Source organism: Pauljensenia sp. UMB6358, assembly GCF_030216865.1.
GTDB classification, from domain to species: Bacteria; Actinomycetota; Actinomycetes; order Actinomycetales; family Actinomycetaceae; genus Pauljensenia; species Pauljensenia turicensis_A.
This window is the reverse complement of the sequence record NZ_JASOMS010000007.1, coordinates 1-57671: the sequence shown is the minus strand read 5'-3', so window position 1 is coordinate 57671 and position 57671 is coordinate 1. Positions and strand designations below refer to the sequence as shown.

Here is a 57671-nt window from a genome sequence, read left to right as displayed (position 1 = left end):
ATACTGTGACTGAAGCTCGTATGGCGATTGCCATGGCTCGTCAGGGTGGTATTGGCATCCTTCACCGCAATCTTTCGATTGAAGAACAAGCGCAGCATGTTCGTCAGGTGAAGCGCTCCGAATCTGGAATGGTTGAAGATCCTGTGACTGTTGGTCCCGATGCGACCATCGAACAGCTTGATGAGCTTTGCGGTCACTATCGTGTGTCTGGTCTTCCTGTTGTTGACGAAGAAAATGGTCTTGTTGGCATCATCACGAACCGTGACCTGCGTTTTGTCCCTGAATCCCAGTGGGCAACGCTGAAGGTTCGCGATTGCATGACCCCGCGCGAGGATCTTGTTGTGGGTCAGGTTGGTATTTCTCGTGAAGATGCGAAGGCTTTGCTGGCTGAGCATCGAGTGGAGAAGCTTCCGATTATTGACGAGAATAATAGGTTGACCGGCTTGATCACGGTCAAGGACTTCGTGAAGACCGAGCAGTACCCGAACGCGACGAAGGATGACCGTGGTCGTCTGGTTGTCGGCGCTGCTGTTGGTTATTGGGGTGATACGTGGGAACGTGCAACCGCGCTCGCTGAAGCAGGTGTTGACGTTCTTGTTGTTGATACGGCTAACGGTGGCGCCCAGCTTGCGCTGGATATGATTCGCCGTATTAAGGCGGATCCGTTGTTCGCTGGCGTTCAGATCATCGGTGGCAATGTCGCAACCACTGAAGGTGCTCAAGCGCTGATTGATGCCGGTGTCGATGCGGTGAAGGTTGGTGTTGGCCCGGGCTCGATTTGCACCACCCGAGTGGTTGCTGGCGTGGGCGTCCCGCAGATTACTGCAATTTACTTGGCTGCTAAAGCGTGTAAGCCCGCCGGTGTTCCGCTGATCGCTGACGGTGGTCTGCAGTACTCGGGTGATATCGGTAAGGCTCTTGTGGCCGGTGCTGATACGGTCATGCTCGGCTCGCTTCTGGCCGGCTGTGAAGAGTCCCCGGGTGAGGTTGTCTTCACGAACGGTAAGCAGTACAAGCGTTACCGTGGTATGGGATCGCTGGGCGCAATGAGTTCGCGTGGTCGCAAGTCCTACTCGAAGGACCGCTACTTCCAGGCCGATGTCACCAGTGATGACAAGATCGTTCCAGAAGGTATTGAAGGGCAGGTTCCGTTCACTGGTTCACTTGCCTCGGTGATTTACCAGCTTGTTGGTGGCCTGCATCAGACGATGTTCTATCTGGGTGCTTCGTCGATCGAGGAGATCAAGAAGAATGGTCGCTTTGTTCGAATCACATCTGCAGGTCTGCGCGAATCTCATCCGCACGATGTGCAGATGACCAGCGAGGCTCCGAACTACCATTCGTCAGGGTCTTCTCGCTGATAAACGTTTGACAGGTATTGACCCTCGTCGCAGGCGGTTTCACGCATGCGACGGGGGTCCTATTTTTGTGCCAAATTGGGCATTAATCTGAACCTGTCGGAACATGTTTTCACACTGTTGAAAAGGGGATCGCGCACATGCTCATCCTGATCGATTATGCAAACGTCGAAGCAATTGAACAGACACTGTCCTACCTTCCGATTGACGGTGTTACGACTAACCCGACCATCTTGTACCGCGAGGGCAAAGAGCCTTTGGATGTTCTGCATAAGATCCAAGATTTGCTGCCCTATGGGTCGCAGTTGCATGTTCAGATCGTGTCGGAACGAGCCGACGATATGGTTGCCGAAGCGCGTGCTCTGCGTGAAGAAATTGGTGGCAACCTATTTGTGAAGCTTCCTGTCACTCGCGACGGCTTCGCGGCAATTCCTCGCATTGTCGCAGAGGGCATGCAGGTGACGGCAACAGGCATTCACTCTTCGATGCAGGGATTCATGGCAGCAAAGGCTGGTGCCCGCTATGTTGCTCCCTACGTGAACCGCATGGATAACTACGGCATTGATGGTGTTCGCGTTGCTAGCGAAATCCACCGCACGCTGAAGTCGTATGGGATGGAAGCTGATGTTTTAGCTGCGTCCTTCAAGAACTCTGAACAGGTTCTTGAACTGGTCCGCCAGGGCGTTGGTGCTATCACTGCTGCCCCCGAGGTTCTTGCGGCACTGATTAAGAATCCCGCAACCGATGCGGCGATCGCTGAACAGAACAAGCACTTCAGCCTTCTGGTCGGTGAGAAGCGCACATGGAAAGACCTGATCGATACCAAGTGACGTCACAGTGGTGGTCAGCGCTTAGCGCTGACCACCACGCGTCCAATCAGTCCCACCTATGGGACGAAGTCGCGCCCGCACATGGAAGTGACAGCGCGCTGAAGACTGGTGACCCGATAGCAACAAGGGCGTTCTATTGGGTCATCGACCTCTTTCATTAACCGACCCGTTTAATGATGGGGATGCTAACCCCTTCAGCTATTGAGAGCCCTTTGTGGCCACTGGGAATCAATCTGCTGGGGTTTACCCTGACGTGCAAAGTAGGTTTCAAGACCCTGAGCCCATTCTTTAAAAGCGCTGGCCTGCAATGCCATCAACGCATGAGCACTGCTTAGCGTGAGCGGAGCGCCAAACGCCTGGGCAATCTTCGCCAACACGTCTAATGTCATCGAAACGTCAACTTCTGCCGTGTGAGCATTCGGATCCGGAGCCACACCGTAGTGCGGTGCCATGGTGGTCAGGGTTCGCTTTCCCTTCCGGTACTTATCGAAGTGACGATCAAGGACGATCGGATCAAGAATGAGTCCAACAGGGCCACCAAGGCGTTCTTCCAAAGTCTGCAGACCATGGCGAGTGAGCTCGGCATTCATCAACGTAATATCGAACGCCGCATTGAAGACAACAACAGGGAATCCGCGTTGCCAGTGCGCAACCAAAGAATCAGCAACCTCATTTAAAACCTCGGAAATATTCCGTCCCTGGGTTTGAGCTTTTTCGTTGGAAATCCCGTGAATAGCGCTGGCGCTTTCAGGGATCTCTACCCCGGGATTAGCTAGCCATGTGACAACTTCGTCAGGGCCAGACGGGTTGATACCCCCGCGTCGCAAAACAAGCGCAGCCGTGACAAGGCGATCCGAAAGAGGATTTGTGCCGGTTGTCTCTGTGTCGAAACCAAGCCAAGGCTGATCAATCCAAGAAGTGTTTTCATTCATGGAACTAGTGTCGCCTAAACCATGGAGAAACAAAATGGCAATCATCAGGTCGGCGAAGCCGGCCTCGTCGACTACCTCATCGCACCCACGCTGCAATCATCAACAAAAGCGCATGTCAGTGGCCCAAAGTGGTTAGTATCAAGTCGTGAGCAACGAAGTTGAAATTGGTCGTGGAAAGCGTGCGCGACGCGCTTACAGTCTGGACGATATTGCCTTGGTTCCCTCAAGGCGCACTCGTGATCCCGAAGATGTGAACGTCGGCTGGCAAATCGACGCCTACCACGTCGATATTCCGATCATGGCTGCCCCCATGGACTCGGTCATGAGCCCCGAAACAGCAATCGCATTCGGAAAACTCGGCGGGTTGGGTGTTCTAGATCTGGACGGTCTATGGACGCGCTACGAAGATCCGGAGCCGCTTCTCGAAGAAATCTCCCATCTTGGAGAAGACGAGTCTATTGCGCGACTCCAACAGATCTATTCGGAACCAATTAAGCCGTCGCTTATCACTGCTCGCCTCGCTCAACTTCGGCAAGCCGGCGTAGTTGTTGCAGGTAAGTTGTCGCCTCAGCGTACCCAAAAGTACTGGCGAGCAGTCGTCGATGCGGGCGTGGACCTTTTCGTCATCCGAGGCTCAACAGTCTCTGCAGAACATGTTTCCAGCCGATCTGAGCCCCTCAACCTCAAGCGGTTCATCTATGAACTCGACGTCCCCGTCATTGTTGGTGGAGTCTGCACGAATACGGCAGCGTTGCATCTGATGCGCACGGGTGCCGCCGGTGTTCTTGTCGGATTTGGCGGGGGAGCGGCACACTCGACCCGTCAATCGCTCGGCGTGCACGCCCCGATGGCAACAGCAATCGCCGATGTGGCCGCTGCGCGTCGCGATTACATGGATGAATCCGGAGGACGCTACGTTCACGTCATTGCTGACGGTGGCATCGGGCGTTCTGGTGATTTATCGCGCGCCATCGCCTGTGGTGCGGATGCGGTCATGCTGGGTGCCGCTCTGGCTCGCGCGGAAGAAGCGCCCGGGCGCGGTTGGCATTGGGGTTCCGAGGCCACGCACCCAGACATGCCTCGCGGTCAGCGTGTTCACGTAGGCACATCCGGAAGCCTGCAGCAGATTCTCTACGGTCCTTCGACGCGTGCAGACGGTTCCCTGAACTTTGTTGGTGCCCTGAAGAGAACCATGGCATCGACCGGCTATTCGGAAGTCAAAGACTTGCAGAAGGTGGATGTGGTGGTCTCGCCCTATCAGCCAAGCGGTCACTGATTTATCTGTTTTGTCCGTTTGCGCTCACTTGTAGCGCCTGGTTCTGCCAAGCGTCAGATGCGCTACGCTCCGGGGCAGTTTCGCGTGTAAACGTGAGGCTGGCCCGGCCTCGTGAATCATTGGAAAGCCGGTTTTTGATAGGCTCAATGAATCACGCGCCAACATGTCCACCGCGGCTCTCCCCACGATGGTCAAGCGCTCACAATCCTAACCAGCTGAGGAATCAATGCGCACTCACCTTCAGCGTGCAACCGCGATCATGGTGGCGAGCGGCGGAATCATATTGGCGCTTGCCGGGTGCCAGCTGATCATCCTGTCGGGTTCGAACATCGATCAGCAGGCAGAAGCCCTCGCAGATGAGTTCGACCAGACCAAGTTCGTGCTGGTCGATGCGCAGGACTACCGCAACGCGACCGAGCCGGAGCCCACGCAATACGCAGTGAATCTACGCACCATCGTTTTTAACACCCTGTACCCCAGCTATATTGCCGGATATCTTGCAGCGGGAACGACAAGCACAGGAACCGTCGGCGTCAACGCTGATGAGACCTTCAACGAACGCTGGCAGAGAATGGGGATCCTCGCCGTCGAAATGGAATCCGCGGGTCTGTACGCCACCGCCGCGCACGCCGAAGTCGAAGCGCTCGGCATGTTCACCGTCTTGGCTTCGCTCGTCCCGGACGAAGCCACAACCGTAAAGGAACGCGAGACAGCGTTCACCCAGATGATGGAACTCGCGCCACCCCTGGCGCAGATCTGAGGAAGGCACCACCATGAAGAAGACTGAAGTCGCCCAGATGATCGACCACACCCTCCTCAAGCCCGAGGCGACCGCCGCCGATGTCGCGGCCCTTGTCGCCCAGGGCGCCGAACTCGGCACCTACTCGGTGTGCGTCTCGCCCTCCATGCTGCCCCTCGAGACCCCCGAGGGCCTCATGGTCGCCTGCGTCGCGGGCTTCCCCTCGGGCGCTGTCAAGCCTGAGATCAAGGCCGCCGAGGCCACGCGCGCCGTTGAGGACGGCGCCGACGAAGTCGACATGGTCATCAACATCGCCCTCGTGAAAGAAGGCCGTGAGGCTGAGCTCGAAGCTGAGATCCGCGCCGTGCGCGACGCCGTCCCCGCTCCACGCGTCCTCAAGGTCATCATTGAGTCCGCTGCCCTGACCGATGAGGAGATCGTCATGGCCTGCCGCGCCTCCGAGAACGCGGGGGCCGACTTCGTGAAGACCTCCACCGGCTTCCACCCCGCCGGTGGCGCCTCGGTGCACGCCGTTAAGCTCATGCGCGAAACGGTCGGCGACCGCCTTGGCGTCAAGGCTTCGGGCGGGATCCGCGATGCCACGACCGCGCTCGCCATGATTGAGGCCGGAGCCTCGCGTCTCGGCGTATCTGCGACGGTCGCGATCCTCGAGGGGATCGAAGAGTGAGACGATGAACGATCAGCTTCTCGCGACGGCCCGCGAATGGGCCACCCATGATCCGGACGGCCAGACCTCCTCAGCGCTCCGTGCTTCCGTCGAGGCCGCTTCGGCGGGTGACGAGGGCGCCCTGGCCGAACTGCGGGCCGCGATGAACGGGCCCCTTGAGTTCGGCACCGCGGGTCTGCGCGGCGAGATTGGCCCGGGTGAATCTCGGATGAACCTCGCCGTCGTCATCCGTGCGACCGCGGGCCTCGCCGCCTACCTCAAGACGCAAACCGAGCGCGAACCTCGCGTCGTCATCGGTTGCGACGCCCGGCACGGCTCCGTCGATTTCGCCCGTGTGGCCGCGCGCGTTGTGTCGGCGGCGGGCTGCCGGGCTCTGGCCCTCCCCGTCTCGCACCCCACCCCGCTCACCTCCTTCGCGGTGCGCGCCCTCGACGCCGACGCGGGCATCATGATCACCGCTTCGCACAACCCCGCCAAGGACAATGGCTACAAGGTCTACCTCGGCGGAAGCATCGTCACCGACGCCGGTCAGGGCGCCCTGATCGTGCCTCCGCACGACGCGGGCATCGCCACCGCCATCGCGGCAGCCGCCCCGGCCGACGAGGTCCCCCAGGACGAGGAGCGCATTGAGCAGGTCGATCCGCGCGACGACTACGTTGCAGTCGCCGCGGCCTTGGCCGCCGGCGACCACCGGGGAGACCTCAAGATCACCCTGACCGCGATGCACGGCGTCGGCGGAGCGCTCACCGAGCGCGTCCTCAAGGAGGCGGGTTTTACCCGGGTGTCGCTCGTCGCCGAGCAGGCGGCGCCCGACCCCGATTTCCCGACCGTCTCCTTCCCGAACCCGGAGGAGCCCGGCGCCCTCGATCTGGCGATGGCGCATGCGCGCGAGCACGGCTCGGACCTCATTATCGCAGTCGACCCCGACGCCGATCGTTGCGCCCTCGCCATTCCGGACGAGGCCTCGGCGAGCGGATGGCGTCAGCTCACCGGCGACGAGACCGGTTCGATCCTCGGCGAGTTCCTGGCCGGGCGGGCCCCGAAGGGCGGGGTCTTCGCCAACTCGATCGTGTCGAGCCGCCAGCTCGAGCGGATCGCCCTGGCGCACGGCCTCGACTACCGCCACACCCTCACGGGATTCAAGTGGATCGCCCGCACCCCGGGCATCGTCTTCGGCTACGAGGAGGCCATCGGCTTCTGCCCCGATCCCGAGCACGTGTGCGACAAGGACGGCATCTCGACCTCGGTCGTCGCCGCCTCCCTGTTCGCCGAGCTTAAGGCGCAGGGCCACACCGGCCAGGACGAGCTCGAGCGAATGGCTCGCGCCTACGGCTGCTACGTGACGATGCCGCTCACCTTCCGCGTCGAGAATCTCGGTCTCATCGCCGAGGGCATGGATCGTCTGCGCGGGAACCCGCCGTCGCAGCTCGCGGGCTCGTCGGTCGTCTCCGTCGTCGACATGTCTCAGGGGTGGGACGGCCTGCCGGGTACGAACGCGATCATGGTCACCACTGAGGCGAACGACCGCGTCATCGCTCGGCCGTCCGGCACCGAGCCGAAGCTCAAGTGCTACCTTGAGGTCATTCTCGATGCTCCAGGTGGCGGAGAAGTGCCGTGGGACGAGGCTCGGGCGAGACTCGAAACCATCAAGGCCGAGTTCGCGCTCGCGATCGGAATTTAGTCCCGACCGCGCTTGTTCACCGACTTACTTGCTGAGGACTTCGCTTGTTCACCGCCGGCGGTGATGTCATTCCCCTCTGAGGTTGATTGAGTGGTCAACAAGCGCGCACTTGAACCGGAAGGAACGTGAACAAGCGCGCATTTGCCGCAGCCCATTTTCGTGCTCCTCGGTTTTCGCTCCGCCCGTGAACAAGCGCGGGGTAGGGCGTGGCGGCAGCCTCGTTCATCTCAATCACGAAGCCGACACGCAGCTGCCGGCGGACACCACGCAACCGCGATGCCCGCCGGCAGAAACACAATCAGCACATGCCGGGGCGCTTGCCGATTGTCAGCGTGACCTCCTGCGTGCCAGCGAAGAAATCATTGCCTTTGTCGTCGACGACGATGAAGGCTGGGAAGTCTTCGATTTCGATCTTCCACACGGCTTCCATGCCGAGCTCCGGGTATTCAAGAAGTTCGACCTTCTTGATGCAGTTTGCGGCCAGTTCAGCAGCCGGACCACCGATTGAGCCGAGGTAGAAACCGCCGTGCTTGTGGCAGGCGTCGGTGACCTGCTTGGAGCGGTTGCCCTTCGCGACCATGATCATGGATCCGCCGAGCGCCTGGAACTGATCCACGTAGGAGTCCATGCGGCCCGCGGTCGTCGGGCCGAAGGAGCCGGACGGCATACCTTCCGGAGTCTTCGCTGGGCCCGCGTAGTAGACGGGGTGCTTGAGCATGTATTCCGGCATCGGCTCGCCGTTTTCGATGCGCTCGCGGATCTTCGCGTGGGCGATATCGCGGGCAACGATCATCGTGCCGTTCAAGGACAGGCGCGTCTTCACCGGGTACTTCGACAGTTCGGCAAGGATTTCGCTCATCGGGCGGTCGAGGTCGATCGACACGGCGCCGGTGTCTTCGCCCAGCTCAGACGGGTCGGTTGCCGGCAGGAAACGGCCGGGGTTGAAGTCGAGCTGCTCCAAGAAGACACCCTCGGGCGTGATCTTTGCCTTTGCCTGGCGGTCAGCTGAGCAGGATACCGCGATGGCGACCGGTAGGGATGCGCCGTGGCGAGGGAGGCGAATGACGCGGACGTCGTGGCAGAAGTACTTGCCGCCGAACTGGGCGCCGATGCCCATCTGCTGGGTCAGCTTGAAGACCTCGTCTTCCATCTCGACATCGCGGAAGCCGTGCGCCAGTTCCGAACCGGTGGTCGGTAGCGTATCGAGGTAGTGGGCGGACGCGTACTTCGCGGTCTTGAGCGCGTATTCAGCGGAGGTGCCACCGATGACGATTGCCAAGTGGTACGGCGGGCATGCTGCGGTGCCGAGGGAACGAATCTTTTCTTCCAGGAACTGCATCATGTGTTCCGGATCAAGGATTGCCTTCGTCATCTGGTACAGGTACGACTTGTTCGCGCTACCGCCACCCTTAGCCATGAACAGGAAGTGGTAGTCGAGCTCGTGACCGACCTGCGTGTCCGCGTAGAGTTCGATCTGCGCCGGCAGGTTGCAGCCCGTGTTCTTCTCTTCGTACATGGTGATCGGAGCGTTCTGCGAGTAACGCAGGTTGAGCTCGGTGTAGGCGTCGTAGACACCGTGCGCCAGGGGCTTGCCGTCCACACCTTCGGTGATGACGCGCTGGCCACGTTCGCCCTTGATGATGGCCGTGCCCGTGTCCTGACACATCGGCAGAACGCCTGCGGAGGCAACGTTTGCGTTCTTCAGTAGGTCGAGTGCGACGAAGCGGTCGTTTGCGGATGCTTCCGGGTCTTCGAGGATCTTCGCCAGCTGTTCGAGGTGCGCGGTGCGCAGGTAGTACGAGATGTCGTGGTACGCGGTTTTCGCCAGTAGTTCGAGTGCGCTGGGGGCAACCTTGAGGAACTGTGTTCCGTCAGGGCCTTCAACGGTTTCGACGCCTTCGGTGGTGAGCAGACGGTACTCGGTTGTGTCTTCACCCAGCGGCAGCATGTCTTCGTAGAAGAACTCGGTCATTAGGACTCCTTGGAAGGGAATGTGTCAGTAGATCTGGCAGTTTCCGTGCGCTGGATTGCGCCCAGAAAACGCCATGTTCGTCCCCACGCTATTGCGCGCTTGTTCACCAATTCGGGACCGTTGTCCCGTTTGAAAGCGTCAGATCTTTTGGTGTTTTTCTCGCCTTTTGTTTTTCGCAAGCTGGTGCGAATAATTCGGTGACGTGCACTGATGAATTCACGAGGCCACGCCCACATTCCTAGTGTCTTTCCTTGTCTGTGGCGCGGATTTGCGACGCTTAACGGGCTACGTATTTTGCGGATATCTCTACGGTTTGCCTAACCTTTCCTGCTCGAATAGAGGGGTGAAGCGGTGAACAAGCGCGGTAAAAGAGCAGGTGGACAAGCTGGGTCGCCTCGAAGCCAGCCTGTTCTTCATCGTTTTCGTCCGTGATCCTTCGACGAACTTCATTCCGATCCTGTCGAATATGGTGAACGACCAGATGACGGAGTACCTCCAGCACATCGCGACCGGCATGTACTTGATGTTGCCGGGCGTGAAGGATTCCGACACCTACGTGGGTGAGAAGCTGTTCGCCTGAGCGAAAAGTTTCAATGTGGCGTGGTCGTGTTGTCTTCGACGAGGCCGCGCCTCCTTTATTTTCGCTACCTTGCTCAGCCGCGCTTGTTCACCGTTTGCCTAGCTTGCGGTCGCGCTTGTTCAGCGAGCGCCTACAAGCAAATCAGGGAGACACCTGATTGAAGCGAGCCCGAATCCTTGGATAGTGTTCGAGTATGTCTAGCTCGGCCTCGTTTACCCCGAAGAACTCTGTCCGCTATCCCGCGCCGGATCTTGCGCGCGGCTTCATGCTGATTCTGATCGCGGTCGCAAACGTGCCGTTTTGGCTTTCTTTCTTCCCCGACAATCCCGAATACTCACTGAGCGATCAGTGGTGGGTGTTCATTCGCGGAATGTTCATCGACCACCGCTCGTATCCGCTCTTTTCGATGCTTTTCGGTTTCGGTCTGATGACGATGGTGTTGCGACGCCAGCGTGCATACGTGGAACGTCGAATCGACGAACTTGATGAGAACCTGCCCGGAATGCCTGAGCAGGTGCGCGCAACGTGGATCGCAGGATTCGAAAACGAGAGTATTGATGACTCTCGCCGTCTGATCCGTAGGCGCGGCTGGTGGATGCTCCTCTTCGGCTTTGTCCACGCACTCTTCTTCTCCGGCGACATTATCGGCGCGTATGCGCTGGTTGCGATTGTTTTCGCAGGACTCATTGCGCGGCGACGCTTCACGATCTTGACCGTGATTGCTCTCATCGTCCTTGTCATCATGATGCTCAGCCAGTTTGGAGCCGAATCGTTCGTGAACTGGGGCGAGAGCCTGAAGGGGTTTGGTGGCGCAACCAATACGCAGATGACGAACGCTCCCGCCGACCTGATGCTCGGCTGGTACTACCCGCTGATCAGCGTATTTGGCTGGGTATTCTCGTCGCTCCTTGGGCTGATCATGACGACCATCCTTCCTGCGACCGTCTTCGGTGCTTGGCTGGCCACCACGGACTATATTTCGCGCCCGGACGTTCACAAGGGGCGCCTGATGCTGGTGGCGTTCCTGGGTCTTGCTCTGGGTGCCCTTGGTGGCCTGTCCTATTCCTTGAAGGATTCGGGCCTGATGGATTCCTACTTCTTCGGTCAGGACGCTCTTCACGAGATTACTGGTTTGCTTGGAGCTGCAGGTTGGCTGGCCCTGCTCGGGTTGCTTGCCGGTCCTGCACGCGAAAATCTCGGGGGAGTGCGCCACTTCTTTATCGCGGTTGGTAAGCGCTCAATGACCGCATATGTTGGCCAGACCGTTCTTTTCCTTGCCACGTTCATTGCTCTCGGCTTGGCGGGTATTCGAGGAGTTTCCCAGACCCTCGGGCTTGCTATTGCGCTCGCGGTCTGGACCTTGATGGCGCTGTTCTGCTGGGTGCTCGAATCGAAGGGATATCAACGAGGTCCCCTGGAGGTTCTTCTCCGTCGAGCAGTGGCACGAAGCGCTGGCACTCATCCGGTGCCTCGGATTCCTCATATGATTCAGCCGGCAGGTATAAACGCAGAAGTGAACACCCCGCAATCGGCGCTCACCCCGATGTCAGCGTATGCGCCACCGGCTGACACTGAGCGTTAAACACTGACTGTGAAATAGCGTGCGCCCCCCGGGTAGAAACCCGGGGGGCGCGCCGTATCAAGGATAAAGATCAGCTCTCGGCTTGATCAGACTCCGCCTGGCGCTTTGCCGCGTTAATCGCGGCCGCGCGCGCCAACGCCCCAAGAGCGAGGGACACAATAATCCCGGAGATCAACAGAACGTGAAGGAAGGCTTCGCCGTCATTGCCCATGAGTGAAGCAAGACCGCAGCCAACCGCGTGAAACACCGCCACAACGCAGGCCATGGCCATGATCGGCCAGGCGGCCTCGTGACCCGTATTCCATGCGTCGTCGGAGGACTCCAACACTGCCGAATGAAGACCCAAGCCTGAGCCTCGTGCCAGAGTGCCGGCCCTGCCTTTCAGGGCAACCAAGCCGAAAACACACGCGATCACGGCAAAACCGATCACGCCGGTCAACGTCAGCGTCGTCATCAGTTCTCCTTCGTCTGAGTAGCCGGAACACCACTGTGAGGAACGCCCGCGACGGCCTCTTCCAACTCTGCGATCCACCGTGCACCAGTCACGTCGGACGGCATTCGCCAGTCACCACGAGGCGATAGGGCGCCACCAGCCACAACCTTCGGGCCATTTGGCAGAGCAGAACGCTTGAACTGCTGCGTGAAGTAGCGGCGCAGGAACAGGGTCTCCCACTTGACAATCTCTTCGAGTGAATAGGCGACGCGGTCGCCTTCGGGGAACCCGGCCGGCCACTCGCCAGCATTCACATCAGCCCACGCCTTCTCAGCAAGGAAGGCGATCTTCGACGGACGAGCCCCTCGACGCAACACGTAGTACAGGTTGAAATCCTGCAGGTTGTACGGGCCGATCTTGTCCTGCGTGGACTGCATCTTCTCACCGGGTTTAGCGGGAACCAATTCGGGAGAAATCTCCGTGCCGAGGATCGAGGTTAGAACCTCGCCCGCACGATCGGAGAACTGGCCGGAAGCTGCAACCCAGCGGATCAGATGCTGGATCAGAGTCTTCGGAACACCCGTATTGACGGCGTAGTGGCTCATCTGGTCGCCCACGCCGTACGTGCACCAACCGAGCGCCAGCTCGGACAGGTCACCCGTGCCCAGAACAATTCCTCCGTTGTGGTTGGCAATGCGGAACAGGTAGTCGGTGCGCAGACCCGCCTGAACATTCTCGAAGGTGACGTCATACGTGTCGTTGCCGTCGGCGTAGGGATGCCCCATGTCGGCCAACAGCTGGCGAGCCGCCGGGCGAATATCGATCGTCTGGCAGGGAATATCGAGGCTTTCGCACAGCGCAATCGCGTTCGACTTCGTGTGATCGGACGTTGCGAAACCGGGCATCGTGTAGGCCAAGATGTCCGTTCGCGCCCGACCCAGCATATCCATTGCGCGCGCCGCGACGATCAGAGCATGCGTGGAATCGAGGCCACCGGAAACACCAATAACGATCTTCGGATTACCGATCGCCTTGAGGCGCTGAACCAGACCATGAACCTGAATATTGTAGGCCTCGTAGCAGTCCTGAGCCAGGCGCTCCGGATCGTCGGGAACGAAAGGGAAACGATCAACGGCGCGTTCCAAACCAAGATCCGTGCGGGGTGGGTTCAGCTGGGTGTAGACGTCCATAGGAGCGGTTGCCTTCAGCCCCTGATCCTCGCCCAGGTAGCGATCCGCGTTGTCTTTAAACGAATTCTGGCGCGTACGTTCAGTGACAAGACGATCAATGTCCACGTCAGCGATCGTGATCTGACGACCGCCGGCTTTGAAACGCTCACCCTCTGCCAGCAGGTCGCCGGCCTCGTACACCATCGTCTGGCCGTCCCATGACAGGTCGGTTGACGATTCGCCCGCACTCGACGCGCAGTACACGTAGGCGGAGTTGAGGCGCGCTGACAAACTGCGAACCAACAGTCGGCGGTCTTCCGCACGACCAACGGTGATCGGCGAAGCGGAAAGATTCATCAGAACCGTTGCGCCATTCAGAGCAGCAAGAGTCGACGGGGTGAGCGGAACCCACATGTCCTCGCACACTTCGGGGGCAATGACGAGGCCAGGAACATCCTCAACATCGATTGTGATCGGAGAGAAAGGAACGGATGCCGAAGCACAGTCATCGTCGACAAAACCCCACGCGGTTGTGTCAATGAAGGAAGGAGTTGTCGGGCCGGGAGTCGCGAAATGGCGCTTCTCGTAGAACTCGCGATAGTTCGGCAGGTGCAACTTCGGGGTGACACCCAGGATCTTGCCTCGGTGGATCGTTACCGCACAGTTGTAGAGGGAACCATCGTTGCGAATCGGGGCACCAACAATGAGGATCGGCAACAGATCCTTCGTCTGAACAGCAATGCGATGCAGAGCCTCAGTCACTTCATCCAGCACGACATCCTGAAGCAACAGATCATCAATGGCGTAGCCGGAAATGCCCAGCTCGGGAAAGACGGCCGCGGCAACACCCTTGGCATCAAGCTCGCGAGCAACGTCAATGACCTCGTTAGCGTTAGCAAGTGGCTGAGCGGGATGAACAGGAACCGTCACCGCAGCAACGCGCGCGAAGCCCTGATCGTAAAGCGAATGGAAGTTCAACTTTCCTCCTAGTGTTGCCTCTATTGTCTCCCATGACCCATCCGTTTGCCCACGCGCTTACGCTCAAAGCTGATGGCAGGAAAAACAATGGTGGGCTGGCTCTTTCGAGCCAGCCCACCACAGCTCATCACGTGCGAGGCGCGAGCAGAACTCAGATCACCTCACGTGCGAGGCGCGCGATCGCGAACTCTTCGTTCGTTGGGTACACCAGCAGGGTGACCTTCGAATCGGGGGTGGAGATCACGCGAGGCTCGCCGATACGACCGTCGTTTGCTGCCAGGTCGATCTTCACGCCGAAGGGCTCTAATGCTTGGGCGAGTTCCTTACGAACATCCCAGTCGTTCTCGCCGATGCCAGCGGTGAAGGTGATGACATCCAGGCCACCGAGTTCAGCGGTGTAGGAGCCAACGTACTTGAGCAGGCGGTTGATGTAGACGTCCATGGCAACGCGAGCCTTGTGCTGCGCTTCCTTGTCGTCATCGTTGAAAATCATTTCCCACACGCTACGCATGTCGGATTCGCCGGTCAGGCCCTTCATGCCGGACTGCTTGTTGAACAGCGTGTCGATCTCGTCAATCGTCATGCCACCCTGGCGAGCCAGGTGGAAGACAACGGCCGGATCGATGTCGCCGGTGCGGGTGCCCATCATGAGGCCTTCCAACGGGGTCAAGCCCATGGAGGTATCGATCGGCTTACCGTTGAGGACTGCGGACACGGAAGCGCCATTTCCGAGGTGCATGACGATCTGCTTGAGATCATCGCGACCCAGGTACTTTGCGACCTCGCGGGAAACAAATTGGTGCGAGGTGCCGTGTGCGCCGTAGCGGCGAACAGCGTACTTCTCAGCGACTTCGGCGTTGAGTGCGTAGGTGTAGGCCTTTTCGGGAAGAGCCTGGAAGAACGCGGTGTCGAAGACTGCAACGTGAGGGATTTCCGGCATGAGCTCGCGAGCCACGTCGATGCCCTTGAGGTGTGCGGGGTTGTGCAGGGGAGCCATCGGGCAGAGCTCTTCGATGAGGTTACGGACCTCGTCGTTGATGACGGCCGGGCCATCGAAGTACTTGCCACCCTGAACGATACGGTGGCCGACGGCAACGATGCCAGCTTCTGCAAGCTTCGGGCCCTTGTTGTCGAAGAGGCGAAGAACCTCACGCATACCAACTTCGTGGTCTGCGATCGGAATTTCTTCGATGGTGACGTCGTCACCGTGGGTGTGCTTGATCTTGCCGACCGGGTCGCCGATACGTTCGACAAGGCCTTTGGCGATTGCTTCACCGGTTTCGGGATCGACCAGCTGGTACTTGATCGATGAAGAGCCGGAGTTAATGACGAGAACGGTCTGGGACACGAGTTCGCCTTTCCTGTGAGTAATCGGTAAAAACTTGGAAGCTTCAGCCCTGTGCCTGAACGGCGGTCAGAGCAACGGTGTTGACGATGTCCTCGACCAGTGCGCCACGCGACAGATCGTTGACCGGCTTGTTCAGACCCTGCAGAACCGGGCCGACAGCAACGGCACCGGAGGAACGCTGAACGGCCTTGTAGCCAATGTTGCCTGCGGATAGTGACGGGAAGATGAAGACGTTTGCCTTGCCGGCAACGGGGGAACCGGGGAGCTTCTTCGAAGCAACGGCCACGTCAACGGCTGCGTCGAACTGGATCGGGCCTTCCAGAGCGAGCTCTGGAGCCTTTGCCTGAGCAATGCGGGTTGCTTCCACAACGGCGTCGACGTCCGGGCCGGAGCCGGAAGTGCCGGTGGAGTAGGAGAGCATTGCAACGCGAGGCTCGACACCGAACTGAGCGGCGGTGCGTGCCGAGGAGATGGCGATGTCGGCAAGCTGTTCTGGAGTCGGGTTTGGGTTCACGGCGCAGTCGCCGAATGCCCACACCTGATCCTTCATCAGCATGAGGAAGATAGAAGAAACAATCGAGACACCGGGAGCGGTCTTGATGATCTGGAAGGAGGGAACGATCGTGTGCGCGGTCGTGTGGGCTGCGCCGGAAACCATACCATCTGCGTCGCCCATGTGGACCATCATCGTGCCGAAGTAGGACACGTCTTTGATCTTTTCGCGAGCCTGCTCGACGGTGACGCCCTTCTTTTCACGCAGGCGTGCGAATTCAACGGCGTATTTTTCGGACAGTTCTGGGTCGTCTACGGAGACGACGGATGCTGCGGTGAGGTCAATACCAAGTTCACCTGCGCGGGTTGCAACGGCAGCTGCGTCACCAACGAGGATGACATCTGCGATACCGCGAGCGAGGACCTCAGCAGCTGCTAGGAGGACGCGATCGTCTTCCGGTTCGGGCATGACGATGCGTTTGCGGTCTGCGCGTGCGCGGTCAATCAGATCTGCCTGGAAAGCGAGGGGAGTGACTGCGGTCGGGGCGGGGGCCTCAACCAGGGTTTTGATTGCCTCGTCGGAAAGGGGAAGGGAGAAGACGGGGACGTCGACGCCGAGAGCAGTGGGGGTGCCGGGCAGAATCACTGCCACGAGCTGCGCCTGGTGCGACTTGCAGCGGGCAGCGAAAACGTTGATTTCTTCGGTGAGCAGTTCGGCTGGAACACCTTCGGGGTCGAGGACCAAGATGACGTTTGCGCGAGCCGATGCTGCCAGGTTCACGTTCCAACGGATGGCATCGAACGTGCGAGCTTCTCCGGCGACAACTCCGTCGATGAGGACGAAGTCTGCGTCAGCTGCGCGAACAGCTTCGACAGCTGCCGGCAAAGCCGAGGTGCCGGAGGTCGCTGCTGCGGATGGGGTCGTGCCAGCGAGCGCGTTCATGCGCGCAAGCGTTCCACGCGCTGAAAGCGCGGTGGCAAGTTCGTGAGCTGCGTCTGTTGCAGCATTTGCGGAATCGGGCCCGACAACGATGTAACGGGAAGTCACTGATGCTCCTTCAACACGTGAAAATGTGCGCGGCCTGCACGGTCGCATGAACATGGTAGCGCGCTCCGGAGGCAAATTAAGACGTGAAGATGTGTGAATAATGCATTACCCCGTAGGCTTGCAGTGTGAAGAAGCAGGTGCGAATGAATACTTCGCCGTCGTATGCGTACTGGGGGACGATCGTTTTCGTCCTCGTCGGTGTTGGTGTTACGGCGATTTTGGCGCTTTTGAACCACCCTCATCGTGCGGTCTATGCCCTTGCTGGCACGTTGCTTGTGATGGCCTGTGCGCGTCTTGTTTTGCCGGGACGCCCATGGTTTGCTTCACGTAATCGGTGGATGGATGCCGTGGTGCTCGCTTTCTTGGCGCTTGGTATTTGGTATTTTTCGCCGTTCACGGCAACGATGAACCTTCTGTCCTAACCGCTCGGTCCGACATGGTTGTGCTGTCGGGGTCTTTGGGTTGGCGAACGTATTTCTTCTGTCGCATCTATGAGCGCGAGTGTATTTAATCAACTAATCTTGATGTCAAGATAATTTCTCGCGTAGCGCCAGCTCGCCCGACGAAAAGAGAAACGATGTCGAAAATTAAGGTTGCAGGCCCAGTCGTTGAACTCGATGGTGACGAAATGACCCGCATCATGTGGCAGTTCATTAAAGACCGTCTGATCCACCCCTACCTGGATGTTGATCTGCGTTACTACGACCTGTCGATCCAGAATCGCGACGCGACTGACGACCAGGTGACGATTGATGCTGCCAATGCGATCAAAGAGCATGGTGTGGGCGTCAAGTGCGCGACAATCACTCCCGATGAGGCGCGTGTTGAAGAGTTCGGCCTGAAGAAGATGTGGCGTAGCCCTAACGGCACGATTCGCAATATTCTTGGTGGCGTTGTCTTCCGTGAACCAATCATTATTGACAACATTCCGCGCCTCGTCCCCGGATGGACCAAGCCGATCGTTATCGGTCGACACGCATTCGGCGACCAGTACCGTGCGACTGACTTTAAGGTTCCGGGAGCGGGCACCATCACGCTGACCTTCACTCCCGACGATGGTTCGGAACCGATCGAGCACGAAGTGATCCGTATGCCTGAAGGTGGTGGCGTCACGATGGGCATGTACAACTTCAACGAATCGATCGCAGACTTCGCTCGAGCATCCTTTGAATACGGACTCAAGCGCAACTATCCGGTCTTCCTGTCGACGAAGAACACGATCCTCAAGGCCTACGATGGTGCGTTCAAGGACATTTTCGCCGATGTTTTCGAGCGCGAATATAAGGAAAGATTTGCCGAAGTTGGCTTGACCTACGAACATCGTCTGATTGATGACATGGTTGCCTCGTCCTTGCGCTGGGAAGGCGGCTACGTCTGGGCGTGCAAGAACTACGACGGTGATGTTCAGTCGGATACTGTCGCTCAGGGATTCGGTTCGCTGGGTCTGATGACCTCCGTCCTGATGACCCCAGATGGTCGCACGATGGAAGCTGAAGCCGCTCACGGCACTGTTACCCGTCACTACCGCAAGCATCAGGCGGGGGAACCAACGTCAACCAACCCGATTGCCTCGATTTTCGCTTGGACCCGCGCTCTTGCTCACCGAGGAATGCTTGATAATACGCCTGAGATTATCGATTTCTCCCACACGCTTGAGAAGGTCATCATTGACACGGTTCTTTCAGGCAAGATGACGCGCGATCTGTCTCGTCTGGTCGGTGGCGATACTCCGTGGCTCACCACCGAAGAGTTCCTTGTAGCGCTCGACGATAATCTGGCGAAAGCCCTCGCTTGATCTGCTCACTCAACGAAACGGGGGTGCGGTGAGCTTCGGCTTGCCCGCCCCGGTTTCGTCTCTATAGCGCGTGAAACTGCCCGAGTAGCGGTGTCGGAATGTTCGAATAGTGAACGAAAACTAATCGGAATGCGGTCTGTGGGCATCCTGTACGTATCCCGATCAGTCGAACGACTCAAGGAAAATCATGCGAAAGTTTATGCAGAAGAGCAGCATCCTCGTGTGGGTGCTCGTCGCAATCATCCTCGCCCTCGTGCTGGGATCCATCAAAGTGGGTGACTCGCACCTGGTGCCTGTCGCAGTTGGACGAGTCTTCGCGACATTCTCAGCTATCTTCAGCCAGTTCCTGTCCTTCTCGATTCCGCTCATCATCATCGGTCTGGTCACTCCGGCTATTGCTGATCTCGGACGTGGCGCGGGCAAGTGGCTCGGCATTACCGCCGCGCTGGCCTACACCTCGACTCTTTTCGCAGGCTTCCTGACCTACCTGGTCGCAGCAGCCGTCTTCCCGAAGCTCCTTTCGAACGGTCTTGCTGATGTTACCGAGCCCGGCTCGGCACTCGAATCGTTCTTCACCATCGAAATGCCTGCAGCTGTCCCGGTTATGACCGCGCTGTTGCTCTCCTTCGTGGTCGGCATCGGACTTGCAATGATCCCGCGTGGTGTTATGCGTAAGGGCTTCATTGAATTCCGTGCCATCATCACCAAGCTCATCGAGCGCATCATCATCCCGCTGTTGCCTTTGCACATCTTTGGTATCTTCTTGAACCTCACCTACACCGGTGAGGCGTGGGACATTATGCGCACCCTGGTCCGCGTTGTTGTCGTCGTCCTCCTGCTTGAGGTCGTCATCCTGCTCACGCAGTACATCGTTGCTGGCGCAATCGGCAAGAAGAACCCGATTAAGTCGCTGCTCACCATGATGCCCGCCTACCTGACGGCACTCGGCACCTCGTCGTCCGCGGCGACTATCCCGGTCACTCTGCGTCAGGCAAAGAAGAACGGCATCTCCGACGCCGTTGCATCCTTCACCATTCCGCTCTGCGCAACGATCCACCTGGCAGGCTCGACCTCGAAGATCTTCGCATTCGCGTTCGCCATCGTCATCACCCAGGGCATCGATGTCGGCCCTGTACAGTGGGTTGGCTTCATCTTCATGCTCGGCATCACGATGGTCGCAGCCCCCGGCGTTCCCGGCGGTGCAATCATGGCAGCAACCGGTCTACTCTCGTCGATGCTTGGCTTCGACGATGCCCAGGTTGCCCTCATGATCGCCACCTACATCGCCCTCGACTCCTTCGGCACCGCAACCAATGTGACCGGTGACGGCGCAATCGCGATCATCGTTGACCGGATGGCCGGTGGCAAGATCGGCGCAGAAGGCGATCCGGAGAACGCTCGTGAGCTTTCCTTCGACGGTATGGCTTACCTTGACCGCGTCTCGGTCGAAGGCGTTGTCAGCGCCGAAGACCTCGCTGCATCTGCTGCTGCGAACCCGTCGGCGAGTAACTGACGGATTGGCTCAAGCGCGTACCCGTCATTATTCGTCATCAAACGAATAGACGCTGATTCTTCAACGCACGAGCTCACATGCCCCTTCAGAGTGGTGGTCCGCAATGAGACATGCGGGCCACCACTCTTTTATTCCCGAAAAGTGTTCTGACACCCCTGAATACCCGATTGCTCTACCCATCACTTCCCGCTTCGCCGTAAACTGGACGAAACGTAAACTGGACGAAGCTGGTAACACTTTCAGACCGTGAACAGGAATGGAGCTTCACGCAATGGCTACTCCGCAACCGCTCAAAGCCCCTGCTGACTTCAAGATCGGCGTTCTCACATCAGGCGGTGACGCGCAGGGAATGAATGCGGCCGTCCGCGCCGTCGTGAGAACCGCGCTTGCCGTGGGCGCCCAACCCTATGCGGTCATGGAAGGGTGGGCCGGCGCCGTTAAAGGCGGAGATGCGATCAAGAAGCTCTGCTGGTCGGACGTCTCATCAATCCTCGCCGAGGGTGGCACGGTCATCGGTACGGCCCGGTGTCCAGAATTCCGCGATTACGAGGGCCGGCATGCGGCCGCGAAGAATCTGGTCGAACACGGTATTGACCACCTTGTCGTTATTGGTGGCGACGGCTCCCTCTCTGGCACGGATGAATTCCGAGGCGAATGGTCGCAGCACATTCGCGAACTCGTTGATGAAGGCGTGCTCAGTGAAGAAGAAGCGGCAAAGCATCCGGCTCTGATGGTTGTTGGTCTTGTCGGCTCGATCGACAATGACATGGTGGGCACCGACATGACAATCGGTGCGGATACTGCACTCCATCGCATTTTGGACGCGATGGATCAGCTGACCTCCACGGCAGCATCTCACCAGCGCACATTCGTTGTCGAGGTCATGGGTCGCCATTGTGGCTACCTCCCCCTGATGGCAGCGGTTGCCGGTGGTGCTGACTACGTGTTTACCCCCGAAGATCCGGTTGGACCGGGCTGGGAAGAAGACCTCGCTGAACACCTGCGTTTGGGTCGTGAAGCAGGGCGACGCGAATCCATCGTGTTGGTCGCCGAAGGTGCAACCGACCGCGAGGGTAATGTACTGACCACTCAACACATTGCCGATGTGATTACTGAGCGCACGGGTGAAGACGCTCGCGTGACGATCCTTGGCCACGTCCAGCGTGGTGGCTCGCCGTCAGCCTATGACCGTTGGATGTCATCGTTGCTTGGCTACGCCGCTGTTCAGGAAATGCTTTCAGCAACGCCGGAAAACACCCCGAATGTTCTGGGTGTCCGCCACAATCGCGTGACCCGTATTCCGCTGATGAAGGCGGTGCACGATACTCGTGCGGTCAAGCACCTGATTGTGGCTGGCGACTATGAAGCTGCCCAGGCTTCGCGCGGTGTTTCTTTCACGACGATGGTCGAAATTAACACGATCCTTTCGACTCCGCCTCAGCTGACGCCCGAACCTACTGAAAAGCCTCGTCGAATCGGTATCCTGCACGCTGGCGGTCTTGCACCTGGCATGAACACGGCAGCGCGCGCGGCAGTCCGCCTAGGCATCGCTCGCGGTTGGACGATGCTGGGAATCGAAGGCTCGTGGAAGGGTTTGGCCGATAACGCGGTCAAAGAACTGACCTGGGCTGACGTTGAAGGCTGGGCGTTCAAGGGTGGCGCGGAACTCGGCACGAGGCGCGATGTCCCCGAAGTTGAGCAGTTCTACGCCCTGGGACGCGCTATTGAACGTAACGAATTGGATGCGCTGATTGTTATTGGCGGCCTCAACGCCTACCTTGCTGTCCACTCGATGATCTCCGAGCGTGACCGCTACCCGGCGTTCCGTATCCCGATCGTTCTGGTTCCCGCCTCCATCGACAACAATCTGCCCGGTTCGGAACTATCGATCGGTGCCGATACCGCGATCAACAATGCCACCTGGGCGCTTGACCGCATCAAGGAATCCGCCGCAGCGACCAAGCGTTGTTTCGTCGCCGAAATCATGGGACGACGTTGCGGGTACCTGACGCTGATGGCGTCACTGTCATCCGGTGCTGAGTACATCTATCTCAACGAAGATGATGTGACTCTGAATGAGATCGCTGATGACACGAAGCGCATGGTTGATTCCTTCGCTGAAGGACGCCGCCTGTTCCTGGTCCTCGTCAACGAGGCAGTGTCGAAGTACTACGACCGCGAATTCCTTGCGTCCGTGTACGAGGCAGAATCTGACGGCAAGTACGACGTGCGTCATGCGGCGCTCGGCCACCTGCAACAGGGGGGTTCGCCCAGCCCGTTCGACCGCCTGCTGGCAACGCGTCTTGCTCACCGCGCGCTCGACCACATCAACAACCAGTTCAATCGTGGCGAATCCGAGGGCGTGTACATCGGTCAGGTGCGCAACCAGATCGAAGCTCGCCTGGTGAAGAACATGTTTGAGGATCTGGATATCCGCAATCGTCGTCCGTTCGATCAGTGGTGGCGAGAGCTCAGCCCGGTTCAGCGCATCGTTTCGATGAAGGATTCGGGTAAGCCCGCTGTCGAGATTTCCATCGCAGACGCAGATCCCGAGTAAGACATCGCCGAATCGTCTGATTCGACCAAAACTGTTTTTTCATTCAAGAACCGCGAACTCATCGCAGATCCATTGATACAGGAGAATTCATGACTGACAATCCGGTCGTTGACCCCACAATGACTCCCGCGTGGGAAGCACTGGACGGACGTGCCGACGCTTTTGACCCGGATCTTCGCGCTTGGTTCGGAGCTGATCCGAACCGTGCAACTCGCTGGACGATTGACGGCGCCGACCTGCACGTTGATTTTTCGAAGAACCTGATTGACGAAGGCGTGCTTGCTGACCTGCTGGCTCTTGCTGAGCAGACTGGCGTCTACGACCTGCGCGATCGCATGTTCGCCGGTGAGCACATCAACGTCACCGAAGACCGCGCTGTTCTGCATACCGCGTTGCGTCGCCCGGCAACCGACGAGCTGACCGTTGACGGCCAGGATGCGATCGCGGACGTTCACGAGGTTCTGAACAAGGTCTACGACTTCGCAGAGCGCGTTCGCTCCGGCGAGTGGACCGGTATTACCGGCAAGCCGGTTGAAACGGTTGTCAACGTTGGTATCGGTGGCTCGGACCTGGGCCCGGTCATGGCCTACGAGGCCCTGAAGCCCTTTGTCCAGGATGGTCTTGAATGCCGTTTCATCTCGAACATTGATCCGACCGACGCGGGTGAGACCACGAAGGATCTCGATCCGGAAACCACCCTGGTTATTGTTGCGTCGAAGACATTTACGACGCTTGAAACGATCACGAACGCCAAGGTTGTGCGCGACTGGTTCCTCGGCGCCCTGCGCGACCGTGGCATCGTTACCGACGAGGCAACCGAGAAGGGCGCCATCGCCAAGCACTTCGTCGCCGTGTCCACCGCTCTGGACAAGGTCGCTGAGTTCGGCATCGACCCGAACAATGCTTTCGGCTTCTGGTCCTGGGTTGGCGGCCGCTACTCCGTGGATTCCGCTGTCGGCACCTCGCTGGCAATCGCGATCGGCCCGGATGGCTTCGCTGAATTCCTTGAGGGCTTCAACGCGATGGATGTCCACTTCGCCACCGCGAAGCCGGAAGAAAACCTACCTATTCTCATGGGCATGCTGAACGTCTGGTACTCGAACTTCCTCGGTGCCGACACACACGCTGTCTTGCCGTACTCGCAGTACTTGCACCGCTTCCCGGCCTACCTTCAACAGCTGACCATGGAGTCGAACGGCAAGTCCGTCCGGCGCGATGGTGCTCCCGTCACCTACGAGACCGGCGAGGTCTTCTGGGGCGAACCGGGAACCAACGGTCAGCATGCCTTCTACCAGCTGATTCACCAAGGCACCCGCATGGTTCCCGCCGACTTCATTGCCTTCGCTAATCCGGCGTGGCCCCTGAAGGATGGCGAGGCTGACATGCACGAGCTGTTCCTGTCGAACTTCCTGGCTCAGACGAAGGCTCTGGCATTCGGCAAGACCTCGGACGAGGTTCGCGCCGAGGGCACCCCGGAGGCCATCGTTTCGGCTCGCGTCTTCACCGGTAATCGGCCGACCACGTCGATCATGGCACCGGCCCTGACCCCGCGTGTTCTTGGCGAACTGATTGCTCTCTACGAGCACATCACCTTCGTCCAGGGCGCCGTCTGGGGCATCGATTCCTTCGACCAGTGGGGCGTAGAGCTAGGCAAGGTCCTGGCCAAGCAGATCTTGCCGGCCATCGAAGGTGACTCGGCTGCACTCGACGCGCAGGATGCCTCCACGAAGGCTCTCATCGAGTACTACCGCGCGAACCGCAAGTGACCCTTCTCAGCTTAAGTGCTGCGCCGGTTTGACGGCTGTGCGCGACAAGCGTAGCGCCACAGTTTTGGCCTCGTTGATTTCATTATCGACGAGGCCGAAACTTTATTGTCGCTCTCTCCCTTCATAGCCGGGAGTGAGCGGGGAGCACCTATCCCCAGGCGCTCACGGAAATGTGGGGCGCATCTTGTGAAGCGGAAGCGTCCGACTTCTTCTTGTCGAATTTCTTGGATTTCTTGGACTTTGATGCGCCCTCATTCTTATCTTGGGATCCCGCGTCACCCGACTTCTCGTGGGCATGAGATGACAGAACCTCAGGAGTGAGCGAAGCCGAAAGACGATCTTTCGCAGCATCGACATCAAAATCGGCTTGTGGCCATGTGGGGTTAATGCCTTCGAGCGTACGGACAAGGAGCTCTTGGACTGCCAAGCGTGCATACCACTTGTGGTCGCCAGGAATGACATACCACGGAGCAATACGCGTCGAGGTCCGGCGAATCACTTCGGAATAGGCGTCTTGGTAGGCGCTCCAGTTGTCGCGAGTATCGAGATCACCCGTGGAGAACTTCCAGTGCTTATCTGGGCGCTCCAAGCGCTCCATCAGACGTTCCCCCTGTTCTTCATAGGAGACGACCAAGCAGACTTTAATGATCTTCATCCCGGCTCGAACGGCTTCTAATTCCATCTCGTAGATATCGTGATAGCGACGGTTTAGCTCATCCTCATCAGCGGTGAAGATAGATTCTTGGTTGGCGTTACGCGCGGAGGTGGGAACCAGAAGATCCTCATAGTGCGAGCGGTCAAAAACACCGATGTATCCCGGGCGGGGGAAGTGTGGGCGGACACGCCAAAGGAAATCGTGGGCACGCTCTTCTTCCGTGGGCGCTTTGAATGCTTTCAGAGCAACACCCTGCGGATCCACTTGCCCGATGACGTGGCGAACGATTCCGCCCTTACCAGCCGTGTCTAAACCCTGAAGGATCAACAGAACTGAATCCGACGCACCTTCCTTCGACGCGGCATACAGGCGTTCTTGGAGTTCAGAAAAATCAACTGCCCGCTTAGCCATCGCTTTCAACGCCTTCTTTTTGCTTGCGCCCCAACCGGGCGTGGCGTCACGAATGAAGGAATTCAGGTCGAACGCCTCAGAGGCAACCAGCAGATCGCGCGGATCACCCGTCCAATACTTCGACGGCCCAGACACGTAGGTCATGGTGTCTTCAGGTGACTCCTGACCTGTGTTTTCTTTCGATTCCATGATGACCTCCACCGCATGACCTCGACGCAACCTAGAAAATGCAAGGCTCGAAAACGAATGTACGTATGTGCAACTCTAATCATGGTCTAGATCACGTGCTTGCGTATATGAAAAGTAGGACTGCTAGCCCTGTTTTCCCACGCCGAAAGCGTTTAGGCTTGGAACGTCAGTATGTGGCGAAACCGCCACCAGGCGACGGCGAACACCGCCGACGCACACAAACTAAGAAGGAGTGCCGAATCATGGCAGAACCTCGCATCGTTACCGTCACCGGCGCCGCCGGCAACATTGGCTACGCCCTGCTTTTCCGTATTGCCTCCGGCCAGCTGTTCGGTCCCGATGTCCCCGTCAAGCTCAACCTTCTTGAGATCCCCCAGGGCGTGAAGGCCGCTGAGGGCACCGCAATGGAGCTCGATGACTGTGCATTCCCGACCCTTGCCGGCGTTGAAATCTTCGACGATGCCACCAAGGCATTCGAAGGTGCCAACGTTGCCTACCTCGTTGGCGCAATGCCGCGTCGGGCGGGCATGGAGCGCGCAGACCTGCTGGAAGCCAACGCAGGCATCTTCGGCCCGCAGGGCAAGGCCATCAACGATGGCGCAGCAGACGACATCCGCGTCCTCGTCGTTGGCAACCCGGCCAACACCAACGCCACCATTGCTCAGAACGCTGCTCCGGATGTTCCGGCATCCCGCTTCACCGCAATGATGCGTCTTGACCACAACCGTGCAGTTGCTCAGCTGGCCCACAAGACCGGCGCAGCAGTTGCCGACATTAAGGACGTTGTCGTGTGGGGCAACCACTCCGCAGACCAGTACCCGGACGTTTCCTACGCGACCGTTGCTGGCAAGAAGGCTGCTGACCTGGTTGACGAAGCATGGCTCTCTGAGACCTACCGTCCGGTTGTCGCAAAGCGTGGCGCCGCCATCATCGAAGCTCGTGGCGCATCCTCGGCAGCATCGGCTGCAAACGCAGCAATCGATCACATGTACTCTTGGATCCACGGCACCCCCGAGGGTGAATGGGTCACTGCGGGCGTCATGTCCGACGGCACCCACTACGACGTCCCAGCAGGCCTCTGCTTCGGCTTCCCGGTCACCTCTGACGGTGGCGAGTGGCAGATTGTCGACGGTCTGGAGATCTCCGAGGCAACTCGCGCAGGCATCGATCACAACATCAAGGCTCTGCAGGAAGAGTATGACGCAGTGAAGGCTCTCGGTTTCATCAAGTGAGCCCGTAGGCCCCGCGCTCGGGGTTGAGGCGGCCGCGGATCCTCGTGATCCGCGGCCGCCTCGTCGTGTCCGGGCCCCGCCCTCGCGGATCGGGAGACCCGAGGGCCCCGGGGAGACGCCCCGGCGGATTTCCGCAACCGGGTTCGATGTGCACATTTGTGGGCGGCGCGCACTCGGCAACGCATGAGCGGGAGGGGACCCCTCGCACCTGTGCGCATTCCCAGCGCGACCCCGTGCGCGGTGGCTAGGATGAACCTATCGCGAAGGAGCGGAGCCACCCGGGCGCCGCCTAGGATCGATGAGGAGGCCACCGTGGGTCTAAGAATCGTTCTCGCCGCCGATTCCGCTGGCGTCGAGTACAAGGATGTCCTGAAGAAAGATCTCGAAGCAGATCCGCGCGTCGACGAGGTCATTGACGCCGGCCTCAAGCCCGGAGAGGACGTCGACTACCCGCACGTCGCCGTCGCCGCCGCCCGCATGATCGCGGACGGGAAGGCCGATCGCGGTCTCTTCGTCTGCGGTACCGGCATGGGTGTCGCGATGGCCGCGAACAAGGTCCCCGGGATCCGCGCCTCGGTCGCGCACGACTCCTTCTCCGTTGAGCGCCTCATCCTCTCAAACAACGCGCAGGTCCTCACCTTCGGCGCCCGCGTCATCGGGCTCCAGCTGGCTCGGCGCCTCGCGAAGGAGTGGCTCGGCTACACCTTCGACGAGACCTCCGCCTCCGCCCCCAAGGTCGCTGCCCTCGAGGCCTACGACCGTGACCCCGACTTTCAGTTCGTCGGCTGCTGAAGCCCCCAGAACCTGGGACCGCTCGTTTGCGAGCACGAGCAGTCCCGGCGCCCTCCCCAGGGCGTCGCTCGCGACCACCCCATCTGACAGCAGGGCGAGGGCCTCGAGGACGAGGCCGACCCCCGAATCTTCAAGGATGAAGACATGACACCTGACGCAGCACTCGCCATCGGTTCGAACATGAACCTCTTCTGGCTCCTCATGGCCGCCGCCGGCGGCGTGTTCGGCACGATGATCGGCGCGAACTACGCCTTCTCGTTCACCGGCGTGACGATTCTCCTCGGCTTCGGCGTCGCCGCGGCCACCGGCTCCACCACAGTTCTCGATTACGTCTCCTTCGGCCCCGCCTTCGGCCCGCACATCGCCTTCGCGGGCGGCGTCGCCGCCGCGGCCTACGCCGCGAAGAAGGGCTACCTCAAGTCCGGCGGAAAGGACATCAACAGCCCGCTCGCCGGCCTCGGCAAGCCCGACGTGCTCCTCATCGGCGCTCTCTTCGGTGTCGGCGGCTACCTCTTCCAGAAGCTCGTCGCTCTCGTCCCGTGGTTCGGCACGCACACCGACTCGGTCGCCTTTACCGTGGTCTGCTCCGGCATCCTCGTCCGCGTAGTCTTCGGCAAGACCGGCGTCTTCCATTCGATCACGAAGCCCGAGGGCACGACCCGCTGGCTCGACTGGCAGGAGACCCCCGGCCAGCTCCTCACCGTCTCCGCCTTCGCGGGTCTCTTCGCCTCCGGCATCGCGACGATGCTCGTCGGCTACATCGCCCCGAACAGCGCGAACGGCGGCGTCATCATCGCGAACGCCCAGGCGATCCCCTTCGGGATCTCCGCGCTCTGCATCTTCTTCGTCGCCGGTGGCCTGAAGTTCCCGGTCACGCATCACATGACGATCTCGGCCGGCCTCGCCGCCGTCCTCTTCTTCAACGCGACCGGCTCCGGAATGCTCGCCGTCCTTGTCGGCACCTGCTTCGGCGTTCTCGCGGGCTTCGCCGGCGAGTACTTCGCCCGCTGGACCTACGCCCACGGCGACACGCACATCGATCCGCCCGCCGGCGTCATCTGGCTGATGAACACCCTCGCGGTCTCCGCCGCCGCCCTCGTCGCCTGAACGGCGACCCGAACCGACCGAAAGGAACGCCGTGTCCGCCACAGCCCTCACCGCCTGGCCCGAGCGCCTCTACGACGCGTACGTCTTCGACATGGACGGGACCATCTACCTCGGCGACCACCTCCTCCCCGGGGCGAAGCGCCTCATCGAGGAGCTGCGGCGGCGCGGCATCCCGGTCCGCTTCCTCTCGAACAACCCGACGAAGGATCCCGAGCAGTACGTCGAGAAGCTCGAACGGCTCGGACTGCCGACCCCGGTCGAGGAGATCGCCAACACGGTCGTCACGACGACCCGCTGGCTCCTCGAGAACAAGCCCGGCGCCGTCGTCTTCCCGATCGCCGAGGAGCCCCTCATCCGCGCCTTCCACGAGGCCGGCATCGAGATGAGCGACGATCCGGAGAAGATCGACGTCGTCGTCGCCTCCTACGACCGGACCTTCGACTACCGCAAGCTCCAGATTGCCTTCGACGCGATCTGGTTCCACAAGCGCGCGACCCTCATCGCGACCAACCCCGACCGCTTCTGCCCGTTCCCGGGTGGACGCGGAGAACCCGACTGTGCGTCGATCATTGCCGCCATCGAGGCGTGCACGAACACGAAGTGCGAGATGGTCGTCGGCAAGCCCGATCCCGTCATGGCCGAGGCCGCCCTCGGCAATACGGACGTCGACCCGACCCGATGCGTGATGGTCGGCGACCGCATCATGACCGACATCAAGATGGCCGTGAACACCGGCATGTTCTCGGCCATGCCCCTCACGGGGGAATCCACCCTCGAGGAGGCCCTCGCCCTCCCCGAGGCCGAGCGCCCCACCCACGTCCTCGACCGCGTCGACCGCCTCATCCCGAGGGCACTCTGGGACGAGATCGGCTGGACCGAGGAAAACGACCCCATCGTCTGAGCGCCCCGAGCGCCCCACTCCAACAGCACCCGAGCCGCAGTGCCGCGGCAGACAAGAAAGAGACCAAGAAATGGTTGCACCCGGATACGAAGGCCCGTTCGTCATGGGATTCGACTACGGTACGGAGTCGTGCCGAGCCGCGATCTTCGACCTCGCCGGACACCCGATCGCCTTCGCGGCGACCCCCTACAAGACCCACCACCCCCGCCCCGGCCAGGCCGAGCAGAGCCCCGCCGACTGGTGGAACGCCCTCGTCGCCTCGACCCGCAAGGTCCTCGACGAGACCGGCATCCCCGCTCGCCACATCGCCGGCATCTCCTACGACGCGACGACGATGACCGTCGTCGCCATGGATCGGAACGGCCGTGAGCTGCGCAACGCGATCATGTGGATGGACGTCCGCGCGACCGAGCAGTCCGCCCGCGCCGAAACGATCGATCACTGGGCGCGCCTCTACAACGGCGGCGGCACGATGCCCGCGACCGCCGAGTGGTACCCCTTCAAGGCCGCGTGGCTCAAGGAGAACGAGCCTGAGACCTACAAGAACGCCTACCGCCTCGTCGACGCGCCCGAGTGGCTCACCTACAAGCTCACCGGCGAGTGGACGCTCAACATCAACTCCGCGGCCCTGCGCATGTACTACAACCGCGATAAGGGCGGCTGGCCGGTCGAGTTCTACGAGCACATCGGCTGCGGCGACGTCTTCGAGAAGATCCCCGAGAAGATCTACGATCTCGGCCACCCGATCGGTGGCCTCTCGATCTCCGCCGCCCAGGAGCTCGGCCTCCTCCCCGGCACTCCGGTTGCCCAGGGCTGCGCCGACGCGTGGGCCGGCCAGATCGGTCTCGGCGTCGTCTCGCCCGGCAAGACCGCCGTCATCACCGGCTCCTCGCACGTCATCACGGGCCAGTCCGGCAACCCGCTCCACGGCGAGGGCTTCTTCGGCGGATACACCGACGGCGTCATCCCCGGCCAGTACACGTGCGAGGGAGGTCTCGTCTCCTCCGGATCCGTGCTCAAGTGGTTCAAGGACAACTTCTGCCGCGACCTCACGGGCGCGGCCGAGCGCCTCGGCATGAACCCCTACAAGATCCTCGACGAGCGAGTCGCCGATATCCCGGTCGGCTCCAACGGGCTCATCATCAACGAGTACTTCCAGGGCAACCGCACCCCTTACACCGACTCCAAGGCCCGCGGCATCATGTGGGGCCTCACCCTCGGCACGACGCCCGAGCAGGTCTACCACGCGATCGAGGAGGCCGTCTGCTACGGCACCGCGCACGTCCTCAAGGCCTTCAAGGACGCGGGCTTCGAGTCGACCGAGCTCGTCGCCTGCGGCGGCGCCACGAAGTCGCGCGACTGGATGCAGATGCACTCCGACGTCACGGGCCTGCCCATCACGCTCACCGAGGTCGGGGACGCCGTCGTCCTCGGTTCGTGCATGCTCGCCGCCGTCGGCTCGGGCCAGTACCAGTCGATCGAGGACGCGGCCCGCAACATGGTCCGCGAGACTGCGCGCATCGAGCCCCGCCCCGACGTTCACGAGGAGTACCAGTTCTACCTCGAGAAGTACATGGAGACCTACCCGCAGATGCAGGACCTCTCGCATCAGATGATCGATCACCTCGCGTGACCGGCAAGGAGTGAAGAAGAAATGTCGCAAGAACTCATCGAACAGGCGCTGAAGACGGCCACCGAGACGAAGGACATCGTCTTCGGCACGGACGTCCTTGACAAGACGGGCGAGCTCTTCGTCCGCATGTTCCCCGGAGCGAGGGTCCTCGTCGTCGCCGACGGCAACACCTTCGCCGCAGCCGGCGAGCCGGTCGTCGCCTCCCTGAAGGCCGCGGGGATCGAATTCGCGGAGGAACCCTACGTCTTCCCCGGCACCCCGACCCTCTACGCGGGCTACGAGAACGTCGAGAAGCTCCGCGAGCACATCCGCCCCCTCGAGAACACGGTTGTCTGCTCGATAGCCTCGGGCACGCTCAACGACATCGCGAAGCTCGCCTCGGGCGAGCTCGGCCGCAAGTATATGAACGTCTGCACCGCGCCCTCGGTCGACGGTTACGCCGCCTTCGGCGCGTCGATCTCGAAAGACGGCTTCAAGATCACCCGTTCCTGCCCTGCGCCGACCGCTCTCGTCGCCGATCTGCGCGTCATCGCCGCGGCTCCCCAGCGCCTCATCGCCACCGGCTACGGCGATCTCATCGAGAAGATCCCCGCGGGCGCCGACTGGATACTCGCCGACGAGCTCGGCATCGAACCGATCGACGACTACGTGTGGTCTCTCGTCCAGGGCCCGCTCCGCGGCGCCCTCGCCGATCCCGAGCGCATCGGCGCGGGCGACGCCGAGGCCATCACCGGACTCGCGGAGGGCAACATCATGTCCGGCCTCGCGATGCAGGCCGCCCAGTCGTCGCGCCCGGCCTCGGGCGCCGGCCACCAGTTCTCCCACGTGTGGGAGATGGAGGGCCACGGCCTCGACTGGGAGCCGCCGCTCTCGCACGGCATGAAGGTCGGCGTCGGCACCGTCGCCTCCTGCGCGATCTGGGAGGAGGCCCTCAAGATCGACATGGATGCCCTCGACGTTGACGCGATCGTCGCGGCCGCGAAGACCGACAAGGAGATCGAGGCGAAGGTCCGCGGCCTCCTTATCCCGCGCATCGCCGACGAGGCCGTCAAGCACTCCATCGAGAAGAACCTCCAGGGCGACGAACTGCGTGCCCGCATCGCCGCCATCCGCGAGGCCTGGCCCCGCATCGCCGCGCGAGTGAAGGACCAGCTCATCACCGCGGACGAGGCCGTCGACCGCCTGAAGAAGGTCGGCGCCCCGTACCACCCGGAGATGATCGGCATCGACATGGCGCGCTTCCGCGAGACGCACATCAAGGCCCAGACCATCCGCAATCGCTACACCGTGCTCGACCTGCTCACCGACCTCGGGATGCTCGACGAGGTCGTCGAGCGCCTCTTCTCCGAGGACGGCTACTGGGGCCGTCACGCCCACAAGGAGGCCTGAGACCCGTCGGTGCGCCCACCGCCCATCACTCGGCGGGCGCGCCGACTCCGCGGGCCCACAGGGGCCCGCCTCCGGCGCCCTCGCGCCGCCCGCCCCGTCGGGGCGGGCCCGTTCTACTCATGAGAAGGCGAAGAGCATGATCAAGGAAGACCTCGACATCACGTACACCATCGGCCTCGATTTCGGCACGCTCTCCGTGCGCGCCGCGGTCGTCCGCACGAGCGACGGCGAGGTGCTCGCCGACGCCGTCAGCGAATACGCGACCCCCATCATGGACAGGACCCTCGCGGTCGGCGGGGGAGCGCCCCTGCCCCCCGACTTCGCGCTCCAGGTGCCGGCTGACTACATCGCGGCGATGCGCGAGGTCGTCCCCGCAGCGATCCTCGCATCCGGCGTCGACCCCTCCCGGGTCGTCGGCATCGGCCTCGATTGCACCTCCGCCACCGTCGTCGTCACCGACGCCGAGGGGAAGCCGATGTGCGAGTACCCCGAGTTCGTCGACGAGCCGCAGGCCTACCTCAAGTTGTGGAAGCACCACGGCGCCCAGGAGCAGTCCGAGCGCATCGTCGCGCTCGCGAAGGAGCGCGGCGAGGAGTGGCTCTCCCGCTACGGCGGCGTCCTCTCCGCCGAGATGCTCCTCCCGAAGACCCTCGAGATGTTCGAGAAGGCGCCTGCGCTCTACCGGGCGACCGCCGAGGTCCTCGACATCGTCGACTGGCTCACCTGGGAGCTCAGTGGCACCCTCGTCTACGCAGCCGGCGACTCCGGCTACAAGCGCATGCACCAGGACGGGAAGTACCCCGACCCCGAGTTCCTCGAGGCCCTCGCCCCCGGTTTCGGCGACGTCTTCGCCCAGAAGATGAGCCACCCGATCGTCCCGCTCGGCTCGAAGGTTGCGGGCCTCACCGAGGAGTACGCGCAGGCCTTCGGCCTGCCCGCGGGGATCGCGGTCGCCGCCGGCAACATCGATGCGCACGTCCAGTGCGTCTCCGTCGGGGCGGTGCTCCCGGGCCAGCTCACCGGCATCCTCGGGACGTCGACGTGCTGGATCCTCCCGTCCGCGACCCTCGAGGAGGTCCCTGGCGTCTTCGGCGTCGTCGACGGCGGCGTCTGCGAGGGCTACTGGGCCTATGAGGCCGGACAGTCCGCAGTCGGCGACATCTTCGCCTGGTTCATCGACCACTGCGTCCCGCAGTCCTACTTCGACGAGGCCGAGCGCCAGGGCGTGTCGATCCACCGCGTCCTCGGCAACAAGGCGGCTGAGCAGAAGGTCGGCGCGCACGGCCTCGTCGCTCTCGACTGGTGGAATGGCAACCGATCGATCCTCGTCGACTCGAACCTCACCGGCCTGATGATCGGGCAGACTCTCCGGACGAGTACCGAGGACATGTACCGCGCCCACCTCGAGTCGACGGCCTTCGGCGCACGCATGATCATCGAGAACTTCGAGGAGCACGGCGTGCCCGTGAACGAGGTGCGCGTCGCTGGCGGCCTGCTGAAGGACGCATTCCTCATGCAGATGTACGCCGACGTCACGCGCCGCCCGCTCAAGACCGCGCGTACCCTGCAGGCCGGCGCGCACGGCTCCGCGATCTTCGCCTCCGTCGCCGCGGGGCTCTACGAGGATGTGCCGACCGCTGCCGAGGCGATGGGCGGAGTGTCCGAGACGGCCTACGAGCCGAACGAGGAGGCCGCTGCCGTATACGATGAGCTCTACGCCGTGTACAGGGACCTCTACGACTCCTTCGGCCGCGGCGACAACAGGATGTACTCCCTTAAGAGGTTGCGCGACCGCGCCCTCACCGGGGAGTGACCGGCTGAAGAGAGGTACGGATCCGACGTGATGGACGACGATCGGGAAATGGCCGTGCTCCGCGCGGCGCAGCTCTATTACTACGAGAACATGACGCAGGACTCGATCGCCGACCGTCTCGGCTGCACGCGCTGGACCGTCGGGCGCCTCCTCGAGGAGGCGCGTCAGTCGGGGATCGTGAGGATCACGATCAACCACCCCCGCGCGAGGGTCCGCCACCTCGAGAAGGAGCTGGCGGAGCGCTTCGGGATCTCAGAGGTCTTCGTCGTCCGCAGCCAGGACTCCGAGGTGGCGACCGGCGCCCTCGTCGCGGCGACGACGGCCGACTACATCACCGCCCAACGCCCGCTTCCGCAATCCCTCGGCATCGCCTGGGGCCGATCGCTCACCGCGGTCGCCCGGGCGATGCCCGAGGAATGGACGAGTGGCCTGGAGGTCTACCAGATGTACGGCGGCCTCGTCCGCTCGAACGACGACGAGGTGGCCGATTCGATCGGTCTCATGGCGCGTCGCGGGCAGGGCGTCGGCCACATGCTCCCCGCCCCGGCGATCGTCACGGACCCCGAGCTCAGCGTCCGACTGCTGCGCGAGCCCTCGGTCGCGGCGACTCTGGACGCCGGCCCGAGGGCCGACCTCGTCGTATTCTCGCCCGGCATCCTCGAGCCGGGGTCGGTCCTCGTCCGCTCGGGTTTCCTCACGGCGGAGGGCATGCAGAGGATGCGCGAGCTCGGCGCCGTCACCGATCTCTTCTCCCACGTCGTCGACGTTGACGGCAACGCGATCTCACCTGAGCTCGAAAAGCGCACCATCGCTGTTTCCCTCGACGCGGTGCGGACGTCGAAGCGCTCCCTCGCGATAGGCTGGGGCGAAGCGAAGGCCCTGCCCCTGGTCGTCTCCTTGCGGATCGGAATCGCGAACGCCCTCATCGTCGACGAGAAGGGGGCCCTCGCGATGCTCCGCGAGGCCGACCGCCTCCGCGACTGAGGGCCGGGCGGTCCGACCCGATCTCGTCCGCCTCCGCTAATCTGTACCCATGAGTGAATCGACCGTAGAAAACACGAAGCTTGTCATCACGCTGTCCTGCCCGGATCAGCCGGGTATTGTCCACGCGGTGACGGGTGTGATCGGCAGTGTGAACGGCAATATTATTCAGTCCCAGCAGTTCGGGGATCCGGATTCGGGACTGTTTTTCATGCGTATTGAGGTTGACTCGCCGGTCGGTCGAGGTCCCGTCGAAGAAGGTCTGGCGAAGGTTGCGAAGACTTTTGATGCGACCTGGCATATTGATGCCCTCGGTCGTCGCCTGCGTACGGTCATCATGGTGTCGCGCGAGGGCCACTGCCTGACTGACTTGCTCTACCGTCAGCGTAGCCAGGGCCTGCCGATCGAGGTTGTCGCGGTCGTGGGTAACCACCCGGATCTTGCTCCCGTTGCTCAGTTCTACGGCGTTCCCTTCCTGAATATTCCGGTGACGAAGGAAACGAAGGCTGACGCTGAGCGTGAGTTGCTCAACCTGGTCCGCTCGGAAAAGGTGGAGCTAGTTGTTCTGGCACGCTACATGCAGATTCTGTCTGAGAAGGTCTGCGAAGAAATGCAGGGGCGCGTCATCAATATTCACCACTCGTTCCTGCCGTCGTTCAAGGGTGCTCGCCCGTACGCGCAGGCGCATGATCGTGGCGTGAAGCTCATTGGTGCGACCGCACACTACGTGACCGCCGACCTGGACGAGGGCCCGATCATCGAGCAGGACGTCACGCGCGTGACGCACGCCGACTCCACGCCGGACATGGTGGCGCTTGGCCAGGATGTGGAGCGTCGCGTTTTGGCTCAGGCAGTCCGTTGGCACGCCGAGCGTCGCGTCCTTATGGACGGCACGCGAACCGTGGTGTTCTCCCGCTAGTTTTCGTCTATTCCCCAGGCGGATGCGTGACGCACGCACTGCTGAGGAATTGATTCACGAGGCCGAGACCGCTTCTCGCTGGTGAGTGTGAGCGACGGTTTCGGCTTTCGCCACATCCGCCCCATAGCAGGCTGGGAGTGCCTAGATGGAGGCGGCCTCGTACGTGGGAAGGCAGTGCGCGAACTGGTCGCTTCGCGATATGGTGGATGAGTCGTGACTGGCGAACAGGTGGGAAACCACCGGGGAGCGATGAACAGGCACCATAGCCGCCCGCCTGGGCTAAGGCGCCGACCGAGAAATCGGCAGTTCAAGGAGCAGGAGAACCCAATGGATTCCCTTAATGACATGACCCTTGCCCAGCTGGATCCCGAGATTCAGGCTGTGCTCGACGCTGAACTGGCACGTCAGCGGGCGACCCTCGAAATGATTGCGTCAGAGAACTTCGTCCCGCGCGCAGTCCTAGAAGCGCAGGGATCCGTGTTGACGAACAAGTACGCGGAAGGCTACCCGGGTCGTCGCTACTACGGTGGCTGTGAAGCCGTTGACGTCGCAGAAAACCTTGCGATCGAGCGCGCACAACAGGTCTTCAAGGGTGCCGACTTCGTCAACGTTCAGCCACACGCCGGCGCGCAGGCAAACGCTGCAGCCCTGATGGCGATGGCAAACGTGGGCGACACGATTCTTGGCCTGTCCCTCGCTCACGGCGGTCACCTGACCCACGGCATGAAGATCAACTTCTCCGGCAAAAACTACAACGCGGTGGCCTACGAGGTCGACCGTCAGACCATGCGTATCGAGGCTGAGCAGGTGCGCGAAGCTGCTCTGCGTGAGCGCCCCAAGGTCATCATCGCCGGCTGGTCCGCCTACCCGCGTCATCTGGACTTTGCGGCATTTCGCGAGATCGCTGACGAGGTCGGCGCAGCACTCTGGGTCGATATGGCACACTTCGCCGGCCTTGTCGCAGCAGACCTGCACCCCAGCCCAGTCCCGCACGCTGACGTTGTCACCACTACCGTCCACAAGACGATCGGTGGCCCGCGTTCGGGCATGATTCTGTCGTCTCGTGGCGAGCAGTGGGGCAAGAAGATTAACTCCGCAGTCTTCCCCGGCCAGCAGGGCGGTCCGCTCATGCACGCGATTGCCGCAAAGGCAATCGCCATGAAGGTCGCGCAGACCGAAGAATTCAAGGATCGCCAGCGTCGCACTCTCGAAGGTGCTCAGCTACTGGCTGATCGTCTCAATGCAGACGATGCGAAAGCAGCCGGCATCAAGTTGGTCACCGGTGGTACCGACGTTCACTTGGTCCTCGTTGACCTCGTCGAATCGAAGCTGGACGGTCGCGACGCAGAAGATCTTCTGCACGAGGTCGGCATTACCGTCAACCGCAACGCAGTTCCCTTTGATCCGCGTCCCCCGATGCGCACCTCCGGTCTGCGTATCGGCACGCCGGCTCTAGCAACCCGTGGCTTCGACGCCAAGGACTTCGCTGAGGTCGCCGACATCATCGGCACCACGCTGGTTCAGGGGGCATCGGGCGCATCGGTTGACGTTGACGGCCTGTGCGCACGCGTGAAGGCTCTGACCGACGCTCGTCCGCTCTACGTTGGACTTGGCGAATGAGGGCTCCCTGGGAAGGGCCCGCTAAGGTCCTCGACGGTGCGGGTACAGCTGCCACAATCAAGGCGGAACTTGCCCAGCGTGTGAAGAATCTCCGCGCTCGTGGTGTTGTGCCCGGCCTTGGCACGATCCTCGTCGGTGAAGATCCCGGTTCGGTGTCCTACGTTGCGGGCAAGCACCGCGACTGCGCTGAAGTGGGTATCGAATCCATCCGCGTTGACCTGCCGGAAACGGCTTCGCAGGCTGAAATTGAAGCAGCGATTGACCAGTTGAATGCTGACCCGGCATGCACGGGCTACATCGTTCAGTTGCCACTGCCGAAGGACATCGACCAGAACGCGATCCTAGAACGCATTGATCCTGCGAAGGACGCAGATGGCCTGCACCCGATGAACCTTGGTCGCTTGGTTCTTCGTGGCTCTGGGCCGATCGATACTCCGCTTCCGTGCACGCCTCGCGCCGTCATCGAACTGATGGAACGACACGGCATTGACCTTCGTGGCAAGGATGTGTGCGTTGTTGGTCGCGGTGTCACTGTTGGCCGTTCGATTGGTTTGCTACTGATCCGCAAGGAAATCAATGCAACCGTCACCGTCTGCCACACCGGCACGAAGGATCTTGCTGCTCACGTGCGTCAGGCGGACGTTGTCGTGGCCGCAGCGGGTAGTGCTGGACTGATCACCAAAGACATGGTGAAGCCGGGCGCAGTAGTGCTCGATGTTGGTGTATCCCGCGTTGAAGGTGAAGACGGTAAGGCTCGCCTGCGCGGCGACGTTGCAGACGGTGTTGACCAGGTCGCATCGTGGTTGTCCCCGAACCCGAAGGGCGTAGGTCCCATGACTCGCGCGCTCCTGGTGACGAACGTTGTCGAGGCAGCAGAGCGCCTCGCGTAACTGTTTGTGGTGGTGGGGTGGAGCCTTGGCGTTGAGGCTCCGCCCCAGTGCCACATATGTTGGAGTTGAAGATAGTGAGTTCATTGAATCCGTCAGTCACATCTGAAGTTGGTGCGCTGAAGACAGTCCTCGTTCACCGTCCCGGTAACGAAATGTCGCGTATTACGCCAACGAACATGGAAGAACTCCTCTTCGATGACGTGATCTGGTTGGAGCGCGCCCAAGAAGAACACGATGCGATGACCTCAAAGATGCGTCGTCATGGCATCGAGGTTCTTGATTTTTCGACTCTTTTGACTGAAGCCCTCGAAGTTCCAGGCGGTCGTGATGAAGCCCTGGAACTCGTTTTCACCGATAAAACGGTTGGTCCTGCAGCTTTGGATTCACTCCGCGCTTTTACAGCCGGACTGGATTCGTCTCACCTTGCCGAGATCTTGATTGCCGGCATGACGAAGCGTGAGCTTTTAGAACAGATCGATGAACCGAAGTCCGCCTGGATCTCCGGAATGGACTTGGATGACTTCATTCTTGCCCCGTTGCCGAACCACCTGTTCACTCGTGACACCTCGTCGTGGATCGGCGGGGGAGTTGCGGTTTTGTCTATGCGGAAACAGGCTCGTCGTCGCGAAACGATCAACCAAGAGATCGTCTACCGGTTGCACCCGCGTTTCGCTGATCTCAACATCCCCTTCTGGAATCACGGGACTCTTGACGGCCAGGCCACAATCGAAGGTGGCGACATCATTAACGCTGGAAACGACACACTGATTATTGGCGCCTCAGAACGTACGACTGCACAGGGAATTGAACGTCTTGCTCGCAGGCTTTTTGCCGGCGAAGTAGCGTCCACCGTGATTGTTTTGCAGATCGAAAAGAAGCGTGCTCAGATGCACCTCGACACGATTTTCACGATGCTCGATGAAGCAACATTTACTGCCTATGCCGGGTTGGGGAAGGTTCGTACTCAGGTGATTCGCCCCGGTGCTGCTGGCGAATTGGATATCACCGTTCACGAAGCTGATGAGATGTATGACGTCATCGCTGCCGGATTGGGATTCGATTCCATCCGCGTGCTGACGGTCCCCACGGATTCTTTGACCGCCGAACGCGAACAGTGGAATGACGGTTCGAATCTCCTTGCCCTAGAGCCCGGTGTCGTCATGTCATACGAACGAAATACGGTGTCGAACGACTACTTCTCGGACCAGGGTTTCGAGGTCATTACGATCCCCGGCAATGAACTTGGCCGCGGACGTGGCGGGGCGCACTGCATGACTTGCCCGATTGTGCGCGATACTTTACCCGCACGCGTTTAACGTTTGACGCCTCGAACGTTCAACGTTCCTACTTTCAGACCTACACAATCTCACAAGGAGCATCCATGCCTCACGCTCTTCATGGTCGTCCGTTCCTCCGCGAAATCGACTTCACTCCTGCCGAATGGCTGTCTTTGATTGATCTGGCAGCTGAACTCAAAGCCGCGAAGAAGAATGGTACCGAGGTTCAGCACCTCAAGGGGCGCAATATTGCGCTGATCTTCGAGAAGACGTCGACGCGCACGCGTTGCTCCTTCGAGGTGGCAGCTTTCGATCAGGGGGCACACACCACCTATCTAGATCCTTCCGGTTCGCAGATGGGACACAAGGAGTCGACTGCTGATACCGCTCGCGTTCTGGGTCGCATGTTTGACGGTATCGAATACCGCGGTGATGAGCAGGAAAAGGTTGAGGTTCTTTCGGAGCTCTCCGGTGTTCCGGTGTGGAATGGTCTGACCGATGACTGGCATCCGACTCAGATGCTCTGCGATTCACTGACCATGCGTGAACACGCTGGTAAGCCTCTGAATCAGGTGTCCTACGCCTACGTTGGTGATGCTCGTTTCAACATGGGTCGGTCCCTGCTGGTCAATGGCGCGTTGATCGGAGCTGATGTCCGCATTGTTGCGCCGCGTGAACTTTGGCCGGATGAAGAATGCATCGCTCACGCACGCCGTATTGGCGAAGAAACCGGTGCGAAGGTGACGGTGACCGACAACGTTGATGAAGGTGTTGCGGGTGTTGACTTCGTCCACACTGACATTTGGGTGTCGATGGGTGAGCCGAAAGATGTCTGGAATGAACGCATCGAGATGCTACGTGACTACCAGGTGAATGCTTCGCTGATGGAAAAGGCTGGCCCGCAGGCAAAGTTCATGCACTGCCTGCCGGCGTATCACGATCGTAAGACCGTGATCGGTGAGCAGCTGTTTGAAGCCACCGGTATGGATGGTATCGAAGTGACCGACGAGGTCTTCGAAGGAGGCGCTTCGATCGTCTTCGATCAGGCAGAAAACCGTATGCACACGATCAAGGCGGTCATGGTTGCCACGCTGGGCGACTGACACCCTGCCGAATTCAACGCACAAGGGATAAGCGTGAAGATTACAAGCATTAACCTGAACGGGATCCGCGCAGCGGTAAAACGTGGTTTTCTTGATTGGATTGCGGTCGAAGACCCGGATGTTCTGCTGATGCAGGAAGTGCGCGCCGATACTCAGATCACCGAAGACATCTTGGGGCAAGAGTGGTTGCTTGCCACCGAGCCGTGTCGCATCAAAGGTCGCGCGGGTGTTGCGATTGCAGTGCGACGAGGCCGTGCAACCCTAGATGATGTTCGCGCAGGGTTGGGGGACTCGGACACTGACGTTGACTCTGGGCGTTGGATTGAAGCCGTTGTCACCGCGGACTCTCAGAGTGTTCGTGTTGTGTCCGCATACTTCCATTCGGGTGAAAAGGATACGCCGAAGCAAGAAGCGAAGATGGCTCATCTGCCTCGCATTGGCGAGCGCATGGCTGAGATTCTTGCGTCGGGTGAAAAGGCTGTCGTCTGCGGTGACTACAACGTTGTTCGCTCACGTCAGGACATAAAGAACTGGACGCCGAACCACAATAAACGTGCGGGTGTCTTGGACGAGGAAATCGTATTCTTAAACGATTGGGTCGATGCCGGCTGGCATGACGTTGTTCGTGACCTAGCCGGTGACGTGCAGGGGCCGTACACGTGGTGGTCGTGGCGAGGCAAAGCCTTCGATAACGACACGGGCTGGCGCATCGACTATCACTATGCAACTCCGACTCTGGCATCGACCGCGACTGCATTCGCGATCGGGCGCGCTCAGGCTTACGACCAGCGATTCTCTGATCATGCACCACTCACCGTGACCTACCAGGTTTGACCGCTAGGGCTGTCGTGGGTCCTGGAAGGGAATCTTCTGGATTTCTTTTCAACTCGAGCATGAAACAAGCGAAGTGGGGGAACACCATCTGGTGTTCCCCCACAGTCGTATTCAGCTTGCCCGGCCTCGTGAACTAACGGCGGAGGGCAGTTACTTGATCGTCTGCCACTCCAAGTCACGGCTTGCCGAATACAACGGGTCGGGGCGAACTTCCCCGGAAATCGGGTGGTGTGGCCAGAGCAGTGTTCGCGGATCCGAGCAGGTGATGTAGTTCGGGCGTTCTGTGAAATGGACTTCGTCAGCATCCGCGGGCTTTCCGGGTGCCGGCGGGTTTGCCATCCACGCGCATGCCATCAGGAAAGCTCTCATTTGTAGGTTGATCCAGAGGATCAGCGTGATGATGGAAGCGCCCGCCGCAAGGAGTGGGCTCGACGAAGCGCTGACTGCAGACGTGCCAAGAATTCGTAGCACGATCGATGCGACTGAGATGATTGCCAGCCCCCAGATCAGGTCTTTGCGCGGAGGATGAACGCGTGCGACAACCCAGATGAGAAGCCAAGTGACCAGCGCATAGACGACGAAAGCGACCACGTAGGAAGCAATTTTCAGCAGGCCGGTGGCAACGGGTCCGGAAGACAAACCAATCGTGCCTAGGATCCACTGGCCACCAAGATCGACGACAATGCCAAGGCCGGCGCCCAGAATGATGGAGAGCGCAAGGCCGAGTGCCCCCAGCGCGTTACGCAGAATCTGTATCACCGGATTGTCGGGGACCGTGGGGATCGCGAACATTTTGCGAATCGAATTCGCGAGCTGTCCAATCACGCCGATGGCACTCCACGTCATGATCGCAAGAGCGATGATGCCGGTGATCGACACGGCTCCGGTCATCACGAAATCATCGGGGCTGACCATGCCGTTCGGGTTGTCATCTGTTTGGATCAGGGATGGGATGGCATGCGCAATCGCATCGAAGAATGCGGTGCGGAGCTCCTGATTGTCGCCGATGATCGACAGGAAAACAGTGACAAGAACGGTCAAAGCGGCGGTCAATGACAGGATTGCGGTCAGGGCCATGCCTGAAGAAATTAGGTTGCCGGAGACCCCGTTGTAGCGTGCGAGCATGCGCGCCAGGCGCGTATGTGCCCACCAGGCGCCAAGTTGGGCGACCTTATCGCCCAGGGTCGGGGCGCGGAGCGCGTCGCCGAGACGCGGGGGTGCGGAAGTGGGGATGGCATCCTCTTGTGTTTGAGGGGACGAGGCCACCTGTTCTTTCGTCATGTATTCACCGTAACGGTGGCGGATGAGTGGACACAACGAACGTGACGGATCCCCTGAGCGAGGGGGTGAAGAGATTAGAGTGTGGCTGCTTCGAAGTCGAATAGGGCCATGGTGGAGTACATACCTCGTTCATCGACTTTGTCGAGGCGGAATCCGGGGACAATCCACGAGGCTTCGAAGGTATCGCCGATATCTTCGGCCAAGTCAAGCACAGGATCCTCAAGACCCTGCGCCAAGGTGACGTGCGGGTGGTAGGGGAAACGTTGCTCGATGTTCAGCGGCCCAGTGCGGACTTCGTCGGCGAGGCTTTCACATTCACGCGCACCGTGATCCACATTGAGGAAGGCAACCGGTGAAATCGGACGGAATGAGCCACTGCCTTTGAGGGCCACGCGGAAGGGGCGGTGGTGTTTTGCCACTTCACGCAGGTGACGAATGACTTCGGGACGCTCGCCCGAGGGGAACGGCGTCGGCGGAAGGATCGTAATGTGCGCCGGCACCATCGACCCTTGAAGATCTCCGAGGTTCAAGCGAAGTTCTGTCAGCTGTGTGACCCACGGCTCCGGGATTGCAACAACGACACCGAGCCAGTCTTGGCCGGGGGAACGCTGAGGAAGAAACATTGCAATGCCTAGGGTAGATGGTGAACAAACGGAGTAGCTGTTGACAAGCCTACGTGAGCAACGCATATGCCCGCTAACCCACTTCGGTCCGCGTGGTGTGCAACGCCTTATACGTCATTGTGTGGACGCTAATGGCAGAATCGACGTATGACGTCTTCATCCGCGTGGCTTGTTGTTGGCCTTGGTAATCCGGGGGAGCAGTATGCTGTGACCCGTCACAATGTCGGTCAGTTGACCGAAGATGTGTTGCTCCAACGTACAGGTGCATCGTGGTCATCTCATCGAAGTGGCACCCACGTAGCGGATGTGCGTCTTGGAATTCTTCCCGGTGGTGTGCCCGGTCCGAAGGTTGTGCTTGCAAAGTCGGATTCCTATATGAACACCTCGGGTGGCCCGGTTGGCCGACTGATGAAGTTCCTTGGAATCGATGCCGGTCATCTTCTAGTCATTCACGATGATCTGGATCTTCCGGCGCATGAGCTTCGCTTGAAAAAGGGCGGTGGCGAAGGTGGCCACAACGGGTTGAAGTCCATTTCTCAGGTCCTTGGAACGAAGGACTATCATCGCCTGCGTATTGGTATCGGTCGCCCGCCAGGCAGGCAGGCCCCCGCAGACTTTGTTCTTGCTCGTCTGAGCGCCAAAGACCGCCCCGAATGGGACGTGACCTTTGAAAATGCTGCCGATGTTGTCGAATCCATCGTGACAAACGGTTTTGCTCCGACTCAGATGGCTCTGCACTCAGCGAACTCAGGGAAGTAAAGAGTGAACCTTACCGGTTTAAAAGGCATCATTGCCTCAGATTCTGCACTTGATCAGGCATGCGGTTCGATCTCGTCGGCACGGAACGGTTGTTTTGTTGCTCCCGCTGGCGCGCATCCGCCCGTTCTTGCTGCTCTAAGCGAATACGGACAGGCACAGCCACTGATTGCCCTGACTGCGACAGGGCGTGAAGCTGAACGTTTGACTGCTGCTCTGAGGTCGTGGACGGACAGTGTTGAAATGTTCCCTTCCTGGGAAACGCTCCCGCATGAGCGTCTTTCACCTCAGGTCGACACGATGGCCCGTCGTATTGCTGTGCTCCGCAGGCTGGTCCATCCCGTTGCAGGCGATCCGCATGCGGGTCCACTTTCGGTTCTTGTTGTCCCGATCCGCGCGTTCCTCCAGCCAATTATTCGAGGTCTGGCTGACATTGAAGTCGTACGCGTCAAAGTCGGGGATCGTGTTGACTTGACGGATCTTGTCGACCGACTGACCGAACTGGGATACCAGCGCACCGACATGGTCGAATCTCGCGGACAAGTTAGCGTTCGCGGTGGAATCCTTGACGTTTTCCCGCCTCAGGAAGCGCATCCACTACGCATCGAGTTGTGGGGGGACGAAGTCGACGAGATTCGTGCCTTCTCTCTTCAAGACCAGCGAACCTTAGGGGAAGCACCGGACGGCCTCTGGGCAACCGCATGCCGTGAGCTCCTGCTCAATAGGGCCGTGCGAGCTCGCGCACGCGAACTGGCCACCGAGCTTCCAGGAGCGGCAGAAATGCTGGCACTCGCTTCCGAAGGTATCGCGGCGCCCGGCATTGAATCCCTGGCACCGGTTCTGACCTCCGGCATGGATCGTCTGCTTGACCTTCTGCCCGCAGATAGCCCGATTATCGCCTGCGACCCGGAGAGGATCGCTGCCCGCGCCCAAGACCTGATCGCAACGACCGAAGAATTCTTAGCGGCCGCCTGGTCCGCCGCCGCCGGTGGGGGGCACGTGCCCATTCAAGCAGGCGAGGCCTCGTTCCTTCAGTACGAGGACATCTGGAAGTCGGACGATCGTGCCTGGTGGGAATTGACCACGCTCCCCCCACCCGAACTTGCCGACGCGCTTGGCGAGGACACTTCCGACGCGCTTGGCGAGGACACTTCCGACGCGCTCGCGGAAGAGACGAAGGCAGTGGTTGCGTCCCCAACTCTGATGAGCATGGGAGCGCGTGACGTACGCTCGTACAGGGGCGATTTTGTGTCGGCGAGCGCAGATTTGAAGCAGCTTGCGTCGCAGGGCTGGCGGATTGTCATCACAACTGAAGGCCCCGGTCCTGCACGCCGAATCCGCACAATTATGGCTGAAGCAGGGGTTCGGGCAACTCTGCGTGATGATATTGAGACTCCTGTCGAAGCCGGTTCGGTTGCCGTTACGACCGCGCAAGCTGGACAGGGTTTTGTCCTGCCGGGTGAGCAGTTCGTTATCCTCACGGAGTCGGATCTGACGGGTCGTACGGGTTCTACAACCCGGGACATGCGACGGATGCCCTCGCGTCGCAAGAAGGGTGTCGACCCGCTGTCACTGCACCCGGGTGACTACATCGTCCACGAGCAACATGGTATCGGCCGATTCATTGAGATGGTCTCGCGCACCGTGGGACGTGGCTCCGCATCTGTCACCCGTGACTATCTGGTTTTGGAGTACGCGCCTTCAAAGAGAGGCCAGCGTGGGGATCAGCTGTTTATTCCGACCGATGCCCTTGGACAGATTTCCAAGTACACGGGTTCGGATCAGCCGACGCTGACGAAGATGGGTGGAGCTGACTGGGCGAAGCGGAAAGCGAAGGCGAAGAAAGCGGTCAACGAGATTGCCAAGGAACTTATTCGCCTCTACGCTGCTCGCCAAGCAACCAAAGGACACGCGTTCGGCCCCGATACTCCGTGGCAACGCGAACTTGAGGATGCATTCCCATATGTGGAAACCCCCGATCAGCTGGTGACGATTGATGAAGTGAAAGCTGATATGGAGAAGCCGATCCCCATGGATCGCCTGCTGACGGGCGATGTCGGATACGGAAAGACCGAAATCGCTGTTCGCGCTGCGTTTAAAGCAATTCAAGATGGCAAGCAGGTTGCTGTGCTTGTTCCGACGACCCTGCTTGTACAACAGCATGTCGAAACTTTCACCGAACGCTACGCGGGCTTCCCCGTGACCATTGCGTCCCTCTCGCGTTTTTCAACGCCGAAGGAAACGCAAGAGGTGAAAGAGGGGCTTGCCTCGGGGCGCGTTGACCTTGTGATTGGCACTCATTCCTTGCTGACGGGAACGGTGGTGTTCAAGAACCTCGGCCTTGTCGTGATTGACGAGGAACAGCGTTTCGGCGTTGAGCATAAAGAGACGCTGAAGGCGCTGCGCACCGACGTGGATGTGCTGTCGATGTCGGCCACGCCGATCCCAAGAACGCTGGAAATGGCAGTGTCAGGTATTCGCGAGATGTCGATTCTGCAGACTCCACCAGAAGAACGCCAGCCGGTTTTGACTTTTGTTGGAGCGTACACGGATGCGCAGGTCAGTGCGGCAATTCGCCGTGAGTTGCTGCGTGACGGACAGGTGTTTTTTGTCCACAATCGCGTGGATTCAATTTCGAAGGTCGCAGCCCACATTCAGGAACTCGTTCCCGAGGCGCGCGTGAGGATCGCTCACGGAAAACTGAGCGAACACCAGCTAGAGGACGTGATCGTCGACTTCTGGAACCACGAGTTCGACGTTCTGGTGTGTACCACCATTGTGGAAACCGGCTTGGATATTTCCAATGCGAATACGCTGATCGTGGATCGCGCCGATGTGTTCGGTTTGTCCCAATTGCACCAGTTGCGTGGTCGAGTGGGACGAGGCCGCGAGCGTGCGTATGCGTATTTCTTCTATCCGGCGGACAAGACTCTGACGGAAACCGCGCATGAGCGCCTGAAGACTATCGCTGCGAATACCGACCTGGGTGCAGGGCTTGCTGTCGCACAAAAGGATCTAGAGATCCGAGGTGCCGGCAACCTGCTGGGCGGGGCTCAATCCGGTCATGTTGAAGGGGTTGGCTTCGACCTGTATGTGAGGATGGTCGCCGATGCGGTCGCAGCCTATCGTGGCGAGGCTCCTGAAGAGAAGAGCGACCTGCGGATGGATCTGAGCGTTGATGCCCACATTCCTGAGGACTATGTGCCCGGTGAGCGTCTGCGCTTGGAGGTATACGGCAAGATTGCGTCGATCACGTCGCCCGAGCGAGCAGCCGATGTGCGCGAGGAACTGATTGACCGATACGGGCCGTTGCCCCGCAATGTGGAATTGCTGTTCGATGTTGCTCGCCTTCGCACTATCGTGCGCGCAACCGGTATTGAAGAGATCGTGACCCAGGGCAAGTATCTGCGTGTTGGTCCGGTAGACCTGCGCGAGTCTCAGGTTCTTCGCTTGAAGCGTTTACACCCGGGTGCGGTCATTAAAGCTGCTGTTCGACAGGTCATGGTTCCCCTTCCCATGACTAGTCGAATCGGCGGAGAACCGCTCACGGATGAAGCGTTGCTGGATTGGGTTGAAACTTTGGTAACGAAGATTCTTGTCCCTTTTAACGCCTGATTTCATCATCATGGCGCTTTCAGCACTTTTAAAGGAACGTGTCATAAAATAATCGTGGCCAACATGGGCTATACGGCAGGGAGGACCTACGTGTTCAGCGTAAAGAAAGCAGCAATGGTTGCTGTAGCAAGCATTTCCATCCTGGGACTCGGAGCATGCTCGGCACACCCGGGCACCGCAGTTTCAGTGAACGGCGTCAACTACTCCGAAGCTGATGTTTCAGACGCCCTTTCCCAGTACGCTGAGTTGACCGGCCAGCCGATGGGTCGCGCAACCCTTGTTGCCATGCTTCCCGATGCTTTGAAGTTCACGCAGCTGGCTAATGAGAACCAGATTTCTGCAACCGATGAGCAGGTGAATGAGTTCGTTGCGTCGCTTGTTGACCAGGGACGTATTCATGCTCCATCCGGTGACTTCAGCCCCGTTCTGACCGAGATTCTTCGCTACTCGGTGATTAAAGCTCAGCTGGACCAGATGGGCCAGGATGCGCTTGCCACCCTCGCTGAGGACTACAAGGAAATCGCTGCTACGCAGCAGGTTGACATCAACCCTCGTTACGGCACGATTGAAGAAGATGGCAGCCTCAAGTCACCGATCTTCGGTGACGTTGTGGATGCTTCCGTTTTCACGGCTGGCCAGACCGGTGGCGGAGCTGGGTCTGGCGAGTGATCGTGTGATCCATTCCTCCTTGGTTCCGTCAAAGATCGGGACCAAAGGCGGCTGAACGGATCATCGCACCCCACAAGACGTGAATGCTTGTTCAGATTTGCGTCTGCAACTAGGCCGAACGGCCGCAAACGTACTACCGTTATGACTGACAACAGTCCACGAAATTGATCGATTGGAGAATGACGTGGCAAGGATTGAGGCTATTGCAGCTCGCGAGATTCTGGACTCGCGCGGTAACCCGACCGTTGAGGTTGAGGTCCTGCTCGAAGACGGAACGCTTGCACGTGCATCCGTGCCTTCAGGCGCTTCCACCGGCGCATTTGAAGCAGTTGAGCGTCGCGACGGCGACAAGGGCCGTTACCTGGGCAAGGGTGTTCAGGACGCCGTTGACGCAGTGAACGACATCATCGCCCCCGAACTGATCGACGAGGACGCTGCAGATCAGCGCACCATCGACCAGATCATGCTGGATCTCGACGGCACCCCGAACAAGGGCAAGCTTGGTGCAAACGCCATCCTCGGTGTTTCCCTCGCCGTTGCACACGCAGCAGCTGAGTCCGCTGGCCTGTCGCTCTACCAGTATCTCGGTGGCCCGAACGCTCACGTTCTGCCCGTCCCGATGATGAACATCCTCAACGGTGGTTCGCACGCCGACACCAACGTTGACATCCAGGAATTCATGATCGCTCCGATCGGTGCACCGACCTTCCGCGAAGCCCTCCGTTGGGGCGCAGAGGTCTACCACACCCTCAAGGGCGTCATCAAGGAACGCGGTCTGTCCACCGGCCTCGGTGACGAAGGCGGTTTCGCCCCGAACCTCGAGTCCAACGCTGCAGCACTCGACCTGATCATCGAAGCAATCGAAAAGGCCGGCTTCAAGCCCGGCGAAGACGTTGCTCTCGCCCTCGACGTTGCTTCCTCTGAGTTCTTCAAAGACGGCCTGTACCAGTTCGAAGGCGAAGGCCGCACGACCGAGTACATGGTTGAGTACTACGAGAACCTCATCTCGAAGTACCCGCTGGTTTCCATCGAAGACCCGCTGTCGGAAGACGAATGGGATGCATGGAAGTCCCTCACCGACAAGATCGGCGATCGCGTCCAGCTCGTTGGCGATGACTTCTTCGTTACCAACCCGGAGCGTCTGCGCAAGGGCATCGAGCTTGGCGCCGCCAACGCTCTGCTGGTTAAGGTCAACCAGATCGGTTCGCTCACCGAAACCCTCGATGCGGTTGAGGAAGCACACCGTAACGGCTACCGTTCGATGACCTCGCACCGTTCCGGCGAGACCGAAGACGTCACCATTGCTGACCTCGCAGTTGCCACCAACTCCGGTCAGATCAAGACTGGCGCACCGGCTCGTTCCGAGCGCGTTGCCAAGTACAACCAGCTTCTGCGCATCGAAGAAGAACTCGGCGATGCAGCTGTTTACGCTGGCCGTTCCTCCTTCCCGCGCCTCGGTCGCTGAACTGAGCGTAGCTAGGAAAAACGCTTCGTCGACGATGTGCTCACGCGCTGAGGCGACGTGTGGGCCCCGAACCGTCGGTTCGGGGCCCACTGCTGTATCAAGTCAATGAAACCTAAAAGTTGGAGCACATCACAGGTGCACGCTTCGGCTCGCCGTTAGGCTGACGCGCGCCAAAGCCCGAAGTGGGGCACCATTAGAAGCATGCCTCGTAATCCACGCAGTGAGCGCCCCCAAGCGCCCCGACGACCAGACCACAATCGTGGTCTATCGCGTGGAACCGCGCCCAAAAAGGATCAGAAGGCTTCAGAAAAATCATCCTTGTTCAAGCGCTCCAAGAAGTCTGATAGCGCAAAGGTGCAGGCAGATGTGCAGGTGCCACCCTCTCCCGCAGAACGCCTAGAGCGAGCACGGGAGATTCGTAGCGCTCATAAGGCGAATGTCGCCGCTTCAGCTCATCAGTTCCGTCCTGCACGTGTTCCGCAGAGTCGTGAAGAACGCCGTCGAGCTAAAGTTCGCGAGCGTCGTCAAGAGAAGAAAGCTCGCCAAGAACGCCGTCTTGCTGAAGGAAAGACGTTCCTTGTTGGCGGTCTGGAGCTTTCGACGCGTTTGCTCTCCGTTGTTGTTCTTGTTGGTGTGCTTGGGGCATTGCTCGTCCCCAATTTGTATGCGTGGTGGAAACAGGAGCAGGAGCTTCGCGACATCACCGCGAAGGTAGAACAGACGAAGCAACAGAATGCTCAGATGCGTGAGCAGCTCGACTTGTGGAGCGACCCGGAGTTCATTGCCTCGCAGGCTCGTGAACGACTCGGGTACGTGAAGCCGGGTGAGGTGCAGTACGCGGTGGTTGATCCTGGCGAGGAGTATGTGGACAAAGCGCAGATCAACGCTGCGTCGCCTGAAGGTCCAGCAAGGCCGTGGATTCAAGTTGTCGGTAAACTGATTCAAGAAGCTGACGAAGCTGAAGTGGGTCAGTCGAAGGCTGTACCATCGCAGTCTGGTGATCAGCCAGCGCCCAGTGGCGCGCAAAGCGCTCAATCTCAATAGCCGCGTGTCGCGGCCAAATCGTAAGGAGCACGTTATCGTGACCGAAGTGGGGAAAGACCCGTCGATCGCTACCGAAGCAGATCTGGATGTTTTGCGTGAGCAGTTGGATCGTGTGCCTCGTGGTGTTGTCGGTATTGGTGCACGTTGCGTGTGCGGCCGTCCGACTGTCGTGAAGACGGCCCCGCGTCTTGAAGACGGTAGTCCGTTCCCGACGACGTTCTATCTGACCAGCCCTCCGATCGTGAAGGCGTGTTCAACGCTCGAGGCCGAGCATGTCATGGAAGATTTCAATGACCTGCTGGCCAATGATGAAGAGGTTGCCGTTCAGTACCAGGCAGCTCATCATGACTATATTGAACGTCGTCTCGAATTGGGGGATGTTCCTGAAATCTCGGGTGTTTCCGCTGGTGGCATGCCGACGCGTGTCAAGTGCCTTCATGCTCTGGTTGGTCATGCCCTGGCAGCGGGTCCCGGTGTGAATCCGATTGGTGATCGCGCGTTAGCGATGATGGAAGAACGAGGGATGTGGAGCGCTCAGCACTGCTCCTGCTAATTGGTGGTTTCCGACCGGCGGTTGTTGTGTGGCAATGATGGTGTCGTTGATTAGGTGACGGCGTAGCTTGGGAGTGTGCCCCGAAAAGGAATGTGTATTTAATGAATCGTGTCGCTGGTATTGATTGTGGAACGAACTCCATCAGGTTGCTTGTTGCCGATGTGGAGCGTGATGAAAACGGTGTGCGCCTGACTGATTTGACTCGTCAGATGCGTATTGTTCGCTTGGGGCAGGGAGTAGATAAGACGGGTCGTTTCGATCCGGCTGCGATTGATCGCACAATTGATGCCGTTGTTGAGTATGAGCGCATGATTTCCCGCCTGGGTGCGTCGAAGGTGCGGTTTGTGGCGACGTCTGCGTCGCGGGATGCGTCCAATCGTGATGAATTTATCGATGCTGTTCGTTCGATTCTCGGCATCGAGCCGGAGGTTGTTGAAGGAACGCTCGAGGCCGCCCTGTCTTTCTCGGGCGCAGTCTCTGACCTAGGGGCAGGCGTCGAAAGCCCGATGCTTGTCGTCGATATTGGTGGTGGCTCGACCGAACTGGTCTTGGGCGATACTGAGGTTCGTCAGGCAATTTCTGTCGATATGGGTGCAGTGCGCGTGACAGAAAAATTCTTTGCTGACTGTGATCCGGAAGCGGGAATTCCCCTTGCTCATCAAGAGCGTGCAATCGAGTGGATTGATGAACAGCTCGATGGGGCGCAAAAGGTTGTTGACCTTGAGCGTGTGAAGACATTGGTGGGTGTTGCTGGCACTGTCACGACGTTGACCGCTCAGGCTTTGGGGCTTGCGACATACCAGCCGGAACTCATTCACGGTGCGTCGTTGAGTCTTGATCAGATTGATCAAGCGGTGCGTTTCATGGTGGATCAACCGACGAAGGTGAAGGCCGCTCTCGGGTTTATGCCTGAGGGGCGTGAAGATGTGATTGCGGCGGGTGCGCTGATTTGGAGCCGTATCGTCAAGCGTGTTGTTGCTCGCGCAACTGAGCAGGGGAGTGTCATTGACCATGTTGTGACGTCCGAGCATGACATTCTTGATGGCATTGCCATATCGCTTGCCTAGGCCCAGAGGAATTGCCTGAGATAGGTGGGGAGTGAAAAGTACCCCCAGTCGGACTCGAACCGACAACACACCGATTTTAAGTCGGTTGCCTCTGCCAATTGGGCCATGGGGGCCGCGCATGTGCGCGTCTCATTCTAACCTAAAGAACGCACTGCCTGAGCATAAGGATCTGCCGGCCATGCGCGCTTGTTCACCGCTTTCTTAGGCCTTCTCCGTCTGGTGGGGACGAGTGTTTTCAGGAAAGACACAGGTTTTGTGGCGGTTTTGTGCGGTTTCTTCTAGGGAAAGTCCGTGATAGTCATGGGACAATAGAGATAGACACGTAAGACCTAGGAGGCCAGAAGTTGTCTAACCCAGTTTTTGACAAGCTTGAAACTCAGTGGGCGAAGGAATCGCAGTACACGCCGGCGGGATACCCCACAATGCCCGGATACACTCCATCATCGCAACCGAGCGCCGCTAACGCTGCGGATCAGCGTTACCCATATTCGGCGGCGAACTCGTATTCCACCCAAGCTGGGTCGGCCTCGTCGATGGACTACGGGCAGTACACGCAGTCTCAGATGGAGTCGATGTACCAAGCGCCGGCCGCGGATGCTGTTGACCGTGGAGTGATGACCTACGACGACGTCATTATGAAGACCGGAATTTCCCTGGGTGTCCTGCTGGTTGCCGCTACGGCAACGTGGATGCTGTCTGCCGTGAACCCGTCGATGGCGATCGCGCTGTCCGGTGTTGGCGTGCTTGTTGGCTTCATTCTGGCGATGGTGAATTCGTTCTCTCAGACGATTCGTCCCGCTCTGATCCTCGCTTATGCAGCCTTCGAGGGTTTGGCTCTTGGCGCAGTTTCTGCCGTCTTCGAATTGATGTACCCCGGAATCGTCGTTCAAGCACTCGTTGCGACGGCCGCCGTCTTCGGTGTGACCCTTGCGCTCTTTGCTTCCGGTAAGGTCCGTAATTCGTCGAAGCTGATGAAGTTCACGCTGATTGCACTGATCGGCATCCTCGTTTACCGACTCTTGTCATGGGTTTTGACCCTGACGGGTGTCCTTTCCTCCGGTGGCTTCGACTCGATTACTGTGATGGGTATTCCGCTGGGCATTGTCGTTGGTCTGCTGGCTGTCTTCGTTGGAGCAGCCTGTCTGATCGGCGATTTTGACCAAGCGCGAATCGGTGTAGAGCAGGGCGTTCCTGCAAAGTATGCGTGGATGTGTGCTTTCGGTATTCTGGTCACCGTCGTGTGGATGTACCTAGAGATTCTGCGACTCATCGCAGCATTCAGGGACAACTGACTCTTTCTCTCCGATTCCAACGCAAGGAATCGAATCTTTACCGTGCATCACGAATCTTGAAGGAATCCTCATGGAAAACATCACTGTTACCGGCGACTTTGCCCGTAAGCCTCAGCTCGCCTTCGAAAATGCTCCCTCCGACGAACTTCTTGTCGAGGTCCTGACAGAAGGCGACGGCGATGTCGTTGAAGCCGGAGACACCATCCACTGCCACTACCTTGGCCAGGTGTTCGGTGGCGATATCTTCGACAACTCCTACGATCGTGGGGCGACCCTGAGTTTCCAGATCGGCGTTGGCATGGTCATCCGCGGATGGGACGAGGGCCTGCTGGGCCACCGCGTTGGTTCGCGCGTTCTGCTCTCCATTCCGCCGGAATACGGCTATGGCGCACGTGGTGTTCCGCAGGCAGGTATCGGTGGCGGTGACACGCTGGTGTTCGTCACCGACATCATGGGCGTTGCCTGAGTTCAGAGACAACGAACCGCGCCCGTAGCAAGCACAATGCGTTGCTGCGGGCGCGGCCTCGTATATATGCGCACAAGCCGAACGGAAAACGTTGGGTGTTGACATGCGAGGTGACTAGACGATCGGGCAGGGGATCCCTGTTCGTGCGTGGCATTCGTATCCGTTGGGATTCTTAAACAGGTACTTTTGGTGATAGTCCTCTGCGTACCAGAATTGACCGGCTTCGGATGCGGGGGCGATCTCAGTTGCGATTTGGCCGAAGCCAGCTTCGCTGATCTTTTCTTGATACGCATCACGGGCAGCGAGAGCCACTGCCAACTGTTCATCCGTCGAAATCCAGATTGCACCGCGATACTGGGGCCCACGGTCGTTACCCTGGCGGTTCACTTGAGTCGGATCGTGAATCTCAAAGAAGAGGGAAATGAGCTGAGCCACACTGGTCTTTTCGGTTGAATAGACAACACGCACGGTTTCAGCGTGGCCGGTCAGCCCGCTACAGACGTCGTCGTAGGAGGGGTTTTCCAGCGTGCCACCCATGTAGCCCGTTGCGGTTGCAACGACCCCCGGAGTATTCCAGAAGGCTTTGTCGACTCCCCAGAAACACCCCGCTGCAAAATAAATGATTTCTTCGTTTTTTCCGGGCTCGGTGTGAATGGGAGCGTTGAGAGCGACAGGGGCAATGAAACTGCCACCGCTGAAAAGGTCAGTCAGGTTTTTCATGGCTTCATCCAAACACTGAATACGCCAAGGCGCGACAGGAGGAGGAAATAGGCTACAAAGGAATTTGTACATGGTCTTGGGTAGTCTTGAAACAGTTCAACAGTGAAAGGGGTCGCGATGTTTGATCGCAGCGGACGGAACAAAGCGCGCCTTGGTGCGTTTGTTGCTCGGTTTGCGTCAGAAGCGGAGCACAAGAATGCCGTCGGCGCAGAAGAGCCCACGATGGAGTTTCACCGCGGGGATACGCTTGAAAGTGAACGCGATGCAACAAGGTCCGTTCCCTGGCCCCTTCGCTTATCTGCCGCACTGTCATGGCGTCTGATTGTCGTTGCGATCGCAACTGCGGGTATCGCGTGGGCTGCCTCCAAGATCTGGACGCTGATTATTTCCGTCGCGATCGCTTTGCTTCTTGCTGTCTTACTTGAACCGCTTGTGCGTTGGCTGACAGTAAAGGCAAAGCTCCCGAGGACGCTGGCAGCAGCTCTGGGTCTGCTATTCCTGGTTGCGCTTGTCGCCGGTGCTCTGTCGCAGGCGGGAACAGAAATTGCCATGCAGTTGCCTGATCTGATGAGGAAGGCTAGCGGTGGTCTTGATACGTTCCGTGACTGGTTGGCTCAGTTGCCATGGAAGATCGACATGACGGTCTTCGACAACGTTGTCACCAGTGCGATGACTCAGATTACCAACTATGTGCAGCAGAACGTGCAGCAGATTTTCAGCCAGGCCTACTCGGTCACATCCTCGGTGGTATCGCTGGTTTCCGGCTTCCTGATCATGCTGTTCTGCCTGTTCTTCTTCCTTAAAGAGGGACGCACAATCTGGCTGTGGATTGTGCGACTGTTCCCAGCTCCGGCACGTACTCCTCTGCACGAATCTGCGATTCGTGGCTGGGTGACGCTCGGTTCGTACGTTCGAACCCAGATTCAAGTTGCCGCTATCGACGCGGTGGGTATCGGTTTGGGAGCCTTCTTCTTAGGGCTCCCCATGGTTCTTCCGATCATTGTGGTCGTATTCTTTGCGTCCTTCGTTCCGATTGCTGGCGCAATGGTGTCTGGTGCCATCGCTGTTTTGGTTGCTTTGGTTGATCAGGGGATTACGGCTGGCGTTATCATGCTGGTTGTTATCTTGGTTGTTCAGCAGATCGAATCGAATCTTCTTCAGCCTCTGTTGATGTCTCACGCTGTTTCTCTTCACCCGATAGCCGTGTTGCTTGTCGTGGCAGGCGCTGGTTCGCTGGGCGGCATTCCTGGCGCTGTTTTCGGTGTTCCGATTGCGGCGTTCTTGAATGCCACGTTCCTCTACCTGCACGGATATGACTCCATGCCAGAGCTGGCAACAAAGCAGGATCGTCCCGGCGGTCCTCCTGGAATGCTCGATGAAATGGTCGCAGCATCGTACGCGTCGAAGACGCACGTCAACGAGGCCCCCGCTCAATCTTCATCCCAAGACGCGGCGTCTCAGATCGTGGCTGACGGATCGGTTGCGTCCACTTCTAGGCGTGAGGCCCCCGTTCCAGGGGAAAAACCGGATATGGACGGCACTGAAAGTGCCCAGAGCATGGAAAGCCCAGGGAGGCTAGGTAGCGTTTAAGATTGTTCAACACGTGTGGCGGGGTCAGTAGCCCAAGACTACTGACC

Annotated in this window: 47 protein-coding genes, 1 tRNA gene and 1 riboswitch (1 of these 49 running past the window's edge); of the genes, 37 read left to right on the top strand and 11 right to left on the bottom strand. The window is 59.6% G+C overall.

Annotation, left to right across the window (positions count from 1 at the left end; all coding sequences use genetic code 11):
* A protein-coding gene (gene guaB, locus QP381_RS06240; RefSeq protein ID WP_006681445.1) for an IMP dehydrogenase crosses the window boundary here: on the top strand, positions 1 to 1361 show its 3' portion. 166 nt of this gene lie to the left of the window's left edge; the window shows 1361 of its 1527 coding nt (coding positions 167-1527); the start codon falls outside the window, past its left edge; it ends in the stop codon at positions 1359 to 1361.
* Between the two features lie 137 nt (positions 1362 to 1498).
* The gene (locus QP381_RS06235; RefSeq protein WP_040318656.1) at positions 1499 to 2188 is read left to right on the top strand and encodes a transaldolase family protein; all 690 of its coding nucleotides are present in this window, start codon (positions 1499 to 1501) and stop codon (positions 2186 to 2188) included.
* Positions 2189 to 2382: 194 nt separating this feature from the next.
* Here QP381_RS06235 and QP381_RS06230 read toward each other — a convergent pair whose 3' ends face one another.
* Positions 2383 to 3120 carry an exonuclease domain-containing protein gene (locus QP381_RS06230; RefSeq protein WP_219810824.1) on the bottom strand — a complete coding sequence of 246 codons (738 nt, stop codon included), beginning with the start codon at positions 3118 to 3120 and terminating at the stop codon, positions 2383 to 2385.
* Between the two features lie 145 nt (positions 3121 to 3265).
* Here QP381_RS06230 and QP381_RS06225 point away from each other — a divergent pair, with 145 nt between their 5' ends.
* The 4 genes from QP381_RS06225 (at position 3266) to QP381_RS06210 (ending at position 7504) form a co-directional block, all read left to right on the top strand.
* The gene (locus tag QP381_RS06225) at positions 3266 to 4396 is read left to right on the top strand and encodes a GuaB3 family IMP dehydrogenase-related protein (protein WP_103631657.1); all 1131 of its coding nucleotides are present in this window, start codon (positions 3266 to 3268) and stop codon (positions 4394 to 4396) included.
* A gap of 226 nt (positions 4397 to 4622) precedes the next feature.
* Positions 4623 to 5156: a BMP family ABC transporter substrate-binding protein gene (locus QP381_RS06220; RefSeq protein WP_336619917.1), complete on the top strand. Its 534-nt coding sequence runs from the start codon at positions 4623 to 4625 to the stop codon at positions 5154 to 5156.
* A gap of 13 nt (positions 5157 to 5169) precedes the next feature.
* The gene (gene deoC / locus QP381_RS06215; protein WP_006681440.1) at positions 5170 to 5823 is read left to right on the top strand and encodes a deoxyribose-phosphate aldolase; all 654 of its coding nucleotides are present in this window, start codon (positions 5170 to 5172) and stop codon (positions 5821 to 5823) included.
* A 4-nt stretch (positions 5824 to 5827) separates the two neighbouring features.
* On the top strand, positions 5828 to 7504 hold the full coding sequence (locus QP381_RS06210; RefSeq protein WP_285068096.1) for a phospho-sugar mutase: 1677 nt from the start codon (positions 5828 to 5830) through the stop codon (positions 7502 to 7504).
* A gap of 298 nt (positions 7505 to 7802) precedes the next feature.
* On the opposite strand, the gene QP381_RS06205 is transcribed toward QP381_RS06210, so the two are convergent.
* Complete coding sequence (locus QP381_RS06205; protein ID WP_006681437.1) at positions 7803 to 9476, bottom strand: fumarate hydratase; 1674 nt, start codon at positions 9474 to 9476, stop codon at positions 7803 to 7805.
* Between the two features lie 376 nt (positions 9477 to 9852).
* Here QP381_RS06205 and QP381_RS06200 point away from each other — a divergent pair, with 376 nt between their 5' ends.
* Positions 9853 to 10056, top strand: coding sequence for a Dyp-type peroxidase domain-containing protein (locus QP381_RS06200; protein ID WP_285068095.1), 204 nt, complete (start codon positions 9853 to 9855; stop codon positions 10054 to 10056).
* 193 nt (positions 10057 to 10249) lie between these two features.
* The gene (locus tag QP381_RS06195; RefSeq protein ID WP_285068094.1) at positions 10250 to 11638 is read left to right on the top strand and encodes a DUF418 domain-containing protein; all 1389 of its coding nucleotides are present in this window, start codon (positions 10250 to 10252) and stop codon (positions 11636 to 11638) included.
* A gap of 70 nt (positions 11639 to 11708) precedes the next feature.
* Here QP381_RS06195 and QP381_RS06190 read toward each other — a convergent pair whose 3' ends face one another.
* From QP381_RS06190 to pta, 4 genes are all read right to left on the bottom strand, one after another.
* The gene (locus QP381_RS06190) at positions 11709 to 12092 is read right to left on the bottom strand and encodes a hypothetical protein (RefSeq protein WP_285068093.1); all 384 of its coding nucleotides are present in this window, start codon (positions 12090 to 12092) and stop codon (positions 11709 to 11711) included.
* Positions 12092 to 14218: an NAD(+) synthase gene (locus tag QP381_RS06185; protein ID WP_103631732.1), complete on the bottom strand. Its 2127-nt coding sequence runs from the start codon at positions 14216 to 14218 to the stop codon at positions 12092 to 12094. The genes QP381_RS06190 and QP381_RS06185 overlap by 1 nt, the downstream gene beginning before the upstream one ends.
* A 151-nt stretch (positions 14219 to 14369) precedes the next feature.
* Positions 14370 to 15566, bottom strand: coding sequence for an acetate/propionate family kinase (locus tag QP381_RS06180; protein WP_006681432.1), 1197 nt, complete (start codon positions 15564 to 15566; stop codon positions 14370 to 14372).
* A 43-nt stretch (positions 15567 to 15609) separates the two neighbouring features.
* Complete coding sequence (gene pta, locus QP381_RS06175) at positions 15610 to 17154, bottom strand: phosphate acetyltransferase (RefSeq protein ID WP_181002080.1); 1545 nt, start codon at positions 17152 to 17154, stop codon at positions 15610 to 15612.
* 77 nt (positions 17155 to 17231) lie between these two features.
* Here pta and QP381_RS06170 point away from each other — a divergent pair, with 77 nt between their 5' ends.
* From QP381_RS06170 to pgi, 5 genes are all read left to right on the top strand, one after another.
* A complete protein-coding gene (locus QP381_RS06170; protein WP_285068092.1) occupies positions 17232 to 17528 on the top strand; it encodes a DUF3017 domain-containing protein in 297 nt (98 codons plus the stop codon).
* Positions 17529 to 17683: 155 nt separating this feature from the next.
* Entirely contained in the window at positions 17684 to 18901 is a 1218-nt protein-coding gene (locus tag QP381_RS06165) for an NADP-dependent isocitrate dehydrogenase (protein WP_103631728.1), read from the top strand.
* Between the two features lie 187 nt (positions 18902 to 19088).
* Positions 19089 to 20414, top strand: a complete 1326-nt coding sequence (locus tag QP381_RS06160; RefSeq protein WP_103631727.1) for a dicarboxylate/amino acid:cation symporter — start codon at positions 19089 to 19091, stop codon at positions 20412 to 20414.
* Positions 20415 to 20685: 271 nt separating this feature from the next.
* The gene (locus QP381_RS06155) at positions 20686 to 22971 is read left to right on the top strand and encodes a 6-phosphofructokinase (protein ID WP_103631725.1); all 2286 of its coding nucleotides are present in this window, start codon (positions 20686 to 20688) and stop codon (positions 22969 to 22971) included.
* Between the two features lie 89 nt (positions 22972 to 23060).
* Positions 23061 to 24737, top strand: coding sequence for a glucose-6-phosphate isomerase (gene pgi / locus QP381_RS06150; RefSeq protein ID WP_006681426.1), 1677 nt, complete (start codon positions 23061 to 23063; stop codon positions 24735 to 24737).
* A 148-nt stretch (positions 24738 to 24885) separates the two neighbouring features.
* On the opposite strand, the gene QP381_RS06145 is transcribed toward pgi, so the two are convergent.
* Entirely contained in the window at positions 24886 to 25992 is a 1107-nt protein-coding gene (locus QP381_RS06145; protein ID WP_285068091.1) for a PPK2 family polyphosphate kinase, read from the bottom strand.
* A gap of 242 nt (positions 25993 to 26234) precedes the next feature.
* Here QP381_RS06145 and QP381_RS06140 point away from each other — a divergent pair, with 242 nt between their 5' ends.
* The 14 genes from QP381_RS06140 to QP381_RS06075 all read left to right on the top strand — a co-directional run bounded on the left by QP381_RS06140 (position 26235) and on the right by QP381_RS06075 (position 42483).
* Positions 26235 to 27224 carry a malate dehydrogenase gene (locus QP381_RS06140; RefSeq protein ID WP_103631723.1) on the top strand — a complete coding sequence of 330 codons (990 nt, stop codon included), beginning with the start codon at positions 26235 to 26237 and terminating at the stop codon, positions 27222 to 27224.
* Between the two features lie 312 nt (positions 27225 to 27536).
* Positions 27537 to 28016 (top strand): ribose-5-phosphate isomerase, encoded by a 480-nt coding sequence (locus QP381_RS06135; protein WP_006681423.1) that lies wholly within the window; start codon positions 27537 to 27539, stop codon positions 28014 to 28016.
* A 144-nt stretch (positions 28017 to 28160) separates the two neighbouring features.
* The gene (locus tag QP381_RS06130) at positions 28161 to 29123 is read left to right on the top strand and encodes a hypothetical protein (protein WP_006681422.1); all 963 of its coding nucleotides are present in this window, start codon (positions 28161 to 28163) and stop codon (positions 29121 to 29123) included.
* 31 nt (positions 29124 to 29154) lie between these two features.
* Positions 29155 to 30024 carry an HAD-IIA family hydrolase gene (locus QP381_RS06125; RefSeq protein ID WP_285068090.1) on the top strand — a complete coding sequence of 290 codons (870 nt, stop codon included), beginning with the start codon at positions 29155 to 29157 and terminating at the stop codon, positions 30022 to 30024.
* Between the two features lie 70 nt (positions 30025 to 30094).
* Complete coding sequence (locus QP381_RS06120) at positions 30095 to 31657, top strand: FGGY-family carbohydrate kinase (protein ID WP_006681420.1); 1563 nt, start codon at positions 30095 to 30097, stop codon at positions 31655 to 31657.
* A gap of 21 nt (positions 31658 to 31678) precedes the next feature.
* The gene (locus tag QP381_RS06115; protein WP_285068089.1) at positions 31679 to 33046 is read left to right on the top strand and encodes a sn-glycerol-1-phosphate dehydrogenase; all 1368 of its coding nucleotides are present in this window, start codon (positions 31679 to 31681) and stop codon (positions 33044 to 33046) included.
* A 136-nt stretch (positions 33047 to 33182) separates the two neighbouring features.
* Positions 33183 to 34859 carry a ribulokinase gene (locus tag QP381_RS06110; protein WP_285068088.1) on the top strand — a complete coding sequence of 559 codons (1677 nt, stop codon included), beginning with the start codon at positions 33183 to 33185 and terminating at the stop codon, positions 34857 to 34859.
* A 30-nt stretch (positions 34860 to 34889) separates the two neighbouring features.
* The gene (locus tag QP381_RS06105) at positions 34890 to 35843 is read left to right on the top strand and encodes a sugar-binding transcriptional regulator (protein ID WP_006681417.1); all 954 of its coding nucleotides are present in this window, start codon (positions 34890 to 34892) and stop codon (positions 35841 to 35843) included.
* 49 nt (positions 35844 to 35892) lie between these two features.
* A complete protein-coding gene (purU, locus tag QP381_RS06100) occupies positions 35893 to 36759 on the top strand; it encodes a formyltetrahydrofolate deformylase (protein WP_103632045.1) in 867 nt (288 codons plus the stop codon).
* 203 nt (positions 36760 to 36962) lie between these two features.
* Positions 36963 to 37046, top strand: a riboswitch (ZMP/ZTP riboswitch).
* A 40-nt stretch (positions 37047 to 37086) separates the two neighbouring features.
* Complete coding sequence (glyA, locus tag QP381_RS06095) at positions 37087 to 38379, top strand: serine hydroxymethyltransferase (protein WP_103632044.1); 1293 nt, start codon at positions 37087 to 37089, stop codon at positions 38377 to 38379.
* Complete coding sequence (locus QP381_RS06090) at positions 38376 to 39269, top strand: bifunctional methylenetetrahydrofolate dehydrogenase/methenyltetrahydrofolate cyclohydrolase (protein WP_103632043.1); 894 nt, start codon at positions 38376 to 38378, stop codon at positions 39267 to 39269. The genes glyA and QP381_RS06090 overlap by 4 nt, the downstream gene beginning before the upstream one ends.
* 83 nt (positions 39270 to 39352) lie before the next feature.
* Positions 39353 to 40585, top strand: a complete 1233-nt coding sequence (locus QP381_RS06085) for an arginine deiminase (protein ID WP_181002097.1) — start codon at positions 39353 to 39355, stop codon at positions 40583 to 40585.
* A gap of 65 nt (positions 40586 to 40650) precedes the next feature.
* Complete coding sequence (argF, locus tag QP381_RS06080) at positions 40651 to 41649, top strand: ornithine carbamoyltransferase (RefSeq protein ID WP_103632041.1); 999 nt, start codon at positions 40651 to 40653, stop codon at positions 41647 to 41649.
* Between the two features lie 27 nt (positions 41650 to 41676).
* Positions 41677 to 42483, top strand: coding sequence for an exodeoxyribonuclease III (locus QP381_RS06075; RefSeq protein ID WP_103632040.1), 807 nt, complete (start codon positions 41677 to 41679; stop codon positions 42481 to 42483).
* A 150-nt stretch (positions 42484 to 42633) separates the two neighbouring features.
* Here the strand turns inward: QP381_RS06075 and QP381_RS06070 are convergent, their stop codons facing one another.
* On the bottom strand, positions 42634 to 43764 hold the full coding sequence (locus tag QP381_RS06070) for a YhjD/YihY/BrkB family envelope integrity protein (protein WP_179369859.1): 1131 nt from the start codon (positions 43762 to 43764) through the stop codon (positions 42634 to 42636).
* A gap of 74 nt (positions 43765 to 43838) precedes the next feature.
* Positions 43839 to 44387, bottom strand: a complete 549-nt coding sequence (locus QP381_RS06065) for a 2'-5' RNA ligase family protein (protein WP_219585388.1) — start codon at positions 44385 to 44387, stop codon at positions 43839 to 43841.
* Positions 44388 to 44534: 147 nt separating this feature from the next.
* Here QP381_RS06065 and pth point away from each other — a divergent pair, with 147 nt between their 5' ends.
* The 7 genes from pth to QP381_RS06030 all read left to right on the top strand — a co-directional run bounded on the left by pth (position 44535) and on the right by QP381_RS06030 (position 53556).
* Positions 44535 to 45146, top strand: coding sequence for an aminoacyl-tRNA hydrolase (pth, locus tag QP381_RS06060; protein ID WP_179369857.1), 612 nt, complete (start codon positions 44535 to 44537; stop codon positions 45144 to 45146).
* Between the two features lie 3 nt (positions 45147 to 45149).
* Complete coding sequence (gene mfd, locus QP381_RS06055) at positions 45150 to 48758, top strand: transcription-repair coupling factor (protein ID WP_285068087.1); 3609 nt, start codon at positions 45150 to 45152, stop codon at positions 48756 to 48758.
* A 90-nt stretch (positions 48759 to 48848) separates the two neighbouring features.
* On the top strand, positions 48849 to 49427 hold the full coding sequence (locus QP381_RS06050) for a hypothetical protein (protein ID WP_219585384.1): 579 nt from the start codon (positions 48849 to 48851) through the stop codon (positions 49425 to 49427).
* Positions 49428 to 49611: 184 nt separating this feature from the next.
* Entirely contained in the window at positions 49612 to 50892 is a 1281-nt protein-coding gene (eno, locus tag QP381_RS06045; protein WP_219585382.1) for a phosphopyruvate hydratase, read from the top strand.
* Positions 50893 to 51093: 201 nt separating this feature from the next.
* Positions 51094 to 51936, top strand: a complete 843-nt coding sequence (locus QP381_RS06040; protein ID WP_103632033.1) for an FtsB family cell division protein — start codon at positions 51094 to 51096, stop codon at positions 51934 to 51936.
* Positions 51937 to 51973: 37 nt separating this feature from the next.
* Complete coding sequence (locus QP381_RS06035; protein WP_103632071.1) at positions 51974 to 52489, top strand: DUF501 domain-containing protein; 516 nt, start codon at positions 51974 to 51976, stop codon at positions 52487 to 52489.
* A gap of 101 nt (positions 52490 to 52590) precedes the next feature.
* The gene (locus tag QP381_RS06030) at positions 52591 to 53556 is read left to right on the top strand and encodes a Ppx/GppA phosphatase family protein (protein WP_285068086.1); all 966 of its coding nucleotides are present in this window, start codon (positions 52591 to 52593) and stop codon (positions 53554 to 53556) included.
* A 39-nt stretch (positions 53557 to 53595) separates the two neighbouring features.
* Here QP381_RS06030 and QP381_RS06025 read toward each other — a convergent pair.
* Positions 53596 to 53669, bottom strand: a tRNA-Leu gene (locus tag QP381_RS06025).
* Between the two features lie 231 nt (positions 53670 to 53900).
* Here QP381_RS06025 and QP381_RS06020 point away from each other — a divergent pair.
* Both QP381_RS06020 and QP381_RS06015 read left to right on the top strand, forming a co-directional pair.
* On the top strand, positions 53901 to 54848 hold the full coding sequence (locus QP381_RS06020; RefSeq protein WP_285068085.1) for a Bax inhibitor-1/YccA family protein: 948 nt from the start codon (positions 53901 to 53903) through the stop codon (positions 54846 to 54848).
* Between the two features lie 70 nt (positions 54849 to 54918).
* Positions 54919 to 55314 carry an FKBP-type peptidyl-prolyl cis-trans isomerase gene (locus tag QP381_RS06015; RefSeq protein WP_285068084.1) on the top strand — a complete coding sequence of 132 codons (396 nt, stop codon included), beginning with the start codon at positions 54919 to 54921 and terminating at the stop codon, positions 55312 to 55314.
* Between the two features lie 114 nt (positions 55315 to 55428).
* On the opposite strand, the gene msrA is transcribed toward QP381_RS06015, so the two are convergent.
* Entirely contained in the window at positions 55429 to 56034 is a 606-nt protein-coding gene (gene msrA / locus QP381_RS06010) for a peptide-methionine (S)-S-oxide reductase MsrA (RefSeq protein WP_219585375.1), read from the bottom strand.
* A 117-nt stretch (positions 56035 to 56151) separates the two neighbouring features.
* Here msrA and QP381_RS06005 point away from each other — a divergent pair, with 117 nt between their 5' ends.
* Positions 56152 to 57624 carry an AI-2E family transporter gene (locus QP381_RS06005; protein WP_285068083.1) on the top strand — a complete coding sequence of 491 codons (1473 nt, stop codon included), beginning with the start codon at positions 56152 to 56154 and terminating at the stop codon, positions 57622 to 57624.
* The last annotated feature ends 47 nt before the right edge of the window (positions 57625 to 57671 follow it).

Excerpts from the sequence above, each read along its gene's own strand:
- QP381_RS06155 (WP_103631725.1), top strand. The coding sequence starts at position 20,686 with ATGGCTACTCCGCAACCGCTCAAAGCCCCTGCTGACTTCAAGATCGGC.
- QP381_RS06005 (WP_285068083.1), top strand. The coding sequence starts at position 56,152 with ATGTTTGATCGCAGCGGACGGAACAAAGCGCGCCTTGGTGCGTTTGTT.
- QP381_RS06230 (WP_219810824.1), bottom strand. The coding sequence starts at position 3,120 with ATGAATGAAAACACTTCTTGGATTGATCAGCCTTGGCTTGGTTTCGAC.
- QP381_RS06195 (WP_285068094.1), top strand. The coding sequence starts at position 10,250 with ATGTCTAGCTCGGCCTCGTTTACCCCGAAGAACTCTGTCCGCTATCCC.
- QP381_RS06015 (WP_285068084.1), top strand. The coding sequence starts at position 54,919 with ATGGAAAACATCACTGTTACCGGCGACTTTGCCCGTAAGCCTCAGCTC.
- argF (WP_103632041.1), top strand. The coding sequence starts at position 40,651 with ATGCCTCACGCTCTTCATGGTCGTCCGTTCCTCCGCGAAATCGACTTC.
- msrA (WP_219585375.1), bottom strand. The coding sequence starts at position 56,034 with ATGAAAAACCTGACTGACCTTTTCAGCGGTGGCAGTTTCATTGCCCCT.
- QP381_RS06040 (WP_103632033.1), top strand. The coding sequence starts at position 51,094 with ATGCCTCGTAATCCACGCAGTGAGCGCCCCCAAGCGCCCCGACGACCA.
- QP381_RS06115 (WP_285068089.1), top strand. The coding sequence starts at position 31,679 with ATGTCGCAAGAACTCATCGAACAGGCGCTGAAGACGGCCACCGAGACG.
- QP381_RS06065 (WP_219585388.1), bottom strand. The coding sequence starts at position 44,387 with ATGTTTCTTCCTCAGCGTTCCCCCGGCCAAGACTGGCTCGGTGTCGTT.
- QP381_RS06145 (WP_285068091.1), bottom strand. The coding sequence starts at position 25,992 with ATGGAATCGAAAGAAAACACAGGTCAGGAGTCACCTGAAGACACCATG.
- QP381_RS06110 (WP_285068088.1), top strand. The coding sequence starts at position 33,183 with ATGATCAAGGAAGACCTCGACATCACGTACACCATCGGCCTCGATTTC.
- QP381_RS06210 (WP_285068096.1), top strand. The coding sequence starts at position 5,828 with ATGAACGATCAGCTTCTCGCGACGGCCCGCGAATGGGCCACCCATGAT.
- pta (WP_181002080.1), bottom strand. The coding sequence starts at position 17,154 with ATGCGACCGTGCAGGCCGCGCACATTTTCACGTGTTGAAGGAGCATCA.
- pgi (WP_006681426.1), top strand. The coding sequence starts at position 23,061 with ATGACTGACAATCCGGTCGTTGACCCCACAATGACTCCCGCGTGGGAA.
- deoC (WP_006681440.1), top strand. The coding sequence starts at position 5,170 with ATGAAGAAGACTGAAGTCGCCCAGATGATCGACCACACCCTCCTCAAG.
- pth (WP_179369857.1), top strand. The coding sequence starts at position 44,535 with ATGACGTCTTCATCCGCGTGGCTTGTTGTTGGCCTTGGTAATCCGGGG.
- QP381_RS06140 (WP_103631723.1), top strand. The coding sequence starts at position 26,235 with ATGGCAGAACCTCGCATCGTTACCGTCACCGGCGCCGCCGGCAACATT.
- purU (WP_103632045.1), top strand. The coding sequence starts at position 35,893 with ATGAGTGAATCGACCGTAGAAAACACGAAGCTTGTCATCACGCTGTCC.
- QP381_RS06120 (WP_006681420.1), top strand. The coding sequence starts at position 30,095 with ATGGTTGCACCCGGATACGAAGGCCCGTTCGTCATGGGATTCGACTAC.
- QP381_RS06070 (WP_179369859.1), bottom strand. The coding sequence starts at position 43,764 with ATGACGAAAGAACAGGTGGCCTCGTCCCCTCAAACACAAGAGGATGCC.
- QP381_RS06235 (WP_040318656.1), top strand. The coding sequence starts at position 1,499 with ATGCTCATCCTGATCGATTATGCAAACGTCGAAGCAATTGAACAGACA.
- QP381_RS06205 (WP_006681437.1), bottom strand. The coding sequence starts at position 9,476 with ATGACCGAGTTCTTCTACGAAGACATGCTGCCGCTGGGTGAAGACACA.
- QP381_RS06105 (WP_006681417.1), top strand. The coding sequence starts at position 34,890 with ATGGACGACGATCGGGAAATGGCCGTGCTCCGCGCGGCGCAGCTCTAT.
- QP381_RS06165 (WP_103631728.1), top strand. The coding sequence starts at position 17,684 with ATGTCGAAAATTAAGGTTGCAGGCCCAGTCGTTGAACTCGATGGTGAC.
- QP381_RS06090 (WP_103632043.1), top strand. The coding sequence starts at position 38,376 with ATGAGGGCTCCCTGGGAAGGGCCCGCTAAGGTCCTCGACGGTGCGGGT.
- QP381_RS06220 (WP_336619917.1), top strand. The coding sequence starts at position 4,623 with ATGCGCACTCACCTTCAGCGTGCAACCGCGATCATGGTGGCGAGCGGC.
- QP381_RS06190 (WP_285068093.1), bottom strand. The coding sequence starts at position 12,092 with ATGACGACGCTGACGTTGACCGGCGTGATCGGTTTTGCCGTGATCGCG.
- glyA (WP_103632044.1), top strand. The coding sequence starts at position 37,087 with ATGGATTCCCTTAATGACATGACCCTTGCCCAGCTGGATCCCGAGATT.
- QP381_RS06030 (WP_285068086.1), top strand. The coding sequence starts at position 52,591 with ATGAATCGTGTCGCTGGTATTGATTGTGGAACGAACTCCATCAGGTTG.
- QP381_RS06160 (WP_103631727.1), top strand. The coding sequence starts at position 19,089 with ATGCGAAAGTTTATGCAGAAGAGCAGCATCCTCGTGTGGGTGCTCGTC.
- QP381_RS06130 (WP_006681422.1), top strand. The coding sequence starts at position 28,161 with ATGACACCTGACGCAGCACTCGCCATCGGTTCGAACATGAACCTCTTC.